Here is a 51,925-nt window from a genome sequence, read left to right as displayed (position 1 = left end):
CTTTAAAATACAAAACGCCCGATGAAGTACATCGAGCGTTTTAGTTAAAAAGTGTCAACCCATATCAGGACGGGTCAGTCGTTTCGCGTTAATTTAGGCCAAGCATATTTGGCTCACCACGATAAATAATGCGATCGTTTCCTCGGTGAATACAAAACGTAACTGTAACAGGTGGATTTTCCTCTTCACTTGTCGTGTTATCCCAATCGTATTTCAGCCAAGAGATGCGATTACCTGAGCCGTCTAAATCCAGATGGAATTGTATTTGCTCGCGTGCTGAGTCAATTTGTCTTGCAACGATATCGGTCATCCTGCCAACATGCATTGTCCCAACTCCAGAAAGCATGGCGTTGTTTGCAGGCGCATTCGACCAAATTGGCGTGCTGAAGTAATATTCACCATTCGCCGTTGTTGAGCTGTCATCGAAGTTAGTCATAAATCGACCGTTTTGCCAAGTTTCTACAGCAAGTGGCACTTTGATCACCATGCCTTGGTTGCCACCTACATCTTGAAAGTTCAAACGACCGAATCGAATGTCTGGTTGTTTTGTGAGTACTTCGCTATCGTCGAAGAAGTTTACCTCATCAACGGCTTTAGTCGTGACTATACCTATTTTGCTGCTGTCACTGTTAGTCCCTTTATTAAATGGGCCATCAGGATATTGCTTATCTGTCGTGTTCTTTTTCCAGCATGGGCTATTGTTACAAGTCGCATTGGTCGAGGGCTTCTCTATAACAAACGTTCCAACACTCGCGCTACCCAGTAGTTTCCAGTCTACCTTCTTAGGCTTAGGCGGCAAAAACCGATCGGAGTATGAGCTTAGCTCGCCTAAATCGAAATGTTGTTGAAGGTTAGACGAAAAGTGGACGTAATTCTTCACGTTTTCCTTATTCGCATTGAGTGCGACAACATCGTAAGTGACTTTCTCAAAAGGTTGATTCATGTAAGCAAAAGTTTGGCCATGTGGGTAGTGCCATTCTTGGTCTTGCACTTGAAAATATTTTGGGTAAAAACGACCAACGTAACGATAGCCTTCGTTCACAGTCATACCTAGATATTTACTTTCTAGGTTTGCTTTTACTCTCAAGCTCCCGACTTCTTCCCAATATAATCCATTAAAGACGAATTGATCATTCTTGGCTGAATTATGCGCCTGAGCCAGTGAGTCACTACTTTTTAGCAATTTTGAGGTTTGGTTCGCTGTCTCTGATGGCGTATGTTGCTCACTCGACAAGACAACCGATGCTGCTGGAGCGTCATCAAGCGTAAAATTACGGGTGATAGAAGCATCACAATAGCGTGCTGATTCAACAGACCCACTTACAGAGCCGTCAGGTTGCCAAATGATTGGTTTCACCGTTAGAGAGAAAAGTTCTCCGGCAGCAAGAAACCCTTCTCCTTGTTCAGAGGTGCCAGAAGGCAAAGCACGTTGGTTGTCACAAATAGCGAGTGTCCATGGTCGCGAGTGCACATTAAATGTCCCTTTCACTTCCACTTTGCCTTCTTCTGGACATTCTTCAAATCCCTCACATTCAAAATGATCGGACAATGTCACTTCAAATATGCCGGACTCGTTCGTGATAAGACCATGTTCAGACAAGCCGTCTTTAAATTCCGCTGAATAGCTAAAGTTTCCTTCACTTCCTCCTAATGGTTGAACCAATGGATGAAAAATCTTAGGCGTACCATTGTAGTTGCTTGCCACTACAGGTTCGCCGGTAGAGGCACAAGCAAGCAATCGCGTATGCACGTTTTCTGGTTTACCTGCAATAACGCGTATTTCATTTAAAGTTGCGCTTTTCGTCTTTGAGTAGGCCTCAAACATAAATGGCGTAAACATAAAGCGAACAGTTTGATGCTTGCTCGTGTCTTTCGCCATAGTGAAAGTTAGTGTGTAGTTGGTATCTAACGAGATCGTATCAATATTATTCGGAACCACTCGAACAACAAGTTCACCATTCTCGTCAGATATAAATTGGTTGGCTCCTAATGTCTGCTGACCTTTAACCACCTCTAAAGTGAACAAGTCAGGGTGTGATAGGACAGCACTGACTTCTGCGCTTACAACTTCTCCATTATTGGTTGTCATTGCTGTAAATTGCGGAAGATCGTCGCCGCACATCAGTGCCATGTCGTCCGATGGTGTGACGCTGAGGTCGAAGTCGTTCTCTGATGGAGGCGTAATTTTACATTCAGGGATATAAGAAGGAATAGGGCAAGTTGTTGGTGTTTGATTTGCGTAACTACAATTGGGTTCATCAATGCCGCAATAGTGGTTGAAATTTGAACTTGATTCTAGGGTGGCTGTCACACTACCACAAATAGAAGTATTGGAGTTATTAATTGAAAAATGCATTGCCGAAATAGCTTGCTTATTCGCATATATTTTGGTCGTGCCAAAACCTGTATCTACAGTATGTCCCTGAGATGTCAAAGAACCAAAAACTGTCGTATTATTAAGATTTATCCCCGATAGAGCATTAATGTTGCCCACAACTATTGGTGTATTAGAAAGCGACGATTCCAGTTGATTAATTTCTACTTTTGTTCCTTTTGATTTGATATCACCGCAGAACATACCAGATTCGATGTACACGTCACTTTGAGCAATGATGTTGCCATTAAGGACGTTGTGCTCTCCGTGAAACTCGACAGAACGGCCATTTCCACCAACACCATTGGTTTCTATATCTCCTTCGATTTCACTATCAGTTATTTTTATAGAACCTAAAGCAGAGACATTACCTAGTACGTAGCTATTACCATTAATTTTTAACCAAGTTCCTTTAGCTTTGATGTTTATAGGGCTTTCCTTTGAGCCTATGACATTCTGCCCACGGAGTGTTATGGAACCATGAGCGGTTAAAGACGATGAGCTTTGACTACTATTTATAATTTGATCGCCTTTCGGGAGAACAATATTTGTAGTGCAATCGTAAGTAGAACCCGTTACATGAATGGTTCCGTTTTTACAAAAGGCAACATTAGTGTTTGACTTGATATCTGCTAAGTCATAAGTGGTGGCGTGTGAGGTTAGCGGTAAAAAAAGAACCGCAGTGAAAATACTGCAAAGACGCATCATCAAATGTCCTAATGAGTGGAACAAGATGGCATCAAGCGAGCGTGAGCAAATGCTCACTGAAATTGGAATAGCTGCGGTACTTTTTGTTTTGAAGCCGCTTAGTTATTGAACTTTGGTTATTTTTTATTTCGTATGTCATTCCAAAGTTTAGCGGCCTTATTACAACGTAAGTGTCAGGTTAGTTCAAGAGGTAAGTGTGATGTGTGTCGCTTTATATGTGTAACTATTTGTTAGTTAAGGATAATGAGTAAGCATGTTGGTTCAGAATCAGGAAGGACGCGATCCTGATTCTGAATGTTTATAACGCTAGGCAGCGTGAACGATGAGTGGAGCCATCTGATATAACTCTTCCAGTATGGCTTTCGTTTGTCTCGAATAGACCAAGCAATCTCGATCGCCAACGAGCTGAATTGCTCTCACTTTACCTGCAACCAGACATTGCCTAATCGTGCGTAGAACCATTTGGATATCAATTTCTGACGCGCCATCAAGGCTGTTTTTGGTTTTTAGAGATCCAAGGTCGATACTAATGATTATTTGGTCGCAGTGGTCTAGGTAATTGCCGATCTGTTGCTTAACGTTATTGCGATGACGAAAAGAAAACTCTTTCTCGGTCACCCAATCACAACCTTGATCTTCCGCGTATTCCCACGTTTCCTGCTTCGTCTCTTGCTCACTGACGCCAGCAAAAAACAATCGTACGTTTTGATAGCGAGAAAGAGCAAAATGGAATGCAGAGCCTAAGCGTGGCTCAAGTGTCGGTTTCAAGTTCATGTTATGCCCGATATTTACGACACCCACTTCGTCTCGATAGGATACGACCACAGGTAACATGGACAAGATTGCCTCGGTACAGTTAGTGACTAAAACCGGAATTGAGTGACGAGAAAGCGAAAGACTTAACGCTTCCTGAAACTCGCCATTCTCCAGTTTGTCGTGGTTGAAGTGCCCATAGTTTTCAGCGGTTTCATGATCATGTTGTTGGTAAAGCCAATCACTAGCATTTTCCAAACTTTGATCAGCTAATTCAAACGCGCCCTTAGACATGGGTGGCAAATACTCACACACTGTCATAAAAGAAAAAGGGTAATGCTGCGGCTGTTTCACGGTGTGATGGAGTTTATAGCGTTTGAAAAAGCTTAACATGATGAATTACCTTTCTGGTGGTAGTGCCCTTGCCGCTTGCAGTACATGTAAAATAATGCGCTGCTTATCCTTTTCGACTCGGTGGGCCGGAGCCATCACTGAGACTGCGCCAATCAGTTTGCTTCCTTTCATTACCGGTGCGCTAATACCTGAAACACCCGGGTCAATCTCAGAAGTACTGACGGCATATCCGTGTTTACGGATGGTTGTGAGCTCTTTTTCCCACTCGTCGCGTCGGTGATCTTGATTAAAATATCTCAAGATTTTCTCGCATCGACTTTGAGGCATAAAAGCGAGCATCACTTTAGATGAGGCACCGCGCAGCAGAGGTTGACTTTGACCCTGGACGAAGCTGCAACGCAGCGCCTGCATACTTTCTTTCTGTCTGACACAAAGCGCACGATAACCCGCTGGTACCATATAAGCGGCCATTTCCCCGGTTTGTTGTACCAACCTAGCCAGTATGGTTTCGACCATGTCGAGCCCATGTTGCGCGGTCTCATAGCTGTGCATGAGTAATAATGCCGCCGGACCAACGACAAATGTCTTGTCGTGAACGCTTTCTTCGATCAAGTTCCACTCTTTAAGCAGTTTTAAGTGTCGGTAAAGGCTGCTTAAAGGAACGTTCAATTGCTCGCTTAGCGTTTTCGCAGAAACTGGGAACGGACTAACTGCAACTTGCATTAACAACTGCAGTGATTTTTCGTTTACCTGGTTAGCATTAGCTTTGTTTGTCGTCATGAGAGTGTTGTAACGTGTTGTAGGAGTTACGACAAATATAATTCTTAATCACTGAGAAAAGAAAAATAATTTTAATGGGTAATTCTTACATGATGAGAAACAGACAGGTAAAGACTTTCGCAAGTACCGATAGACATAACATGGTGTCGAATTAAAGTCTCAGGTTTGAGGCGCTTGATACTAAATTGGAACAGGAGTGAATAAGACATTGTTTAGTTTGCGGTATTACTCAGCGTTTCGCATACTGAGTTAATCCAAACAAATAATGTTAAAAAACGTGAGTTGCTAGCGGGTATCGGAATCGAGGTACCATCTCAGTAAATCGGTTTTATAAAAGGTTACTTTTATATGCTGAATAAGGCGATTTTTAAAAAAGCCATCATTTTTCTTCTGCCTATTCCCTTGGTTATTGGAGAGGTTTTGTATTTAGCTCGTGAAAGCGTGCAAAACAATCTCAATCATTTATTAGAAAAAAATGTGCAAATTGCAGATGAAATTTTATTCCAAATAGAGACAGAAAACCGCACGGCGTTGCTACACCCTGAACGATGTGAAGAGCTCCAGCAAAGCTCAATGTTTGAACGAGATATTGAAGAAATGCTCATTGTGAAAGAGGGAGTCATTACTTGTTCTTCGAAATTGGGAAGTATCTCTAAACCGTTAGCTGAGCACATCACCTTTCCTAAGGGACAAACGCTAGCGTTTGGTAGTGTTGATAGCTTGTACGATCAGTTCTTGCTTGTGGTAACGGAGGGAGAGCGGGGTTATCAAGCCGTAACGATTATCGATCATGACTACTTTAATGCAACAATAGGGTTTAACAACGATTTACGCCTAAAACGCTCTGCGCTGTTTATCCATGATCAAGTTTCACCTGAAGGAGCATTAAGAGCGGGAAGTAATCCTATCGGTATCAAATCGTCGCAAATGTTTGAGTATGAAGCTTTGAGCGAAGCCAGCGATCTTTTCGTCAAACAGAGAACACTTTCCTATTTTTTGTACTCAATTCCAATTATTTTCGTTATCTACCTTTGCTTGTATGCGTTGAATAAGTTTATTGATCCCCATCGCAATTTGATACTGGATCTTAAAAGAGCGATAAAAAGAGGAGAGTTGACCCTGTATTACCAACCGCAAGTTAACGTTGATACCGGCCAGTTATTCGGGTTTGAAGCGCTAGTGCGATGGGAGCATCAAAGTAAGGGGTTCATTTCTCCGGATGAGTTTGTCCCTGCGGCAGAGCAAAGTGGATTGGTTTTTTTACTTACTGATTTCGTTCTGGATAAAGCGGCAGAGGACTTCAGTAAATTAGGCTTTGATCAGCCTGTCCACCTTGGTATTAACGTGCCGCCTGGTTATTTAGTCGGACCAAACGCGATCAGAAAAATTCAATTGCTCGACAGACAGTTGAGCCGAAACAAAGTCTCATTAGGGGTAGAGATAACGGAGCGTCAGCTCATTGATTCAGAGGCGAGAAAATGCATTGCAGCGCTGCGAGTGCATGGTATTGATGTGCTGATCGATGATTTTGGAACTGGCCAAACCTCGTTAGCATTTCTACAGCACATGCGCATAGATTACTTAAAAATCGATAAGTGCTTTGTCGAAACTATTGGTATTCCTAGCCTTAGTGCTTCTGTCTTAAAAGCGATTGTTCACTTCGCGGAAGAATTACAAGTACAATTGATCGCTGAAGGCGTGGAAACCATAGCGCAAGCTGAACACTTAAAGAAGATGGGAGTGAGATATCATCAGGGATACCTGTACTCCAAACCATTACCTTATGAGCAGCTTGCGCAGCGAAGTCATTATGATTGGTAGACGTTAGCTCTATAACACTGAGCATTTTCATCAAACACAAACTCTAACTCATTTTTGATGCTATCTAAGCGGTCTTCTTGGTAGTGAGACACATACAATAGTTGGCTTAAATTCTCTCTAGCGATGAGTTCAAGTGTGTTCTTAACTAACCGTCTACCCAAAAAATCTAACCCTTGATACGGCTCGTCCAAAATCAATAATGTGGGTTGTTTCACGATGGCTCTTGCAATCAGTAATAGTCGCTGCTGACCGTACTCTAATTGCTTGAATGAGGTTTTTTTGTACTGGCTCATATGTAAGATATCGAGCCACTCGTTTGCAATATTCATCTCTTTGCGAGTTGGCTGGTTATACAACCCAATCGAATCGTAAAATCCTGACAAAATGACTTCTAATGCGCTGCAATTGACTCGATATTGGAGGTGTAGCGCTGAAGACACCATGCCGATATGCTGCTTAATTTCCCAGATTGTCTCGCCAGTACCACGCTTTTTACCAAAAATATCAATGTCATTGCTGTAGCATTGCGGATGATCGCCAAAGATCAATCCAAGTAAGGTACTCTTTCCACAACCATTTGGACCTTTGACCTGCCAATGTTGGCCCTTGTCTATGCGCCAGTTCAAGTCAGTAAAAATCTTCTTATCGGTGTATTCGACAGCCCCATTCTTTAGTTCAAATATTGGGTTGTTGAATGGCGTCGAGTGCTGATGCTGACGTATCAAGCTTATCATTTCTTCACTCTGTTGCTCTGACTGAGATTTTATTTGTCCAATGATTGGATGATTATCCCAACTGGACTTATCCATTGTACTATCAAGCTTTCCTGCACTGAAAAGCGCGATGCTATTGATCCACTCAGGCATGTCAGATTCGCGAGAGAAGGTTATGAGTAGTTGCACATTTTGAGAAAGCGAGTGTAAATAGCGAGCGAGAGCAGCTCGGTGCGCAATATCTAAGCCAGTAAATGGATTATCGAGTAATACTAAGTCAGGTTGTGTGGCTAAAGCTCGGGCGAGCATTACTCTTCTGGTTTCTCCGGTAGAGAGAACACGGAAGCCACTATCTCTAAGATGACTTAGGTCGAGATCATTAACTAGCTGTTCAGTTAAGTTAGTGTCTTGGCTCTGTTCTAGGATTAATGAATAAACAGTGCTTCCTTGGTCGATACGATCAAGAAAATCCGTATCATCTTTTTCTAATTCTCTTTCCAGTAATCGCTGTTGCTCTGATAACGACACTTGCGCAACGGACAGCCCATTTAGCTCAATTTCCCCACTATTTGGTGATATTTCATCACAAATAAGGTCTCCAAGCAGAGAGCCAATATCTCCATCCGCGCTGAATATCCCCCAAGACTGCTGAGTGTTAATTTTCCAATCGTCAATAAACAAGTGTGTCGTGTTTCTCTTAGCTGCAAGCTGACGAAAGTGAATAGTCATTGTGTTTGTCTTCCTTGTTTTCGCTTTAGTGGATTACTTATAACAATTTACGAACTCAGTACGGAAGCGCTTTTGTGTATTAATTTTGAACAGTGCTCAGTCTTGTACATATTAACGAAGCCTTGTATTAGAGGATAAAAATGCGACTAGAGTCATTAAGTAACAAGTAAGCTTGTCAATAATTTTGTTTTATTTTTGAATCAACCTATCATTATGCATGTGAATGTTATGCCGATAAGTTCATATTTGCCGTTTGTTAATTAATCAATGTAAGGACACATGTTTATGAGTGAAACGGAATACGATTACCCCTCGAGTTACAGCCTAGTTTCCATTACCGATACCTCCAGTTACATCAAATATGCCAGTGAAAACTTTAATGAAGTAGCGGGGTTTGATGAAGGGGAGCTTATTGGTAAACCCCACAATGTTGTGCGTCATCCTGATATGCCAAAACAGGCTTTTAAAGATTTATGGACTCACCTGAAAACTGGCAAACACTGGATGGGAATGGTCAAAAATCGACGTAAAAACGGCGGCTATTATTGGGTTGACGCGTTTGCTTCTCCTATAAAATCTAATGGTGAAGTTGTGGAATACCAATCAGTGAGATTTAAACCTGAGCGTATACACATCCAGCGAGCGGAAAAAGCGTATTCGAAGCTTCGAAATAATCGTAAGCCGTGGAAAATGTATCTTCCTCGTACACGTTTGTGGATGAGATCGGCCTTCTTCCTTTTAATTTCAAACCTTCTTGGCTTACTCATTCTACAAATGAATCAATCACCAGTGATAGCGTTTGGCGTTGTTGCGTTACTTTCCGTTTTCTCTATTTATGTATTAACCAGACCAGTTGAGAAGCTCGCTAAACAGGCTAGGCAAGACTTCAATAATCCACTCATGGAATATATTTATTGCGGAAGAATCAACGATCTGGCTGAGATTGAGCTGGGTATGAAGATGCGTAAGCAATTTGCAAATGCGCTATTGGGGCGCGTTGGCGTGTCTGTAAAAGACTCTTGCGAAGAAACGCGCGCAAGTGCTAACAGTGCTGCGACAAATAGCCAGCAAGTGACGGAGAACTTAAGCGCACAGAAAGTGGAGATTGACTCGGTCGCAACAGCGGTCAACGAGATGCAAGCCTCTTCATCTGAGATATCAAATAATGCTCAAGCGACCGCCGAGGCTACGTTAGAAGCGCAAAATACGATGATAGACAGCCGTAGCGTTATCGATAATGTTAACCAATCGGTTTTAGAGTTGGTGGGTGAGCTCGGCGAAATATCTAAAGTGGTCATACGTTTGAACCAACAAACCGAGCAAATTGGAACTGTTGTTGAAGTCATCAATGGTATTGCCGAACAAACTAATTTATTAGCGTTGAACGCTGCTATTGAAGCCGCGAGGGCAGGCGAACAAGGCAGAGGGTTTGCCGTTGTAGCAGATGAAGTGAGAACCTTAGCTAAAAGAACTCAGGAATCGACAACAGAGATTAAATCGGCCATTGAAGGGATTCAAAATGGGAGCAAATCAGCGGTTTCTGCGTTAGAGAAAGGTAACGAAATGTCGACCGGAACGGTAACATTGTTAGGTACTGCTTTGGATAGCATTCAACAATTGGAATCCCTTGTTCAGGACGTCGTCGAACGAAACCAACAAATTGCGGTCGCGATAGAAGAGCAGGTTTATGTAACGGATGAAATAAATGAAAACATCCAGTCGCTTAATTTAAAGTACAGTGAATCGTATGAACTGATGACTGAAACGAATCATATGAACACCAAAGTGCAAAATTGCACCAATGACCTGTCTGAAATGATTAAGAAGTTTGCTTAAACTTTAGAAAATCGAAGTTAAAAGCCCGCTAAACATTAGCGGGCTTTTAACTGGAATATAGTGAAGTGCCGGATTCGTTTACGAGCGAGGATTTCTAAATCTCGTTTTTTAAGAGCTAAAATGACGAAAGCTCGCAATAAATGCGAGCTCTCTAAATAAGTGGCGGAGAGATAGGGATTTGAACCCTAGATACGCTATTAACGTATGCCGGTTTTCAAGACCGGTGCTTTCAACCACTCAGCCATCTCTCCGTTGTGGGCGGTATAATAAGGAGCATAGTCCGACTTGTAAAGTGCTGAATTATAATAGAAGTACTGTTTGCTTGTTTTATGATCACTGATGTGATGTTGGACAGTTTGAAAACGGAGTGAAAAAGGGACAAAAAGTACCAATTTATAGAGTTTTTACTTTATATTGGCGCACGTCAATAAAATGGTGTTTTATTGTTATCTTGCTGATATATAAGACATAACATGCTTTTAGGGTACATGTGTTCGCCCGAAAGTATTTGCAAGACTTTGTGAACTAATTCAAAATTAACTGGTATAGCCAGTTGTGCTTAGAATTCTTAAGGGTGTTTATGAAGGTCACAAATCTATTTAAAGACAAAGTTGATGCGATTTCTGCTCATCAATCCGAGTTTATGAATTGGATGTCTCCAACGTTACGCGATTATTGGAGTGACTTTTTGGGGAAAGCTCAAAATAGCTTTCTTTTCTCAAAAGTTCGTGATCACCAGCAGCCAGCCGTCAACGAAGAAGTTGCACCTCAACCTGCACCGATCGTAATGGCACCTGAGGCTCAAAAGCTTTATGACGAGTTAAGTGAAAAAATTGGCGAAGTTATTCACACTGGTGATTGGGTTCATGTGTCTCAAGAACGTATTAACCAATTTGGTGCGGTAACGGAAGACATGCAATGGATTCATACCGATCCAGAGCGTGCTTCAACTGAATCTCCATTTAAGACAACTATCGCTCATGGCTTTTTAACATTAGCATTGCTGCCTAAACTGACGGATTCAGTCGATCCAGACAAGCCAATGTTCCCAACAGCTAAAATGGTAGTTAACTTGGGTTTAAACCAAGTCCGTTTCCCTTACCCTGTCAAAGCAGGCAATAATGTTCGTGCAGTCAGCACGTTAACAAAAGTAACGCCAATCAAAAAAGGTTTGGAGATTGAGCGCGAAATTAAAGTGGAAATTGAAGGTATTCGTCGACCTGGTGCGGTTGTGGTCTCTGTAATTCAACTGCATTTCTAATTCCGAAACCGGATAGAACACGACATAGTAAAAGAGAGCATCAGGGTGCTCTCTTTTTCATTTTTACTGATTAAAGTTTTTTACTGGCGTATAACCGTAATCTGCAATCGCTTTTTGTCCCTGCTCTGAACGAAGGAAAGCGATAAAACCTTTACCTGCATCGCTAATCTTATCTACTTTGTATAGCACTAGGAATGGTCGCGCCAACTTGTACTTATTATTGCTAATGTTTGTCGAGGTTGGGTCAATACCATCTAACTGAATCGCCTTGATCGAGCGATCTACTGACCCTACAGAGATAAAACCAATGGCGCGAGTGTTATGGTTAACAATGGTTTTTACCATGCTGTTGCTGTTTACAACCAAGTTGTTTGGGCTGATATCCGAGACAAGGCGATCATTAACGATTTTGGTCAGTCCCAGCAAGCTTTCGAAGCTGTAACGTGAACCTGAAGACGCTTCTCTAGTAACCACCGCGATAGGCTGATCTGCGCCCCCGACCTCTTTCCAATTCTTAATCTTACCTTTGTAAATATCAAACAGCTGTTGCTGAGAAAGGTTTTCTACAGAGTTGGTACGGTTTACAACAACAGCGAGGCCATCATAAGCGATAGGGTATACATTGAGATCTTCACCTTTTTCGCTTTCAGTCAGATAGCGAGAGCTCATGCCTATTTCGGCTACTCCTTTATTGACCATGGTGATACCAGCACTCGAACCAATGCCCTGAACAGCAACGTAATCGTCTGGGTGTGTTTTGTTGTATTCCTCAGCAAGTACATCCATCACACGAGCAACCGACGTTGAACCCGAGATGTTGATTTCTTTTGCAATGGTAGGGAGGGAGACTGCTATGGCCAATAACGTCGCCACAGTAAAACGTAACATATTAAACTCCATATACGGGATAAAGCAGAGTTTATGATATTGCGTTCAGGTTACACTTTTGTGAACTGTTAGCGCTAAACAGGGGAATTGTTTCTAGTCAAGAGGTGATGGAGCTAGCGTTTCCAAGTGGACTGAGATGATAATCTGGGCAAATGATAATATAGCTATCTTATACTTGAGTTAGGTAGATAACTACCATCGGTGATGATGTAAAGGTTATATACTAGGATCGACAGCTCTAACTATCATCCATCGGGAGAACGTTGATGTCAGTGTCCCAAATGGCGACAAGTCGTTTATACAAATCAGTTCAATCGCTCTGCTCTGCGCGTAATGCTAACTTGCCTGTCGAACAGGGCAAGTGCCTCTATGAGCTAGTAGAAAATGGCGTTGAGCTTCATCGGGCGCATTTTCTCCTCGACTCCCAGCATAGCGAGTATACTTCTCCCGTCGCGAAGATCATGTTTGATGAGGAAAACCAACTTTGGTATTTCTATGTTCCCACATATCACAACGAGCTGTTAAGGTGGGTGCCTTATAAGCCACTTCCATTTAGCCGAATGCTTGAGGACTTACTCAACGAGTTGGAGCGCGATCCTCAAGCGTGTTTTTGGGAATAGGGCGAGCCCAACGGATGCGAATGCCGACATGATTTATACTTTAGGCCTAACAACTTGGTTTCTAAAGTCTTTGGGGGTCATGTTGTAAACGGATTTAAATGCTGTACTGAAATGCGCTGCACTTTTAAAGCCAGACTCAAACGCTATTTCTGTTATTGATTTTTCTGACTTGCGCAGTTGGGTTGCTGCGAAGTTTATCCGTTTCACCTTTAATATCTGAGAAAACGAAAGATCATCTGCGGCGAGGCGACGTTTTAAGGTTGCGATGGACATGCTCATATGAGCCGCTAAGCCTTCTAGCGTGATGTCTTTTTCAATATTACCCTCAATGTACTTAATGGCTTTTTGAGAGTCGCTCAGGCTACTTGCATCATCTATGATAGATAGGATGTTTGGCTCTACCTCAACCATCAACGACAGCAATGCCATTGCGATATGGCTTTGTGTGTAGTCTGGAGCATTGCGACTCGCTAACTTAACCAACATGTCCTTCAATTGTGCTACTTCGCTACTGGATTGCGTTGAAAAAGGATAGAAGCGCCTTTCTTCCGTTTTGGAACGTAGCATCGGGTGCGCTTTCTTAAAGTCACAGAATATATTTGGATTGAAGACTAAAGCCAGTGCTTTAAAGCCTCCGTCACTAGAGACGGCTTCTGCACTGCTCAGATCTGCGGAGTTATAGAGTGTGAAATCTCCGGCTTTAAGTTCAAATTGCTCGCCATTAGGTTGATGAACTAATAGGGCACCTTCTTCAACAATATATAACCCATTATGTGTTGCAGTGTAACGCTCACTTTTGCGCGCAGTGAAGTGATTAAAGCGAATGATCTCAATGTTCGGCATACTCTTTCTTATCGTTTTACATAACAAATAAAAAAGGCGCTCAATAGAGCGCCTTTTAACTTCATTCGGTATTACTCACTTACAGTCTGTTCTGTTTGTGCTGCTGGTTGTTCAGCGAATACCTGGGTTGGCTTTGCAACTAAACTGCGGTTTTCTTGGTTTACGTCCGTAAGGACAATTTCCAATGTATCCCCAAGTTTGTATACGACCTCTTTATCGATAGAGATGGTACCGTTGTCGCCATTGCACTCAATTCTTTCTTTATTATCAAGAATTAGTGCACCAGGAATAAAGGCTGCTGCGCCATTTTCGAGAAGTCGGACACGTGCGCCTGCACGATTAATATCGAAAATCTCACCTGTGAAACAAGTTTTCTTACTCGGCTCATCAGCAAGCGTGCGTGCATATAGCCAATCTGAGACATTTCGCTCAGCGATTTTATGATGTTTACGATGTAGAGCTAGCTCTTCGCCTACTTGGTCATCTGGTTTTTGTACGGGTTCTTTACCAAGGATGACGGCCTTCAACATACGGTGGTTGATCATATCACCGTATTTACGAATTGGTGATGTCCAAGTTGCATAGATGTCTAAACCCATTGCGTAATGAGGCAGAGGCTGATTACCCACCTCACTGTATGCTTGGAACTTACGAATGCGGTTATCTAGATAAGACGTTTCTTGAGCTGCCAACCAGCGGCGCAACGCAGCAAAGCCTTCTAGCGTAGCAATAGACTCCGCTGTGAACTCCAACTGGCCTTCTGGATTGACAAGTTGAACCACTTCTTCAATCTTCTCGTTCTTGATACCTGCATGCGTATTGAAGACACCTGTTTCAAATTTATCGCGTAATGTACGACCTGCACAGATGTTTGCGGTAATCATGGATTCTTCAACAAGACGGTTTGCACTGCGGCGCATGTCTGCGTGGATAGCGATTACATCGTTATCTTCACTGAGCTCAAAACGGTAGTCAGGACGATCAGGGAAGACCACTGCGTTTTTCTCACGCCATTCAGCGCGAGCAAGAGAGAACTCATAAAGATCACGAACGATGGTCGCGATCTCTTCAGATGGCGTCCATGCTTCAGAGCTGCCGTTTTCTAACCAATCAGACACGTGATCGTATGCTAGGCGTGCATGTGATTTGATGTTTGCCGCGAAGAATTTAATATCGTCGCCAATCACACCATCTTTACTTACCATTACGGTACAGCAAATAGCAGGGCGGGTTTCACCTTCAATCAGAGAACATAGGTTGTCCGCTAAATCGCGAGGTAGCATCGGGATGTTGCGGCCTGGAAGATAAATAGTATAGCCACGCTCACGCGCTACTTTATCCATTTCATCTTCAGGTGTGATGTAGGCGGTTGGGTCCGCAATAGCGATGGTGAGTTCGAAATCGCCAGATACGGTTTTCTTCGCGTACAGCGCATCGTCCATATCTTTAGTCGATTCACCGTCGATAGTGACGAATGGAACATGAGTCATGTCTACGCGTTCTAGCTCCGCGTCGTCTTTCAGTTCCCAGTTATCGATGCCTGCTGGCTCAGAGTTTGGTAGATCGTTTTGAGCAAGCGTTACCCACCAAGGCGCAATTTTATCATTCGCGTCAGTGATTTTTTCAGAAATTTCTACGAAGAAAGAGTTATCACCTTTTAGAGGGTGGCGAATAAGATGTGCGACAACCCAATCACCTTCGGCGAACTCGTCAGGTTTTAGACCTTTCTTTAGTTTCGCTTTAAGAGATAGCTTTTTAAGCTGTGGGTGATCAGGTGCTACGTTGAGCTTGCCTTTGAACATTTTTACTCGACCAATAAAGCGAGTCACGGCTTGTTCTAGCAGCTCTTGTGGCTCTGCAACTTCGCGTTCATTTTCGGTGCGGATAATGGCGATGACTTTGTCACCGTGCATGCACTTTTTCATGTACGCAGGCGGGATGAAGAAGCTCGTCTTACTGTCCACTTCCAAAAAGCCAAAGCCTTTATCTGTGGCTTTTATTGAGCCTTCTTTTTTAGGCAGGTTTTCTTGGATTTGCTGCTTAAGCTGAGCGAGTAGTGGGTTATCTTGAAACATCTTTTCTTAAATTACCTATGGAGTTGGGCACACTATAATCATTGCGAGCTATTATTACTACCTGTGGAGCGTAATTTCGCCGTGAATTTTGCCAATTTAACCACGAGAAATTGGCTTAAATATTGATGAAATTCTCATCTGTGAGCTACGCGAATCTACGGGGAATGGTAGGACTGGTGGAAAAATATGCTAAAAATACCATTGTTGAGAATAAATTGTGATGTAATTCAATTTTTTCTGGATTTTTTTATGCTTTTAAGGAATAATCCGCCTCCCTTAGTCGTCCCTAATGGCTTATCGCGGTTGTGTACTGTGCTGTGTTCCCGTCTGAATGGAATCAGTATCTGGATGGATCAGTATCGAATTGGAAGAGCATATGGGACTGTTTTTTTGTTTAATTAAGTAGGATCCCAATGCAAGATTCTGTTATTCAATTCAGTGATTTATCTCTGAATGATTCTATCCTTTCTGCTCTAGACGGAATGGGTTTCGTGTCACCAACTCCAATTCAGGCTGCGGCAATCCCACACCTATTGGAAGGTGCTGACGCGCTGGGTAAAGCTCAAACAGGTACAGGTAAAACAGCAGCGTTCTCTCTGCCTCTTCTCAACAAACTCGATCTAAACCAACGCAAACCGCAAGCGATTGTACTTGCTCCGACTCGTGAGCTGGCAATTCAGGTTGCAGCGGAAATGAAAAACCTTGGTAAAAACATCAAAGGTTTGAAAGTTCTAGAGATTTACGGTGGCGCATCTATTGTCGACCAAATGCGTGCTCTTAAAAGTGGCGCTCATGTAGTTGTCGGTACTCCAGGCCGTGTTCAAGATCTTATCAATCGCGAACGTCTACACCTAGACGAAGTTAGTACTTTCGTTCTTGATGAAGCAGACGAAATGCTAAACATGGGTTTCGTAGATGACGTAACTGCGATCATGGAGCACGCTCCAGAGTCAGCACAACGCGTTCTGTTTTCTGCAACTATGCCTCCAATGCTGAAGAAGATCGTTGAACGTTTCCTTCGTGACCCTGTAACGGTTGACGTTGCTGGTAAAAACCACACTGTAGACAAAGTTCAACAACAGTTCTGGGTAGTGAAAGGTGTAGAGAAAGATGAAGCAATGTCTCGTCTTCTTGAAACTGAAGAAACTGACGCGTCAATCGTATTCGTACGTACTCGTCAAGATACTGAGCGTCTGGCTGACTGGCTATCTGCACGTGGCTTCAAAGCAGCTGCACTGCACGGTGACATTCCTCAGTCTCTACGTGAGCGTACTGTTGATCACATCAAACAAGGTGTTATTGACATCCTAGTTGCAACTGATGTTGTAGCTCGTGGTCTTGACGTTCCACGTATTACGCACGTATTCAACTACGACATCCCATTTGATGTTGAGTCATACATCCACCGTATCGGTCGTACTGGCCGTGCTGGACGTAAGGGTAAAGCGATCCTTCTAGTTCGCACTAACCAAATTCGTATGCTTCGCACTATCGAGCGTGTAACTAAGTCATCTATGGAAGAAATCCAACTTCCTCTACGTGACCAAGTTGCTGAAGCTCGTCTAGCTAAGCTAGGCGCTGAGCTTGAAGCAGAGAAAGAGCACAAAGCACTAGACAAATTTGCTGAGTTGGTAGAGAAACTACAAACTTCTCTAGACATCGACCCAGCAACACTTGCTGCTATGCTTCTTAAGCGTCAGCAAGGCAAACGTCCTCTGTTCTACATTGGCGAAGACCCAATGGTTGAAGCAATTGAGCGTGACAAGCAACGTCGTAAAGAGCGTCGTGAAGGTGGTCGCGATGGCGGTCGTAACTTCAACAACCAAGACTGGGATACTTACCAGCTTCAAGTTGGTCGTGAGCAAGGCGTTCAAGTTAAAGACATCGTTGGCGCTCTAGCAAACGAACTAGGTCTAGGTAAAGGTTCTATCGGTGCGATCAAGCTAGCTCAAGGCCACACATTCGTACAGCTACCTAAAGCAATGACTTCAGACGCGGCGAACAAGCTAAGCAAACTACGTATCCGTCAACAAGATGTTGGTGCTGTAGTATGTGATTTCGATGATTTCCGCGAGTCTCGTGGTGGTCGCCGTGACGGTGGTCGTCGCGAAGGTGGTCGTCGTGATGGCGGTGGTTACCGTGGCAACCGCGAAGGCGGCAATCGTGGTGGTGATCGTCGTGAAGGCGGTCGTCGCGAAGGTGGTTTCCGTGGTAACCGTGACGGCAACCGCGATGGTAATCGTGAAGGTGGCGAACGTCGTTTCGATCGCAACCGTGGTGGTGATCACCGTGGTGCACATCGTGGTGAACGTGGTCACGGTCGTGGCCGTCGTACAGACGCATAATCACGAGTGATTAAAGCGACGGTTTAAGTTGCTACAAAAAGAATTGAAAGCCGAGCAAAGCGCTCGGCTTTTTTATGCGCGTCTAATACGGTTTTGCTTTTCATCGTGTTTGTTTACCCAACTTATTACTTCGTCTAAGGGCAGGGCAGAACAAGTAACCCTGAATGATGTCACAGCCTCGACTTCTCAAAAAATGCAGTGTGTCCATGTCTTGAACGCCTTCTGCTACGACCGAATACCCTAATCCATGTGCTAACGCAATCGTGTTCTCAACGATAGAGCGGGAGCCTTCAGTGCGGCTTGCTGTGAAAAGAAATTAACCAGCTTACCTTGAAACGTATTATCAATCTTTCGACGTTTTTGAGGTTATCTCATAATTTGAATCAGTCATTGGCCTTCAGGTTGTGTCATGTCTTCGATAGACTCAAAGCAGTATTTACGATTAGGGAGCCCAGTAAGAGCGTCATGGACAGCATTGCGCTTCTCTCTTTCAGCAACGGTATGAAGCTCGAATATCGAATCGTTGCTCCACTTAATCACCAGCACGACAAAGATACTGCCGCCAAAAAGTATAAGAGAAACCCCCGTTTCTAAGAGAGAAGCAATAGGTTTTTGCATGATGGCGTGCAAAAAAACGGCATAAGCAAAAATGAAACAGCTGATTAACAATAATAGGAAAGTCCACCCGGTTACGTCAGTTTTCGAGCAGATGTTTTTTGTCATCTGCCATCCCCAGCAGAGCAAAATCGAACCTAAGATCACTAATAGAAATGCAATAGTGGGCACATTATTACCCCGATTTATTGATTGGTTTGTTATTTTTGTTCACCCAATAAACAACGTATCTTATATATCTGACTTTGTACAAATTGATCTATTCATAAATTATCTTTAACAAGTGATATCTTTTAGCCTTCAAATAAAATGAAAACTTGCTACAGATCAACAAAATTTGTTCAATCAAATCGGTTTTACTAAAAGATTGTTGAAAGATTAAAAAATTATTGAATAATAGAGGGGCAAACAAGAAGTACGCAGCGCACAAGCGCTATTACAACCTCTGCTCTACAACAGGATAACTATTTCATGTCTAATTCGTTTGTACTGGTGATCAACTCTGGTAGCTCTTCATTAAAATTTGCTGTTATTGATTCTGAAACCGGTGAAGCTTTGGTATCAGGTATTGGTGAGTGTTTTGGTCTACCTGAAGCTGAAATCAGTTGGAAATATCAGGGAGAAAAAACCGTTGAAGCAATTCCAGCTGGCGGTAACCATCATCAGTACGCTGTTGAGCGAGTGGTAAAACTACTCGAAACTCTAGGTTTGAGCTCAAAATTTGTCGCTGTAGGCCATCGCATTGTCGCAGGCGGTGAAACCTTTAAAGGAACTGTGAAAGTTGATGAAACAGTTATTCAAGAAGTAGAGCGCCTTGCTGAACTTGCACCACTTCATAACAAAGCAAACGCTGAAGGCATGAGAGCGGCAATGGCGGCGTTCCCTTCACTGCCTCAATTTGCTGTATTTGACACTGCTTTCCACCAAACAATGCCAGCCAAAGCCTTTATGTACGCACTTCCTTACGAGCTTTACGAAGAGCATAAAGTGCGTCGTTACGGTGCTCACGGCACAAGCCACTACTACGTAAGCCGTGAAGCAGCGAAAATGCTAGATAAGCCGGTTGAAGAAAGCAGCTTTATCACTGTGCACTTAGGTAACGGTGCATCAGTGAGTGCGGTTAAAAATGGCGAATGTGTTGATACAAGTATGGGTTTGACGCCGTTAGCTGGCCTAATGATGGGTACTCGCTGTGGTGACCTCGACCCAAGTGTTATCGAGTTCCTTTTCCGTAAAGGCTGGGAAAAAGACGAAGTGTTCGAGATGATGAACAAGAAGTCAGGTTTCTTAGGTGTATCTGGTGTGACAAGTGATGCTCGTGGCGTACTAGAAGCAATGGAAGCGGGGAATTCACGTGCGAAGTTGGCATTTGAGATCTTCACTTACCGCGTTGCGAAATACATTACATCCTACCTCGCGGCTCTGGATTCATTAGACGGCATCATCTTCACTGGTGGTATTGGTGAAAACTCACTACCAATTCGTCGCGAAATCTTGAAAAACCTAAAACTGTTAGGTTTTGTTGAAGATGAGAAAGGTAACGAAGATGCAAGATTTGGTAACGCAGGTGTTATTGCAACATCTGAGTTGTTAGGTGCCAAAGCTCTTGTTATTCCTACTAACGAGGAATTTGTGATAGCTAAACAATCGGTTGAGTTATTGTAATATATAACGAAAACAGAAAGTTAAAAGCGAGCCTCGTGCTCGCTTTTTTATTTAAAGCAATTTGGTAATTACTCTTTGAGTTTCAGAGCTTCGCGCTTTTCGATTAAAAAATCCATCAAGACGCGGATTTTTTTCGGCATATGCTCTCGTGAAGGCATATATAAATAAAACCCTGGAAACTCTTTGCACCAAGGTGTCAGAACTCGGGTCAATTTTCCCTCATCTATGTGCTTTTCCACCCATAAATCAATATGCTTCACTAAACCCACACCCTGTATTGCAGCTTGTAACATACTATAGTCATCATTAAAAATAGCATTGCCTTTAGGCTCGAAAACGAGGGTGCGCTTTGCAACATCTGGAGAGGTTAGCGACCAATGATCAATTGTTCCGCTAGAGGTAAAACGATAAGCAAGGCAATTGTGACCTTCTAAATCCTCAGGAGTTTGAGGTAGTCCATTTTGCCTAAAGTATTCAGGAGAGCCCACTATTGCCGTTGTTAACGGCGGAGTAATAGGGATCGCAACCATATGTTCATCTAAGCTTAATCCTAAGCGAATGCCCGCGTCAACGCCCTCTGCGACGATGTTAGAAAACCCATCATCCATGATTAGCTCTAGGCGTATTTTAGGATAACGAGAGAGGAACTCACCTAGATAGGGCTCAATAAGCAGCCGAGCAGCGGTTCTTGATACACTGATACGGATTAATCCCGAAGGCTCAAGATGAGAGTCGTTCAATTCGTTAACGACCTGCTCAATGTTCACCAATGAAGGTTGCAAAATATCAAGCAGACGTTGGCCTTCTTCCGTCAGCGACATACTTCTGGTGGTTCGATTAATTAACCGAACTTGTAGCTGTTGTTCTAACGCTTTTAGGTGTTGTGATAAGGCAGCACGGGTTACCCCCATTTCTAAGGCTGCTTTGGTGAAACTGCGATGGCGAGCAATATGTGCAAACCACGTCAGTGATGAAATTAAAGAAGGTTCGATTCTCATTTGTTAAGTATAACTAAACAGTCATGTAGATAAAACGATATTTATCCGAAACAGTGTGTTGACTAATATTACATCGAAGCTTAGGTCAGCCTGAGATGAACAGTTAACCTCTAATGGAGAATGTCGCTATGTCTAAAGTCACTTTCAAAAATCTCAATGGTCAAGGTATTGAGATTTCAGCGGTTATCAACTTCCCTACAGATTTTGATGCAAGTAAACAATATGCGGCGGTTGTTGTTTCACACCCAGGTGGTGGCGTAAAAGAGCAAACCGCAGGCCTATATGCGAGTAAACTTGCAAAAAGCGGCATAATTGCCATTGCGTTTGACCGTTCGTATCAAGGTGAAAGTACAGGTGAGCCTCGCCAAATGGAAAACCCTTACACGAGTACTGAAGACGTGAGCGCAGTCGTCGACTATCTGACAACGTTAGAGTACGTCGATAACGATAAAATTGGCGCAATGGGGATTTGTGCTGGTGCGGGCTATAGTGCAAATGCAGCGATCAATGATCGTCGAATCAAAGCACTGGGTATGGTTAGTGCCGTAAACATTGGCCAAATGTTCCGTAATGGTTGGGATAATTCGGTTAACGATGCTGACGCTGTTGGTTACTTAGAATTTGGTTCGAATGCTCGCACAACCGACACGAATGGTACAGAATTCGCGACTATTCCTCTAGCTCCGATGCGTGAAGAAGATGCCTCAAATGCAGAGCTACGCGAAGCTTGGGAGTATTACCACACACCACGTTGTGAACATCCAAATGCGCCGGGTTTTGCTCTAACTCGTAACTTAAACCAGATCATTACTTACGATGCGTACCACAAAGCGGAAGCATTCCTAACTCAGCCAATTCTTGCTGTCGTTGGTAGTGACGCAGGCAGCAAATGGATGAGTGATGACCTGATAGAACGTGCAGCGAGTTCAGATAAAACCTTGTATGCCATTGATGGTGCAAACCATATGTCGCTTTATGATGTTGCCGAATACGTCGATGACGCAGTATCCCAACTCGCATCTTTCTTCCAACGCACTCTTTAATATTCCCGATGAAAGGCTCAATTGCTTCGAGCCTTTCTGCTCTCAAGGCTTTTTACTCTTAAGATATTGATTATGAATATGCAAAAAATCACTTTTAGAAATGCTGATATGTCTTGGGATATGTCTGCATTAATTTTATTCCCAGAAGGCTTCAATGAATCGAAACGCTACCCAACAATGATAAGTGTTCATCCTTTTGGTAGTTGTAAAGAACAAACATCCAGCGCTGTCTATGGTAAAGCCCTTGCTGAGTTAGGTTACGTCGTGATCGCATTTGACGCGAGCTTCCAAGGAGAATCGGGAGGATTGCCTCGCTACGTAGAAGACCCAAGTCAACGTGTTGAAGATATCAGTCGCGTTATCGACTATGCAGTAACTTTACCATATGTCGATGAGAATAGAATTGGTGGACTCGGTATCTGCGGCGGTGGTGGTTACATGATCAATTCAGCCCTAACCGAAAAGCGCTTGAAAGCTGTCGTAGGTATTACGCCTGTTAACTTAGGCCGCTTGTTCCGTGAAGGCTTTAGTATGTACGACCCTATCGCCAATCTTGAGGCTATGGCTGCACAGAGAACAGCCGAAGCTCGCGGCTCAGAGCTGAAAATCGATGAACTTCTTCCTCCAAATATTGAATTTGCAAAAGAAAATGGATTAACAGAACGAGACGTGTTCGAAGCTACTGAATACTACAAAACATCACGTGGACAAACCGAAGGTGGTGCAACTCGTATGCTGTTTTCACATGCACAGAAAACACTGAGCTGGGATGCCTTTGCATTTGCCGAAACGTTATTGACTCAGCCTGTTATGGCCGTCGTAGGGCAAAAAGTCGGGGCGTTTGGTGCTTATCGTGATGGGCAGGAAATTTATGGCCGCTCTGTTCAATCAAAAGACCGACAGCTGGTTAATTTGGAAAATTGGTCTCACTATGAACTGTATGACCATCCAGAAGCAGTCGGCATTGCAATGGACAAGGTTTCTGCATTCCTTGAAACACACTTAAAATAATCTAATAAGTTAGAAGCGTTTTGTAGAGTTGCAAAGCGCTTATTTTTAACAGCGTAAGATGTAGTTCGAAGCGAGTAGGTCGGTAAATCTTCGTGCGAATAACCTCATCTACAGGCTATTGACTAAATACCACTGCCAAATACTGTTTAAGACAATGTACACTGAAACCTAATTAAAGGCGTTAGATAGGAATGAAGTTTAATTTATGCGCAAATCAGATAAGAAGGTCGAGAATCTAATTAGAGGAGTGTTGACCGAAGTTTGTGAAGATACGCTAAAAGGCTACGATGGCTTTCTTTGGGTGACTCATACCGTCAAATTCTCTTCTTTTCCACAAAGTTTAGAAATAGTCTGCGTATTCGAAACGAAGCAAGATCGAGCTAACTTTTTTGAAGGAGAGGGCCGCCAGCATGTTTCCACAACTATTCAAAAGGCATTTAATAAGGCAGGAGTGCAACTAAAGAACGCCAGTAAGCAAATCAGTTACGATACAAAACAAAAGTGTTAGTGCGGGCAGCAATGGTCCTTAATAAAATGGTGCTTGGCTACCTTGCTATAAAAATGCAAAGGGCACTGGATGGGCAATGAAGCTTCAGCTCACTTAGATATACATCGGTGTAACTATGAGTTATGGAGTTATGGATTGTGAATACGGTTGGTTTTCTAATGTTGCCTTAAGAGGCCATGATTAGTCGTTTACAATGAGTAAAGTACAAACTTCTGCATGGTGGATATCCGCAGAAAATTATTGAAAAGAAAGGCTCTAGCTGGAGCGGTCTATCATTTTCTTTGGGTTACCTCGACTATGAATAGCTTAATTGCTATGTTTCGCAAAATATATGGATATTCTTCTGCTCGTTATCTTCAGATGCCGTGCAGAAGAATGTGTTTGCCGGCTGAGGGAAAAATGAAAACCAAAATAATAATGTCTTTTCTACTCGCTACATTATGTGTCAGTGTCAGCGCCAGTACGAATGAGCCGAAATACCATTCTGCGCTAACAGTCAAAACGGGATTCAGTGAAGACAGAGACAAGCCTGTGGAAGTCTATTATTGGTATCCCACAACGAACGAAAAAAACAACTTCTCGTTTGGTAGGGGGAACATTTTTAAATCAGTCGAAACGCAGTTAGATGCCCCTTTAGCAAGTGGAAAATTTCCCGTTGTGCTTTTGTCGCAGGGCGGAACACGGTCAGCGTTTTCTCACAGTGGTTGGATAGCCTCGAGCCTGGCGCAACAAGGTTATGTCGTTGTGGTACCAAAGCCTCCTGCACCGAACGAAATCAATGCAGAAATGGCTGTTGATGAAATCACATTCAGAACCAGTGATTTGGTGCTTGGGCTGAACGAATTAAGTTCGGTCGGGATACTGTCCGGAGGCGTAGATACTGATGCAGTGCAGGGGGTCGGCTTTTTTCTGGGCGGCACATCTATGCTGATGCTCTCCGGAGCGCAAATAAGCCCGGAGAAATATCGAACATCGTGTCACAACGCCACCAATGTAGACTGTCATTGGTTACGTGAAAATAACGTTGATATTACCAGCATCCCGGATCAAAAATTCCCCCGATTTCAGTCTGAAAACAAACTGAAATCGGTCGTCGTTATCAACCCTGAGCTAACGAAAACTTTTGTCCCTGAAACTCTGGCCTTGATGAACAATGCTATCACCGTGGTGGCGCTCTCTGATCGGCTACATCCCGCACTGACACCAGCCGAATCACTTGTTGCTCTTCCCAATGTGACGTTTCAAGAGATCCCCAGTGCGAGTCAGTTTAGTGCGTTCGCAGAATGTACTGAGCGTGGCATTAAAATTCTCGCATCAGAAGGGGAGGAAGCACTTTGCCAGGAGCGTGACGAGGTTTCCAGAAAGGACAATCACCAGAAAATTTTGGATGTAATTCTGACTAGCCTAACAAAGCCACAAGAATAGCAACAATGTGACACTTTCTTACACATTGTCTGTTCGAGTAAGCAAAGCGAGGAGTAAGTTTTTGCAGGCTTATCCTTTCACCATAGTGCAAGGCCTACTAGTGACCGTGTTATTTGCTCTAACTAAGTACTTGTACCAACATTTTGAAACTTAGAAGAACACACAAAATACCAACGATTTTCTTAAGAACTTTATTTGGGAAATACGCTGCACAACGCACGCCGAGGCTAGTAGTTAAGTAGCTACTAATGGAGAAGCTGAGCATTGCAGGAAGGTATATGTATCCTAATACTAAGTTGTTCCAATCTGTGTTTCCCCATCCGTTTAACATGTAACCGAGGCTTCCTGACAGCGCGATAGGGAAACCTATCGCAGCAGAGGTACCAATAGCACGTTTTACCTCAAAATTTTGCTGGACAAGATAGGGGATGATCAACCCCGCACCGCTTATAGAGACAAGTGCTGATACAGAGCCAATCACCGAGCCTACAGTGATATTACCGATAGCTCCATGTGGGTTCGGGTTGTACTCATTTTCAGTGTTGAGGAACATCTTATAAGCAACATACAACATGAATACGCTAAAAAAGCCTGCCAGATAGACGCCTTGTAGATACGATGCTACGAATGTGGCGCAAAATGTTCCGACTAGAACTCCGCTCAACATTTTTACTACCATTGTCGAGTCTACATTCTCTTTTTTGTAGTGAGCGCGCATGCTGCCCAATGTTGTAACAATCATCGAAGCCATTGATGTCCCCAACGCAAGATGCACTACTTCCGTATCAGCTATTCCCTGTAGTGAAAATAGAAACGCAAAAATAGGGACGGCCATTCCACCACCACCCACACCAACAAGTCCTGCGAGAAAGCCAATGCCCAAGCCTGCTGTAATGTAATAGATAATAAAGATAGGTTCGTTCATGATGGTTCTGCCTTCGATAAAATGGTCGTTGCTAAAATGTTACTCGAACGTGAACTTGCTATGGTAACGTTAAGAGGACAGAAAGTAATGAATAATGGCCAAAATGGAATTGAGTAAATAAAGTGACAAACTCTGATTACAGCGAATGGAAAAATGGCGCCGCACTGATCGCTAAGGAGTGGCAGCATGAAAGGAGCGACTTCAACCATTTGGATCAACGGCCACATAATTGGCACAGTCATCATCGAGGCCAGTTACTGTGTATAGATGAAGGGCTAATACAGGTAAAAACCGATGAAGGAACGTGGATACTACCACCTCACCGAGCTGGTTGGATCCCCCCGGGTGCGATGCACAGTGTTTATTTTTGTGGTTCTCTGAAAGGTCGTTCATTACTGTTTACTCCAGAGAGTTGTGAGCGGTTTCCAATGAGACCTTGTGTTATCCAAATGAGCGATGTGTTGAAAGCCCTATCGGTTAGAGCATCGATATGGAGCAAAACAGACGATCTATCCATACAGTCTTTACGTATTCTTGCCGTAATATCCGATGAAATCGTCAATAGCCCTCATGAGTCACTCCACATCCCACTGCCCAGAGATCCGAGACTGCAAAAAGTTACTCAAGCAATTTTAATAGACCCAAACAGCAAGCATTCTGTAGAGCATTGGGCCAATATTGGGGCAGTCTCATCTCGGACGTTAAGACGATTGATTCGAAGTGAGTTAAACATGAGTTTTAGTGAATGGCGGCAACAAGTACTGCTAATACATTCATTAGAAATGATAGCTAGAGGGGAATCGGTGGGAGATATTGCACATGCTTTGGGTTATTCGACGCCCAGCAACTTTATCGCGATGTTTCGTCGGGTCTATGGCGATTCACCTACGCGTTACTTTTCTAATCGCGGAATATAATTTCCGTGCTCGCATGCTCATGATGTTCCCCTAATTATTTTTAATCAAAAAAGGTAAATATTGAAAAGATTAATTGTTATGTTATAACATTGCTTTGTTTGGGGCTCTACAATTTGTTGTTTAAAGAATTGATCTCACAACCAGTAGTCTCCTATTGAGAGAGAGTAAACGTTGATTTCTTCACAAGCGTTGTCTGACTTGACTCTACATGGGGTGGGACTGTGTCAATATGTCCGTGAACTAGAGCGAAATCGTAACGATTACTAGGTCTCATAGCCCTAGAATATCAACGTTATTAAAACCTTTACCTGACCTTTTTAACGCTTGGGAGGAAGATATATGAGCATTGATGTAGTTGAGAACCCGCTTCGTGTCCAAACAACATCATCGTTGGCGATATCGACATCAGCGAACATACTTAGCGACATCTACAAACCAGAGCACAATATTGCCATATGGCAGCGAACGCTCTCGAAAGAGTTGACGAAGGACATTAATCTGATGCTGGCACAGGAGCCTAGATTGGCACTGGTACAAAGTGTCACGCCAGATGATGCTGCACAATGGGTACGAAGCAAGTTAGAGGGCTATGCGTGTGCTGATGCGCTGAGTGAAGATGTTGCTTTAATCGTCGATATGTTCTGCTGTTTGTTTGAGGTTAAAGAAGCAGGTTTGAGGCTAACTCGCCTAGACAGCCCGATGTGCCCGAAATTTCACTTTGATCGTGTGCCTTGCAGACTTGTCATAACTTATACCGGCCGAGCGACCGAATGGTTAACCAACGATACCATTGATCGCACTAAACTCGGTGCCGGTAGTCTTGGTCAACCTGATCACCTATCGGGATTATACGACTCTGAAAGTGCAATACGACGAATGCAGCCTGGCGATGTTGCCCTGCTCAAAGGAAGTGGTTGGGAAGGCAATGAAGCCACTGGAGTTATACATCGCTCTCCACATGTTGCAGACAATGAACGTCGCTTACTACTCACATTGGATTTCATCTAGAGATATGAGAAAGCTCAAAACGGTAGATGACGTCATGAAGCAGGTAGAGAAAATCTGCCTGCTGCGAGGTAAACAACTCACTACTAAACGGAAATTGATACTGACTTCGCTGCTATATGCGGAGAAGCCGCTTTCTGCCTACGAACTAGTTGACTACTGCAATCACAACTTTTCTCAAAACATTCAAGCGATGTCGGTTTATCGAATACTCGATTTCCTTGAAGCAGAGCACTTTGTCCATAAGCTCAATACATCTAGTAAATACGTCGTTTGTTCTCAAATCGCGTGCGATCAGGAGCATGGCGTTCCACAGTTTTTGATTTGCTCTCAGTGTGGAAAGGTTAGTGAAATAGCGGTTGAAGCCAATGTTATTTCTAGCGTATGTGCGAAAGCCATACAAGAAGGCTTCACCGTTCTTAGCCCACAATTTGAGATTTCCTGTGTTTGCGATGAATGCGCAAACCGCCCCCTATGAGGCAGACACACGATCTCCCCTTATAGCTTCACAAGGTGACCGAGTATTGGCCACATTTATAAATTATCTAAAAGAATGAATTATGTCAGCAACATTGATTAAAAACGCTCGGGTGGTCAACGAAGGAGCCATTACCGAAACAGATTTACGTATTGTTGATCAAAGAATTGACAAGATTGCTACTAATATATCCGTACAACACGGAGATATTGTAATTGATGCTAAAGGGGCTTATTTACTGCCAGGCATGATTGACGATCAAGTGCATTTCCGAGAACCTGGGCTGACACATAAAGGCACAATTGCAAGCGAGTCGCGGGCAGCGGTAGCCGGCGGTATTACAAGCTACATGGAAATGCCCAATGTTAGTCCGGCTACAACGACTATTGACTCGTTAGAGCGCAAGTTCGCTCTCGCTAAAGAAAGCTCGTTTGCGAATTATTCTTTCTACCTCGGTGCAACCGAAGACAATCTTGAACAGATTAAACAACTTAACCCCAAACAACATTGTGGTGTGAAAGTATTTATGGGGGCATCAACAGGAAATTTGTTAGTCGAAGATCCGCAAGCGTTGGAGTCAATTTTTCGTGACTCTCCAGTACTCATTGTTACTCATTGTGAAAGTGGGACTGTTATTAAACAAAACCAGCAAAAGCAAAGGCTTAAGAAGCCAGGTTTCACTATCGAAGACCATCCCATTTTGCGTGACGAAGAGGCCTGTTACGCTTCATCTTCTTATGCGGTAGAACTTGCCAAAAAGTATCACAGCCAACTGCATGTGCTGCACATCACAACGGCGAAGGAGCTAGCACTTTTTGACGAGGGAGACATTCGAGATAAATCAATCACCGCGGAGGCTTGTGTTCACCATCTTTGGTTCAGCAACAAAGATTATGGCGCTCTTGGTAATTTGATCAAATGTAATCCTTCAATCAAGTTTCCTAGTGACCGCGATGCGTTGTTAAAAGCGTTAAATACGGGGCAAATAGATATCATTGCAACAGATCACGCTCCTCACACTTGGCAAGAAAAACAAGTGCCTTACGAGCAGGCTCCAGCCGGACTGCCGTTAGTTCAGCATGCGTTACTTACTCTCTTCGAGCATGTCCGTTTAGGTCATATGAGTTTGACTCAAGTAGTCGAAAAAACTGCGCACAACCCGGCCATTCGCTATGGCATTCAAGGCCGAGGTTTTATTCGTGAAGGTTACTACGCCGATTTGGTGTTGGTTGATGCTCATACCCCAACACGAGTTAGCAACGAAAACAGTTTATATCACTGTGGTTGGTCGCCTTTTGCTGGACATGAATTTTCAGCTCAAATTCAAAAGACTTGGGTCAATGGCGCGCTAGTTTATGCCAATAACAAAGTCATCGATAAACCAGCTGGAGCGATGCGTTTATCCTTCAATCGTTAAGTCGCTGACCGCAAAGAAAGAGCCATAAACAAACTGGAAGCATTATGTTAAGAAGAAACCCAACGGGCCATATGCCACAGGTGTCCTCAACAGCCTTTATCGATCCAACCGCTATTATCTGTGGCAAAGTCATTATTGAGGATAACGTTTTTATTGGACCCTATGCTGTTATTCGAGCTGACGAAGTTAATAACCATGGAGACATGGAAGCTATCGTCATCAAACGTGACACCAATATCCAAGATGGTGTCGTAATTCACTCTAAGGCAGGGGCTGCGGTGACCATTGGTGAGCGCTCATCCATTGCTCATCGTTCGATTATTCATGGTCCTTGCCAGGTTTGTGATGATGTTTTCATTGGCTTCAACTCCGTCGTGTTCAATAGCGTCATCGGTGAGAGGTGTGTTATTCGTCATAACTGTGTCGTCGATGGCCTCGATTTACCCGCTTATTTCCATGTACCACCGATGACCAATATTGGTGTCGGTTTTGATTTAGAGAGTATCTCTAAAGTGCCGCCAGAATATTCAGCTTTTTCCGAATCCGTCGTTTCTGCCAACCATGAACTAGTCCAAGGCTACCGGAGAATTGCCAATGAACTTTAATAAGCCACTGATTTCGCGAGTGCCGACTAACATCATCACTGGCTTTCTCGGGGTGGGGAAAACATCGGCAATAATGCACTTATTGACCCATAAACCGAGTCATGAACGTTGGGCTGTATTGGTCAATGAATTTGGCGAAGTTGGTATTGATGGCAGCTTGTTACAAGGCCAAAAAAAACAACAAGACCAAGTGTTTATTCGAGAGGTCCCCGGGGGATGTATGTGCTGTGCAGCAGGTCTTCCGATGCAAATCGCCTTAAATCAATTATTGTCTGAAGCAAGGCCAGATCGATTGTTGATTGAGCCTACAGGCCTTGGTCATCCTAAAGAAGTACTGCAAGTGCTATCGACCGAGTATTATCGTCAAATTCTCGCTTTGCAAAAAAACATTACTTTAGTCGATGCACGTAAACTATCGGATCCTAAGTACACTGAGCATGAAACGTTTAACCAGCAAATCACTATCGCAGATACAGTGGTAGGTAATAAGCGCGATCTCTATCAAGATGAAGATGAGCAAAAGCTGACGGCTTATATAGCAAAGCTCGGTCTGCGGGAAACAAAAGTGATTTTCGCTGAACATGGCGCTATCCCTTTTCATGAATGTGAGGGAGCGACTCGTATTGACGTGCAAAAAACGCCCTCTGTTCTTTATCGTGAAAGAGAGAAAAAGTCACTTGTTCCTGAGTTGCCTATGCCTGAGAGCGGCATTCTAAAAGCAACCAATCAGGGGGAAGGTTTCTACAGTATCGGTTGGCGTATATCCGCTGAAAACGTGTTCGAACATCAAAAGCTGAGATTATTGCTGCTCGACCTCAAGGTCGAACGAATGAAAGCGGTTTTTATCACGGGAAGCGGTATTTTTGGTTACAATCTAACATCAGATGGACTCACAGAATTTGAACTAGACGAGTGTTCAGAAAGCCGCCTAGAACTGATCTCTTCCGGTCTAGATGACCAATTTGAAGATAGATTATTTCGATGTTTGGAGAAGGCATCATGATAGAAAAGAGAAAACTCTCCTTTTAACCATAATGTCTTACCTCCTTAAAATTCTAGTGGGGTTTCTTTTAAAGCTGCGCTTAGGGCACTTATGCTGCCGTATTAGGGTGGGGTTAGTACCCGTATTTTCTGCCTATGCGGTTCAGGCACAGTTTTATTCATGGGGTGAGGTATCCACGTTACACGTGGCCTAATTACTTGCTTTAAGTTACACGGAAGAAACACGTCTTTTTTTAGCGAGGGCCATTGCTATATTTGCGGTACTGTAGGCGCTCTCATTGATAAAGTGCGGGTAAATTTCCCCTTTGCCATTCCAATGGATATCATAACCAGCGAAAGTCGCTAATAAAGGTGCTCCTGGTTTGACCGCCTCAAAATCTCTGCCACAAATAGTAGGGTGTACTAGTGCTTGCCGCATACCCTCTTGATCAAGTGGAACCCTGATTTCTTCGGTGTAAAAAAACGCCTCATAATCGCTCAGTAAGCCTATTTGGTTGAGGTTGTGCTTTTCAACATAGTCCAATACTGCGGTAAGCATCTGTTTCATCAACTCCAACGTACTGTACTCTAGCGCACCATGTGCTTGCGCCCCGACCTCAATCATTATTCCATATTGCCCAGCAGTACAAAGGTAAGGTTGCTCTTGCCATTCTTTTCGCTCTTCGAAAAGGACATGTGCTGATGGCATTCGTTGTTTGACGTACGCGCCCAGTTTCCGATAAAACACATCGTTAGAAAGCAAAATCAACGTCGCTCCCATATTGCTTGTTGTATTGTGCAGGTTAACAATCAACAGTTTTTCTTGGTTTGCATATTTCTCGATAAATTGATGTGCAATCTTGCTTTCATGCAAACCAGGACAATGATTGCTATTCATTGCTGAGAACTCGCGATTTAAGTCTGTATCGATGTATCGGACGTTGTGTTTTACTGCTTCGGAGTTTGCGATGATCGAGCAGGCTGAAAAGGTTGATCTATTGACAGAGTAACGTTTTTCTTTGATTAGTTTATGTAAATAAATACCAGAAAGTTCGTTTCCGTGTGTTCCTGCAACGATAAGTGCTGAATTGAATGTGTTCATTATTGAGCCTTCTCAAAGAGAATGGGTTGAATGACTGGTCTTCTCTTAGCCAATCCAGTGAACTGAATAAACGTTTACTAAACTGAGTAAAAATAATCCTAGATATGTTATAACATAACAATCGTTGTTATTGATACTTAGTTTCTCATGAGTCAGTTTAAATTTATTGCTTTAATCGTTGCTGTGTTTTGTTTTTCGGTCGCTTTGCTTCTACCTACAGAGGATGAGCCAAATCAAGATAGTCACAGCACTCAACTGAATCAAAGCAGTGATTCGTCATCACCTCCATCATCAAAGATAGTGGTTCCCTCAGATATCAGTTTGACTCCGTTGCCTAAACCTAAACCTAAACAAATACACTACATAGTTAAAGTGGGAGATACGCTCAGTGGTATCTTCGCTCAATTGGGTCTCCCTTACGGTATTTTGCAGCAAATTCTCTCAGTTGATCTTGATCACCTCCAGCTAGATATGATTCAGCCCGGTGAAGAGCTTGAATTAGTGATGGATGACATGGGGCAATTGAGTCGACTAATTTATCATATGAGCCTTGTAGAGAGGGCTATCTACACTAGAGAAAACGATGGCTCCTTCTCTTACGAATTTCAGGAAATTTCAGGGGAATGGCGTGAAACCTTATTTTCGGGAGAAATCAAAGGGAGTTTTTCAGTCTCGGCACATCGAGTAGGATTGGCATCAGGCCACGTCGCAAATATTACGCAGGTGATGAAAGATAAGATTGATTTTGCGCGATCTCTTAGAGCCGGTGACCGTTTCGATATATTAGTGAAACAGCAATATTTAGGTGAACACAAAACTGGCAATAGTGAGATTAAGGCTATTTCTTTTAACTTAGCGAGGGGCGAAGTCGCTGCATTTCTAGCCGAGGATGGACGGTTCTATGATAGAGCTGGTAACAGTTTGGAGCGAGCGTTTAACCGTTATCCTGTCGATAGGGCATACCGCCGAATCACCTCTGGGTTTAACCCTAAGCGTAAACACCCAGTGACGGGAAGAGTCACCCCGCATAACGGAACGGATTTCGCGACACCAATCGGTGCGCCAGTTTATTCTACTGGGGATGGAAAAGTAATTGCGGTCCGCAAGCACCCTTATGCCGGTAATTATTTAGTGATTGAACATAACAGTGTGTACAAAACTCGTTACCTACACTTGAATAAAATCTTGGTTAAAAAAGGTCAAGTTATAAAGCGTGGGCAAAAAATAGCCCTCTCTGGGAATACTGGTCGTTCAACCGGACCACATTTACATTTTGAAGTTTTAGTTCGTAATCGTCCGGTTGATGCAATGAAAGCCGACTTACCTATCGCGAAGTCGCTTCCTAACATCCAGAAACCTTCATTTTTGGCGCGAGTATCAGAGTTTGATTATCTAGTAGAAACGAAAAACTGAGTCCCGACAATTTGTTGGGGCTCAGTTATGCTATTTTGTGTTGTGAGGTTGGAGCAATAGGTGAGTCTCAATATGTGTTCCTAGAAGAATAATGACTGCGATTTTTTCTTTTACGTGCGCCCACATCCGCAACATCGGACGCTTTGCAACAACCTCCGCCTTTGATCGGCCTACGTGAAAACATCACACCAATCGCGAGCATCGCAATACAACTTAGGAAAATAAGAACGGTAAGAACTAAAGTCATAACACCACCTCCTATAAATCGCTGTATTGTCATCTTTCTCCAATTTTATAAACAAAGCAATGGTCGTTTTGTAACCACTTATTGTTTTTATCAATAGTCAGACCTTTGCTGGTGATGAAACGTGCTGAGAAACGAAGGCGAGTTCTGAAAAATCAGTCTCTGTGGTCTTTACCGATTCTTAAGCTTTGGGTCTAAGACAGCAATTGGATTCCTTCTATAACTCATCAAATTGTTATGTTATAACATGTGTTTATTCAGAGTTTGTAGGTCAAAGGTATGCCATCAATTCCAGTCACTATTTTGCATGGGTTTCTCGGGTCAGGGAAAACCACTTTTTTACGCAACATTCTTCAACAAGCCGATTCTTCTGGTATTGATCTTTCCGTTATTGTGAATGACATGAGTGAGTTAGACGTTGATGGCGTGCTTATCTTAAATACCGATGCGGTGAGTGAAGAGCAGGGCAACTTTGTCACGATCAGTGGAGACAGCATCAGCAGCCCGAGTGGTGTAAAGCAGCTCGATAAAGCCCTTAAAAAGCTCTGCGCAGAAAAATGGCCAGAATGGATTGTGATTGAAACGTCGGGCAGTAGTCATCCTTTGCCTTTGGTTGAGTATTTTAAAAACAACGCACAATTCGCACTCAAAGACGTAATTACGTTGGTGGATGCGACTTGGTTGCGAGATGACTATCGACAAGGTTCTGCCTTAATCCCTAAGTGGCAGGAGAACGTGCAGCAGGGTGTTCGCGGCGTTGAAAACTTGTTGGTAGAGCAAATCATGTTCTCAAACCGTATCATGCTCACCAAGACGGACAAAGTGGACGACAATACCGTTCGCAACATCGCGCAGGCGATTCACCCGCTTAATGTTTACACCGAGATAATCAAAACGTCATGGGGAAACTTAGATATCCGCATGTTGAAAGGTGAGCAAGACTACAATTTCTTCCTCGTTGAGCAGTTAACCGCAGAACTTCGTGAGACGGCGAATGAGCCGTTGAATCTCTCTGATAAAGACGAACAAAGCCTTGTCGCCAAAGTGATCAAAGATGATCGACCTTTTCATCCTGCGCGTTTGTGGAATACCTGCCATCAGTATTTAACTAAAGGTGTGTTCCGCAGTAAGGGGTTCTTTTGGTTCCCAACTCGAGACGATGTTTCACTACTTTGGAGCCAAGTAAACGGCAATGTGGGGCTTGAAATTACAGGCTTTTGGCGCGCTTCGGTAATCAATGACGAATCGCAAAACTTCACAGAGGAACATCGTCAAATCCTACAAGATAAGATAGACAGCGTTGAAAGCCGCTTTGGTGATCGTCGTTGTCGCTTAACGGTGATTGGGCAAGAAAACGAAGTCGATGTGTTTATTGATGCGCTGGAAAACTGCTTTTTAACGGATGTGGAATTGGAGCAATGGCAACAAGGGGCAACATTTGAAGATCCTTGGCCAAAGAAAATAGCTAAGTTGAGCCAGAAGAAGACGGTTTGAATGCGATGGTGAGGATTCCCTCGCTGCATGTTTGCTCGGGTTGTTTCGAGAACGGACTTACTGAATTGGCTCGGTATACCAAAATTGGCTCTGTGTAACGAGAAAGCCTCTCGAATGGTGAGAGGCTTTTTTGTATCTCAGTCGTTTACTGTTCCCATTCAGGGAAAGGGTCTTCCAGAGATAACCAATAGTCGAGTCCTTGCTCCATCTCACCTTCTGTTAACAAGCATTCGTTGAGACGAGCAATCAATTTCTCTTGCTCTAATCCCTGACCAATAAACACCAATTCTTGTCGCATATCGCCGTATGGTTCTTACCAAATGTCGTTTATAGCATCGAGGTAATCTTGATCCGTCGGCCATTCCTCCTTCGGAATCGCTTTCCAAAACATACCCGCAACACCATAACGTGCGATGCCTCCCGCTTGGCTCCATTGACCGACAAACTCTGGTCTTGTTGCTAGCCAAAAGTAACCTTTGGAACGAATCAGTTTGCCGTAATCTTTCGCATTGTGGAGGAAGTCGTAAAACTTCTCTGGATGGAAAGGGCGTCTCGCATGATAGGCAAAGCTGGAAATGCCGTATTCTTCGGTTTCAGGTATGTGCTCGCCTCGCATTTCCTTCAACCAACCTGGGGCTTGTTGTGCCTTTTCAAAACTGAAGCTTTGTGTGTCGAGTACCGCATCAAGTTCTACTTCACCATTCGAGATAGGAAGAATAGTGGCCGATGTATTGAGAGTTTTAAGAATAGCAAGAAGCCTTTCGATTTCTGATTTCTCAGCGAGGTCGGTTTTACTTATCAAGATAACGTCAGCGAACTCTACTTGATCAACGAGCAAGTCGGCGACGCTGCGTTCATCGTCTTCACCTAAGGATTCGGCTGTCTCTGTTAAGAACTTAGCTTCATCGTAATCACGCAGAAAGTTAATCGCATCAACTACTGTAACCATGGTGTCTAAACGTGCAACGTCTGAAAGTGAGAGCCCGTTTTCATCGGCAAAAGTAAAAGTCTCTGCAACGGGGAGTGGCTCGGCGATGCCAGTGGACTCGATAACTAAGTAATCGAATCTGCCTTCTTGCGCGAGTTTAGTGACTTCTTCAAGCAGGTCTTCACGCAGGGTACAACAGATGCAACCGTTACTCATTTCAACCAACTTTTCTTCACTGTGGTTGAGAGAAACTTCATTCTGAACGGTCGCTGCATCGATGTTGACTTCGCTCATGTCGTTGACGATGACCGCAACTTTTCTGCCTTGTCTATTGTTAAGAATATGACTTAAAACGGTTGTTTTTCCTGCGCCTAGAAAGCCGGACAAAACCGTAACAGGGAGTTTCTGGGTGTTCATGCTCATGCTCTTTATAGTGTAATGTTATAATATAACAATTAATATAGTCGGTGATCTTAACTCTGGCATCAAGCAGTTTGTGACTGTGTCGAGTACTGCACCTTATTGGCGCATTCATTCGTCGTTAAGTTATACAGATTCAGATGTACGGAATTTAGAGAGCGAACTCTTATCTCGGTGTGGAGGTTCTATGAACGAAGAGAAAAAGCATGTCATGACAGAAGAAGAAATTCTTGCAGCGCCCGAGGCGGATTATATGAATGAAGCTCAGCTCGCATTTTTTGAAAACCGATTATTTGAGCTTTATGAATCGACGTTAGCGCATATTGAACGCGCGAAAGAAGAGATGATTGCGCCAATGGAATTCAGTGACGAAAGCGATAGGGCGTCCAGTGAGGAGCAATCTGCAATCGCATTAAGAATCATAGATAGAGAGCAAAAGTTGTTACCTAAGATTCAACAATCGTTGGCTCGCTTGCGCACAGGGGAGTATGGCTATTGTTTAGAGTCCGGAGAACCTATCGGCATTCCAAGGTTATTGGCACGACCTACTGCTGAATATAGTGCAGAAGTAAAAGCTCAAATGGAGTCAAAAGAGCACTGGTATAAACACTAAAGCCTCACTATCTTATGACGTCGATATTCTTCTCGTTCACTTGTTTTTTTTGATGTTCTCTGAGAAGTCTAAAGCGATGGCGACTACCGTTAGGTATGGTAGTCATTACCTTTGAGATATTAATAGTTATCGATAGGATAGAAGTAAGTTCTGTATTGTAAATAACGCATCATTTTTGTTTTTCTGAATGAGCTCTCGCTATGTTAGCGTCAAACATTTTCTCTGCTACTTCAAGCTGATCTTCTATCCTTAAAGCTAAATTGGTACTGGAGAAGTAGCATGATTGACTTTGTGGCAACTTTTATCTTTTTCTTTGCTGTCATCGATCCCATAGGTACTGTGCCCGTTTTTATCGCAGCCACAAAAAGCTATGAAGAAGTGGCAAAGCGTAAGGTCGCTCTGTTTGCGACTCTATTCTCCGCTGCTATCCTACTGTTTTTTGTTGTTGCTGGTGAAATCATACTTACAGCAATGCGTATTCCCTTGTCTGCGTTTCAAATCTCGGGCGGTATCGTATTGTTCTTGTTTGCTTTGACTATGATATTTGGTGAGAGTAAACCAGCAGAAGAAATCAGAACGCTCAATAGTCATCATGATACAGCAGTTTTTCCTCTAGCCATTCCATCAATTGCTAGCCCTGGCGCAATATTAGCCGCCGTTTTACTCACAGAGAACGTGCGGTTTAATATTTGGGAGCAAGTCCAGACCGTGGCTATGATGCTGCTGGTACTATTGGTTGTTTATATCTTGCTATTAATGGCCAGCGGCATACACAGGATTATTGGGAATACAGGAGCTAGTGCTGTAAGTCGGATCATGGGGTTGATATTAGCCGCTGTGGCCACGACCAACACTCTGAATGGGATTGAAAGTTACTTTGACCTTTAAGGCTGTTTCGCAAACTGAGCTGAAGGAGTTGAAAGTAAAATGCATAGATGTTGAGGGTATATATCAGATGGGGGAACTGGAGCAACACTTGCCCCCATTGAGCTGTGCCAATACTCAAAGATTAGCTGCTAGAAAACAATATCGATAATTTCTCCGCTTAGGCACTACTCTATAATCTTGTAGTCTCGCAGTATATAGAGCCTAGCATGGAGGAATTTATTAGCTTCAACGTGCCAAGACAAGACTTTTTCATGCCGTGAGAGTATCTGAAAAGTCGGGAGGCTGAGAAGTTTATTCAGTATGGCTCTTATTGGGCAGTTTATGGATCAGCCAGTAACCAAGACTCATACTAAGAACTACAGCCGCAATTCCAATCAGGTACATTGGAGACAAGGTTTCAAAGTCTATAATAATGACCTTTCGGGAGATTGCCATCAGCGCGGTGGCCATGACGATTTTTACATGAATAACATTTTCTCTCAGGTAAATAGTTATATTGATGAAAATTTCAATAGCAATTAAAACGGCCATAAAAGCACCAAAAGTGGCTAGCATATCTGAAATCGTCAGAATGAGTTTAGGTGGCGTGATAAGTTTTTGATATATCGTCCATGCAACATCTATCACACCCATGACGATTACAAACAACATAACTATCGACAATACTCTTACAGACCAATGAATCACTACCTGTAATTTCTTTGTTAACTTATCATTTTTATCGACTTCCATGACCCTGTTTCCTTCGCTTGTTTATGTTCACTTAACCTTCATATGTTGAAGCTAGACAATTGAATACATGTCGTTTAAAGCATAGTTGCTGTGGTGAGAGATAGAAGCGTCCGAGGGAAGGAAGTTATGAAACTTAGGAGTGGGCACAATGTTGGACACATAATGTAATCTCTGGTGTCATGCGTTATTACCTCATTGCCTCATTTCTGATCGTGACGAATCGACTGATGAGGTGGTGATTCATCACCTTCACGGCAAACTGAATGAGCGAATACCACAACGTATTGATACTGGGCAAATCGATGCGTTTGTTGCTCCGTGCGTTGTTAATAGAAATCCAAGCGAATAAGGAGTGGGTAATCGCTCAAAAGTCGGGTGGAAAAGCGGTAAAACGGCGAAAATTATTGGAACTAAGTCAAAGCCCTTTTTTGATGAAAAGGCTTATTGATCTGAACACACCAATTTTCCATATAAGTAAATCCACAAATACAAATCTAAAGCTGGCGATAAAGAGCTTTAATATTGATAAATATATAAACAGCTTGGGCGCTGAAGAAATTTCAGTATACTGCGCTTAGGTTACACTGGAGAAAAAATCGCCGTATTCCCAGCGAGAATCCTTTTATAAGAAATAGAAATCGCGTTTGAATATGCAACCAAACGATTTTGCCGCTTGCAGTTTATTCGGTATACAAATAATAAACCTTTGACTAGTCCGAAGGTCGGTCAAATGAGAGAAAGTCATGTTTTTTAATAAGTCGCTTCAACAAGAAAATCAACGATTAAAGCAGGAGTTGCAAATCCTGCAGCAAATCCAAACCAGTTTAGATGAAGAGATGATCCGCTTAACATTGGATAGTAAAGGCCTCATTACTTCTGCAAATACCAAACTACAGCAAGAACTTTTCTTACATGATGATGAGATCTTAACGAAATCAATTACTGAATTGGTACCGTCAAATTCGCGCAATACAGACCACTTTCATCGAATGAAGAAAGCCGTCCAAGATAAAGTGTTCTGGAATGGGGCATTGCAAGTACAGAAAGGTAATGGTGAGGAAGCCTGGTTAAGAACGATTATCCAGCCTGTTTTAAATGAGCGCAGAGAAGTAGAAAGCTTTTTTGTTTTTGCTTCTGAACTTACGCGAACGATCAAATCATCCCGTGAGCAAGAGGACATGCTAAATGCATTAAGTCGTTCTATGGCGGTGATTGAGTTCACATTAGATGGCCATGTTTTAAAAGCCAACGATAATTTCCTAAACACAATGGGTTATACGCTTGATCAGATTCAAGGGAAGCATCATCGCATGTTTTGTGATCAGGAAGAGTCGAGCTCTCAAGCTTACCGTGAGTTTTGGCAACGTTTAGCAAAAGGGCAATTTTCATCAGAGCGATTCAAACGAGTTAACCGTTATGGTGAAGAGGTGTGGCTAGAGGCTTCATATAACCCTATCCATAACGACAGAGGAGAGCTCTACAAGGTCGTTAAGTTCGCGACAGATATTACCCAGCAGGTGATGCAGGAACAGAAAATGGCCCAGGCTGCGCAATTGGCGAACGAAATCTCCCAAGAAACTGGTACACAAACCCTGCAAGGGCAAGAGGTTATAGGCTCAACGTTAGAAAAGATGCAGATACTTTCCGAGCAAATGCAGCAAGCGAACACCGCGATTGACGAGCTTAAAGCGCACTCATCGCGTATTAGCGAGTTGGTAAATAGCATCAGTGGTATCGCTGACCAAACTAACTTATTGGCGTTAAATGCGGCGATAGAAGCGGCTCGTGCGGGTGAGCATGGTAGAGGTTTTGCCGTTGTTGCTGATGAAGTCAGACAGCTTGCTACAAGAACCAATGCAACCACCGATGAAATTGTCACAATGGTCAGTGAAAACCTACAGCGAACAGATAACGCAGTTAAGCTGATCGCTAAATGCCAAAAAGAAGCACTAGATACGCTAGAGCTCTCTGAAAAAGCAGGCAATGTGATGAATGAAATACAAGATGGCGCTAGCCGTGTTGTAGAGGCCGTGGAGCAATTTAACCGCTCGTTGTAGTTAATCAATAGGTTTTCATTGTAGGGGCGATGGGTAAAAAGCAATTCACCTTATTCAACCTGTATTGAGGAGCGTTGAAGTCGCAATACTACTCCTGCCGCAGTCAAGTTAAGCGTTTTGAAGGAGGGGTAGTTCGACACCCCGTACAGGTTTTAGCCAGTTTGCTTGCTGTATAGAATGCTAAAGTAATTTAGTATGCGAAAAGGCTTGCCTTAAGACTTTGCCTGCATTTAATGTATCTAGAAGCAGAACTTCAATCTGCGTGACAACAATACAGGAGAGGATCGGGCTTTCACTTTTTCGCTCGACACAAACCCCTTTCAAATTTACACAGTAGCGCAGTAAAACTCTCTTGCTGCGCTATTGTGTGTTCCATATTTTGTGAGTACTTATGTTTAACTCAGAACGCAAAGCGACGGTTATTCTGGTTGCGACGACGATGATCGCGGCACTTGGCTGGATATTCTCTAAGGAAACAATACAGGGTTTACCACCTTTTGGCTTTATTGGGGCGCGATTTACAATCGCTTCGCTCTGCTTGCTGCCTCTATGTTACCGACCTTTGCTGAAAGCAAACTTAAAAGATGTGTTATCTGCTAGTGGTGTCGGACTCCTGTTAGGCAGTGCCGTTATGACATGGATTTACGCCATTTCTATCAGTGATACTCTCGGGGAAGGCGCATTTATCATGAGCCTTTCCATGCTGTTTGTGCCGATTGTTGCATGGGTTATGTTTCGTCAACGACCACAACGAATTTTCTGGCTTTCTTTGCCTATCGCTGTATTAGGTCTCGCTTGTCTTTCTTTAGTTGGTGGCTGGAAACAATCGGCCAGTCAATTGTGGTTTCTTGGTGCAGCACTGGTTTTGGCGCTTCATTTTAATGTGAACAGCAAATACTCTCAAAAACTACCTGTGTTGCTGCTTACTTGCGTGCAACTTTTTTCAGCAGGTTGTTTAGGTTTGTTGGTTTCATTTTTTATGGAATCTTTCCCGGCAGAGGTGGACTCCTCTATTTGGTGGTGGTTTGCGTTGAGTACCTTATTAGCGACGAGCTTGCGTTACGTAATGCAAACCATGGGGCAAAAATTTGTTCAGGCAGGTAACGCTGCTCTAATTATGATATTAGAACCAGTTTGGACGGTTATTCTGAGCGTGCTGTGGTATGGCGAAGTGCTAACGGCAAATAAACTAGTAGGTTGTGTGCTTATCTTATTTTCTCTAATTATTTATCGTACTGGCGGGCGGTTTCGCTTCCCAACTCGAAAGTAGAGCAAATTAACTTGGGTTGGGAGAATTTGAGGTGCCGGATGGCCTTCTACGAAAGTGATAATACGCGGTTACGCAATGCTAATGACACTTTTGATGTAGGCTGCCGACCCAGCTCTTCGCTGATCATCCAGCCAGCTTTAGCCAGTAGCTCTAAGTCGATCCCCGTTTCTATTCCTAACCCTTGGCATAAATATAGTACATCCTCCGTTGCGACATTTCCTGATGCGCCATGAGCGTATGGACATCCACCCAGCCCAGCGACACTGCTGTCGATGGTATTGATGCCCATACTCAAGGCTTGATGAATGTTGGTGAGAGCTTGTCCCCATGTATCGTGGAAATGGACAGCAAGCTGGGGAAGAGGTGCAACCAACATGACGGCTTCCAGCATAGCAGCAATTCGATTTGGCGTGCCTGTGCCGATTGTATCGCCTAGAGATACTTCATAGCACCCTAAATCGATGAGCGATTTGGTCACGCTCGCCACCTGTTTAGGGGCTGTTGGACCGTCGTAAGGGCAATCTGCAACGCAGGATAGATAACCTCGAACAGGGATGCTGTGTTTGGTGGCTAATCGCATTACAGGCTCGAAGCGAGTTAAACTTTCTGCAATCGAGCAATTGATATTGTGTTGGCAGAATCCTTCTGATGATGAAGTGAAAATTGCGACCTGATTGGCACCAGCCTCCAAGGCTTGTTCGAAGCCTTTTAGGTTTGGTGTCAGGGCAGAATAAGTAACATGATTTCGCCTTGTTATTGCTTTCATGACCTCTGTTGAGTCCGCCATTTGTGGCACCCATTTGGGCGAAACAAAAGAGCCCGCCTCAATATGCGTTAGCCCAGTATCAGAGAGTAAGTTGATCAACCGGATTTTAGTCTGGGTCGCAACAGGAGATTCATTTTGCAATCCATCTCGTGGACCTACTTCGACAATATTTACTTTGGAAGGCAGCATTACTTGTCCTGTGATTTGGTTACCCAACTTGGGCTTCGTTTTTCAAGAAACGCTTGCAGCCCATCTTGACCTTGGGGTGATACTCTAATGTCCGCAATGAGCTTGCTAGTATAGTGAATCAGTTGTTGATCGATGGGGTTTTGATGACATTGATGGCAGAGAGTTTTCGCTTTACGCATCGCATCTGGGCTATTAAGTAGCAACGTCTTGATTACACTATCGACCGCATTTTCAAGCTGTTTGGCTTCTTTCACTTCGTGCACAATACCAAACCGTTCGGCATCTTCGGCTGAAATGACTTCACCACTTAAGATATAGCGTCTAGCTTGTCTATTCCCCATCGCGCGCATGACGTAAGGCGCAATGGTCGCTGGAACTAAACCAAGCTTAACTTCACTTAAGCAAAATTTGGCACTTTGGCTTGCGATGGCGATATCACTACAACAAATCAACCCTAAAGCACCACCATAAGCGGAACCTTGAACAACTGCGATGGTGGGTTGAGGGAACGAATCTAATGTTTCCATGAGTCTTGCCAAGTTTTGGGCATCAACGAAGTTATCTTGCCTCGTGCTGTCGGCCATCGACTGCATCCAATTCAAATCGGCCCCGGATGAAAAATGCTTACCGTTACTTCTTAATACCAAGCACCGCACATCCGTTCGTAAAGCGAGATAATCTAGGCGGTGGATCAGCAAGTCGATCGTACAAGCGTCAAAAGCATTGTGTTTGGCTGTTCTGTTTAGGGTAATGGTCGCTACGCCATTATCATCGACATGCCAAAGAACATCATCTTGCCTTTGGGCGTTGGGAATAATGCTTGGTTGCATTTCCTGCATACTAACTTCCTTAATTCATCTTTGGATGTTTACATTCTGAAGACGCCAAACTCGCTATCAGGAATGGGGGCGTTTAATGCTGCTATTAACGCTTGACTCAACACCTGACGCGTTTTTTTAGGGTCAATAATTCCGTCATCCCATAGCCGAGCACTCGCAAAATAGGGATGTCCTTGTGTTTCATACAAGTCTATGATCGATTCTCTAAAAATGTGCTCTTCTTGCTCTGACCACGCTTCCCCCTGACGTTCCTTCGCGTCTTTTCGAACTTGTGTTAAAACGCCTGCTGCTTGTTCTCCGCCCATCACAGAAATACGCGCGTTCGGCCACATCCACATCATGGTTGGATCATACGCTCGGCCGCACATGCCGTAATTACCAGCGCCGTACGATCCACCGATGATCACGGTAAACTTCGGCACGTCAGCACAAGCGACGGCCATCACTAGCTTGGCGCCATGTTTTGCGATGCCTTCTTCTTCAACCTTTTTTCCGACCATAAAGCCGGTAATATTTTGGAGAAAAAGAAGCGGTGTTTTCCGTTTGGCGCACAGCTCAATAAAGTGCGCGCCTTTTTGTGCCGATTCAGAAAACAAGATACCGTTGTTTGCCACAATGCCAATCAAGTGTCCTTGAATACGAGCGAAACCACACACTAGCGTTCTGCCGTACAAGGCTTTGAATTCGTCGAAATCAGAATCATCGACGATGCGGGCAATAATTTCTCGAACGTCGAATGACAGTCGTAAGTTGGCATTCACGATTCCGTAGATTTCTTCTGCGTCGTAGCGGGGAGGAAGCACGGTGTTTTCTGGCTTAACAGGTCTTGTTCTATTGGCATTGGCAATGGCTTCTCTCGCAAGCATTAGGGCATGTTCATCATTTTCAGCGTAATAATCTGCGACACCAGATTTTCGACAATGCACGTCTGCACCGCCGAGCTCTTCACCCGTCACGACTTCGCCAGTGGCCGCTTTCACCAAAGGTGGCCCCGCCAAAAAAATGGTGCCTTGCTCTTTAACCATAATGGACACATCCGCCATGGCAGGAACGTACGCGCCCCCAGCAGTGCAAAGCCCCATCACAACAGCAACTTGGGGGATGCCTTTCGCTGACATTCTCGCTTGGTTAAAGAAAATGCGACCAAAGTGTTCTTTGTCGGGGAAGACGTCGGACTGATGAGGGAGATTTGCGCCACCGGAGTCCACCAAATACACGCAGGGGAGTTGGCAACGTTGGGCAATCTCTTGTGCTCTAAGGTGTTTTTTTACCGTGAGTGGGTAGTAGGTTCCGCCTTTTACCGAAGCATCGTTGGCGATGACCATGCATTGAATCCCCTCTATGATACCAATGCCGGCGATAACACCAGCGCAGGGGATCGCTTCGTCATACACTTGCCAGGCGGCAAACTGGCTGATTTCAAGAAAGTCAGTGTTGTCATCAAGCAAGCGCGCGATGCGTTCTCGTGCGGGGAGTTTTCCTTTTTGCCTCTGGTGCTCAATGGCTTTTTCACCGCCGCCCTGTTTGATGGTCTCGATGTGTTGATTAAGTTGAGTGACCAACGTTTCCATCGCAGCTTTATTGGAAAGAAATAACTCGTCAGTTGGCTTAGTTTTACTTTTGATAATGGCCATAATGACTTCCTTGTCGTATGTTCCGTTAGCGAGATTCTTCGAACAGCTCTCGGCCTATTAACATGCGGCGAATCTCAGAGGTACCCGCGCCGATTTCATAAAGCTTTGCATCACGTAGCAAACGACCAGCAGAGTATTCATTGATGTAGCCATTCCCACCGAGCAACTGGATTGCATCGAGTGCCATTTGTGTGGCGAGTTCTGCACTGTACAAAATCGCGCCAGCGGCGTCTTTGCGTGTTGCGTTACCTCGATCACAAGCCGCTGCGACGGTATATACATACGCTTTTGCTGCACTCATTCGAGAGTACATATCGGCGATCTTGCCCTGAACTAACTGAAACTCGCCAATGAGTTTTCCAAACTGCTCTCGTTCATGTACGTACGGGACCACAATGTCCATGCAAGCTTGCATTATCCCGAGTGGTCCGGCAGCAAGGACGACGCGCTCGTAATCCAGCCCACTCATTAACACCTCGACGCCTTGATTCAACTCGCCAAGAATATTCTCTTTTGGCACTACGCAATGGTTAAATACAAGTTCGCAAGTATTCGAGCCTCTCATGCCTAGCTTGTCCAGCTTTTGAGCATGAGTGAAACCTGCGAAGTTACGTTCAATAATGAATGCGGTAATGCCACGTGAACCTGCGCTGACATCCGTTTTAGCGTAAAGCACCACTACGTCAGCATCGGGCCCGTTTGTTATCCACATTTTGTTGCCATTCAGTACAAAATGGTCGCCCTTGTTCTCCGCTTTCAGTTGCATGCTTATCACGTCTGAACCGGCATTGGGCTCACTCATCGCTAGGGCGCCAACGTGCGTACCATCAATGAGTTTTGGAAGGTATTTTTCGCGTTGAGAAGGCGTGCCGTTACGAAAGATTTGGTTGACGCACAGGTTAGAATGAGCGCCGTAGCTTAAAGCGACAGACGCAGAGGCACGGCTGATTTCTTCCATGGCAACAACATGAGCGAGGTATCCCATGCCTGCACCACCAAGCTCTTCATCGACGGTCACACCAAGCAACCCCATTTCTCCCAACAAAGGCCATAAATGATTCGGGAACTGGTTATCGCGGTCTATCTCAGCGGCGATGGGCGCAATATGTTCCGTAGCAAAGGCATTAACGTGTTCTCGGAGCATATCGATGGTATCACCAAGTCCGAAATTGAGTGGGGTATAGGTGCTTTTCATAACGTCTCCCGGTATCAGAGGTAAGGTGGAAAAGCCGATAGCGGTGTTGCTAATTGAGTATAGCGTTTATGTCTGCTTGCTTTTGAGTGTTTGAATACAACGCTCCTTAGCGGCATTCAACTCAGCCATAACGACGCTGATGTCGTTGAGTTGTTGTTGTAGGACGGCTTGTTTCTCTTCAATGATATTGAGCATTTTCAATAACTGTCCCTCGGTTTGTTGCATGTCGTAGAGCTCGAAAAGTTCACGAATTTCTGCCAACGAAAAACCGAGCCGTTTCCCTCTTAAAATCAGTTTGAGGCGAATTCTATCCCTGCGTTGATAAACGCGCATATTGCCTTTTCGCTCTGGTTCAATCAGACCCACGTCTTCATAAAACCGGATACTGCGAGTAGTAATATCAAACTCCTTGGCGAGGTCACTGATCTTGTATTTTTCCATAACATACTTACCTCGAATAAAAATCCAGTTTCTGGAAATCGAACCTTAAATGGGAAGGCCGAACATCAACTTTGAAATATAAACGTCTGCTTGGTGTGTTTTTTTATCTCATTGTAAAGGCTAGTGCTATGCTTACGTAAACGTCAAGAAATCGCGGAATGAAAGTTTGTTAGTGAAAAAGGCGATAAAGGCTGGTGTGGCGCTTGGTGAGTAATTCTATGTAGGGTGTCATCATTCTGCCAAGTGTTCACATATACCTTAAGGGAATGCGAATCATGGGAAAAGACATCTGGATTGTCAGCGCGAAAAGAACGCCAATTGGGCGCTTTCAAGGCAAGTTGCAAACTTACTCTGCTCCTCAATTAGGCGCACTGGCGATCAAGGCGGCAATGCACGAAGTGAATGTGACTTCGGTGGATGAAGTGTTCATGGGATGTGTGCTTCCAGCAGGGTGTGGACAAGCTCCTGCGAGGCAAGCATCTATGGGGGCCGATCTTCCTTTGGGTGTAGGGTGCACCACCATTAACAAAGTGTGTGGCTCTGGCATGAAGAGCGTCATGTTAGCGCACGATCTCATTAAAGCTGGAACGATTCGCTCAGCCATTGCTGGTGGTATGGAAAGTATGACCAATGCGCCGTATTTGCTGAGGGAGGCGAGAAAGGGAATGCGCATGGGGCACCAGTCTACGTATGACCACATGTTTCTCGATGGGCTACAAGATGCTTACGAAGGGCACTTAATGGGTGTTTATGCTCAGCAAGTCGCTGACAGGCTTAAGTTCACCAGAGAGCAAATGGATGAATGGGCCGTGATGTCGGCAAAACGTGCGTTGGAAGCTCAAGAGCGAGGCTTGTTTGCCGATGAACTTTCGCCGGTTTCACTCAATACCAAGTCAGAACAAGCGGTGCTGGACTACGATGAGCACCCACGCTCGATTGACCTTGGTAAAATTCCTCAACTCAAACCTGCATTCGATGAAAAAGGTACGGTGACCGCTGCTAATTCGAGTGCCATTTCAGATGGCGCGGCGGCTCTTGTGCTTATGGATGAAGACACTGCGCGTCATCAGGGGCTTAAACCACTTGCGATCATCAAGGCGCACTCTACACATGCCAGAAAACCTGCAGAATTTACTTTGGCACCCGTTTACGCAATTGAGCAACTGCTGTTCCAGCTAGATTGGTCAATTTATGAAGTGGACCTGTGGGAAATCAATGAAGCCTTTGCCGTTGTGACACAAATAGCGGTGGCGGAACTTGGACTAGATACGAGCAAAGTAAATATTAAAGGTGGAGCCTGTGCACTTGGGCATCCGATAGGGGCTAGTGGCGCACGAATTCTGGTGACATTGATTCACAGTTTGCGTCAGCTACAAGCGCTAGGCACCAATGGTGATCTCGAAGCCAAAAAAGTGATGCGGGGTGTTGCGTCACTTTGTATCGGTGGTGGAGAAGCCACGGCGATAGGCATTGAAATACCGCTTTAATTGAAATCAGAAAGGAGTAAATGATGACTCGTTTGGTTCCCTTGTTTATTGGTGGCGAGTTTCGTGAATCTCAAACATCGGATTGGGTTGAGGTAACCAATCCTGCCACTAATGATGTCATTGCGTACGTTCCATGTTCCACAGAGCACGAGATGGAAGCTGCCATTGATAATGCGAAAGAGACATTCCAATCCTGGAAGGAAGTGGCGGTATCCGAGCGTGCCAGAGTCATGCTTCGTTATCAGCACTTGCTCAAAGAGCATCATGATGAGCTTGCCACACTGCTTTCTCATGAAACGGGTAAGATTTTAGCGGATGCTAAAGGCGATGTGTGGCGTGGTATCGAGGTGGTTGAGCAGGCGGCAAACATTGCTAGCAACATGATGGGCGAAACCGTCGAAAACGTTGCCACGGATATTGATAGTTACTCAATGATTCAGCCCCTAGGTGTGTGTTGCGGCATTACGCCATTTAACTTTCCTGCCATGATTCCGTTGTGGATGTTCCCAATCGCTATCGCTGCGGGCAATACATTTGTGCTTAAACCCTCCGAACAAGTGCCATTGACCTCTATTCGTTTAGCTGAATTATTTGAGCAAGCTGGCGCGCCGAAAGGAGTGTTGCAGATCGTTCATGGCCGCAAAGAGCAAGTCGACTTTCTTCTGGCTCATCCTGATATTCGAGCGGTGTCATTTGTTGGCTCGGTTCCCGTTGCCCGTTATATCTACACCACAGGGACTAAACATTTTAAACGGGTTCAAGCTTTTGCTGGTGCAAAGAATCACATGGTGATCATGCCTGATGCAAACAAAGATCAAGTGGTGAATAACCTAATCGGAGCCTCCGTAGGGGCTGCGGGGCAGCGTTGTATGGCAATTTCTGTTGCGGTATTTGTCGGCGATTCAAAACAATGGATTACAGACCTCAAACAGGCAATGGCGAAAGTACACCCAGGGCCTTGGGACGATGAGCAAGCTGCTTATGGCCCACTGATCAGTGAGCAAGCTAAACAACGCGTATTGGACCTAATTGAAGATGGCAAACAACAAGGCGCAGTGTGTGAACTCGATGGCAGTCAGTGTGAAGTGGAAGGCTTTCCCGATGGAAACTGGATTGGCCCAACCTTGTTTAGCGGTGTAACAGCGAACATGTCGATTTACACGCAAGAGATATTTGGCCCTGTCTTAGTTTGTATGGAAGTCGAAACGTTGCAAGAAGCTATTGAGTTAGTGAATCGCAACCCTTACGGCAACGGAACTTCTATATTTACCGCTAATGGCGCTGCTGCGAGAAAATATCAGCATGACATTCAAGTCGGTCAGGTTGGGATCAATGTGCCTATTCCAGTCCCTTTACCATTTTTCTCCTTTACTGGTTGGAGAGGCAGTTTCTATGGTGATTTACATGCGTATGGTAAACAAGCGGTACGTTTTTATACCGAGACCAAAACGGTGACGGCACGTTGGTTTGATGACGATATTCCAACGGGGCCTAATTTGACCATCCAACTGCGCTGAGTGAATAGAAGGAGCTTTTATGGACTTTGAACTTAATGAAGATCAACGTGCATTTGCCGATACCGCTCAGCAATTTGCCGATGAGTGTTTAGCACCGATGGCGGCGGAGTGGGATGAAAAGCAGATCTTCCCCAAAGACGTATTGAGAGAGGCGGGGGAACTGGGGTTTCTCAGTCTCTACACTCCAGAAGCGCAAGGTGGCCTAGGGCTGAGTCGCTTGGATGCTTCAATTATCTTTGAACAACTCTCAATGGGCTGTACGTCGACGACCGCTTTCATGACTATCCACAATATGGTGAGTTGGATGATAGCCAGTTTTGCTACCGATGAAGCCAAAACGCAGTTCTGTCCGAAATTAGTTACGGGGGAGTGGTTAGGCTCCTATTGCTTAACCGAACCCAACGCAGGATCAGACGCCGCTGCACTGACCACTTCCGCTACAAAAAAGGGAGATAAGTATGTCATCAACGGCGGCAAAACCTTTATCTCTGGCGCGGGAGAGACAGATGTTTTGGTCGTGATGGCGAGAACCGGAGAAGCGGGTGCCAAAGGCGTGTCTGCATTTGTTGTTCCTGCTCACGCAGATGGTATCAGCTATGGGCGCAAAGAACCCAAAATGGGCTGGAACAGCCAACCAACACGAGCGGTTACTTTTGAAAATGTCGTTATTCCAGCTAGCCATTTACTGGGCGAAGAAGGGCAAGGTTTTGTCTTTGCGATGAAAGGGCTTGATGGAGGGCGTATAAATATTGCGACCTGTTCCGTCGGTACGGCTCAACAGGCCCTTGAACAGGCGACACAGTATATTCAGGAGCGTAAGCAGTTCGGCAAACCGCTTGCGCAGTTTCAAGCCTTACAATTCAAATTAGCAGACATGGCGACAGAGCTCGTGGCTGCACGGCAGTTAGTGCGCTATGCCGCCAGCAAGCTCGACCGAAATGACCCCGATGCGACGGCTTATTGCGCTATGGCAAAACGGTTCGCGACTGATGTGGGCTTTCAG

The 51,925-nt window shown here is 44.1% G+C and carries 43 protein-coding genes, 1 tRNA gene and 3 pseudogenes (1 of these 47 running past the window's edge); 27 read left to right on the top strand and 20 right to left on the bottom strand.

All coding sequences use genetic code 11. The features are described from left to right. Nucleotides 1–88: 88 nt before the first annotated feature. From R7F64_RS16800 to R7F64_RS16790, 3 genes are all read right to left on the bottom strand, one after another. A complete protein-coding gene (locus R7F64_RS16800) occupies nt 89–3,079 on the bottom strand; it encodes a DUF6701 domain-containing protein (protein WP_412034469.1) in 2,991 nt (996 codons plus the stop codon). A 309-nt stretch (nt 3,080–3,388) separates the two neighbouring features. After that, complete coding sequence (locus tag R7F64_RS16795; RefSeq protein WP_005375657.1) at nt 3,389–4,228, bottom strand: arginase; 840 nt, start codon at nt 4,226–4,228, stop codon at nt 3,389–3,391. 6 nt (nt 4,229–4,234) lie between these two features. Further along, nucleotides 4,235–4,969, bottom strand: a complete 735-nt coding sequence (locus tag R7F64_RS16790; RefSeq protein WP_005386192.1) for an IclR family transcriptional regulator — start codon at nt 4,967–4,969, stop codon at nt 4,235–4,237. A 348-nt stretch (nt 4,970–5,317) separates the two neighbouring features. Between R7F64_RS16790 and R7F64_RS16785 the strand changes: the two genes are divergently transcribed. Next, complete coding sequence (locus R7F64_RS16785; protein ID WP_318071916.1) at nt 5,318–6,790, top strand: EAL domain-containing protein; 1,473 nt, start codon at nt 5,318–5,320, stop codon at nt 6,788–6,790. Here the strand turns inward: R7F64_RS16785 and modF are convergent. Next, on the bottom strand, nt 6,778–8,232 hold the full coding sequence (gene modF, locus R7F64_RS16780) for a molybdate ABC transporter ATP-binding protein ModF (RefSeq protein WP_047101539.1): 1,455 nt from the start codon (nt 8,230–8,232) through the stop codon (nt 6,778–6,780). The genes R7F64_RS16785 and modF overlap by 13 nt on opposite strands. 285 nt (nt 8,233–8,517) lie before the next feature. Between modF and R7F64_RS16775 the strand changes: the two genes are divergently transcribed. Further along, complete coding sequence (locus R7F64_RS16775) at nt 8,518–10,068, top strand: PAS domain-containing methyl-accepting chemotaxis protein (RefSeq protein ID WP_033907145.1); 1,551 nt, start codon at nt 8,518–8,520, stop codon at nt 10,066–10,068. 160 nt (nt 10,069–10,228) lie between these two features. Here the strand turns inward: R7F64_RS16775 and R7F64_RS16770 are convergent. After that, nucleotides 10,229–10,319 (bottom strand) — tRNA-Ser (locus tag R7F64_RS16770). Between the two features lie 329 nt (nt 10,320–10,648). Between R7F64_RS16770 and R7F64_RS16765 the strand changes: the two genes are divergently transcribed. Further along, entirely contained in the window at nt 10,649–11,329 is a 681-nt protein-coding gene (locus tag R7F64_RS16765) for a MaoC family dehydratase (protein WP_005375670.1), read from the top strand. 63 nt (nt 11,330–11,392) lie between these two features. Here R7F64_RS16765 and R7F64_RS16760 read toward each other — a convergent pair whose 3' ends face one another. After that, entirely contained in the window at nt 11,393–12,217 is an 825-nt protein-coding gene (locus R7F64_RS16760) for a phosphate ABC transporter substrate-binding protein (RefSeq protein WP_258458036.1), read from the bottom strand. Nucleotides 12,218–12,483: 266 nt separating this feature from the next. On the opposite strand from R7F64_RS16760, the gene R7F64_RS16755 reads away from it, so the two are divergent. Beyond that, entirely contained in the window at nt 12,484–12,837 is a 354-nt protein-coding gene (locus R7F64_RS16755; protein ID WP_017821084.1) for a DUF3024 domain-containing protein, read from the top strand. Between the two features lie 33 nt (nt 12,838–12,870). Here the strand turns inward: R7F64_RS16755 and R7F64_RS16750 are convergent, their stop codons facing one another. Beyond that, entirely contained in the window at nt 12,871–13,680 is an 810-nt protein-coding gene (locus R7F64_RS16750; protein ID WP_017635750.1) for a helix-turn-helix transcriptional regulator, read from the bottom strand. Nucleotides 13,681–13,751: 71 nt separating this feature from the next. Continuing rightward, on the bottom strand, nt 13,752–15,755 hold the full coding sequence (gene rnb / locus R7F64_RS16745) for an exoribonuclease II (protein WP_318071915.1): 2,004 nt from the start codon (nt 15,753–15,755) through the stop codon (nt 13,752–13,754). A 413-nt stretch (nt 15,756–16,168) separates the two neighbouring features. Here rnb and R7F64_RS16740 point away from each other — a divergent pair, with 413 nt between their 5' ends. Further along, nucleotides 16,169–18,100 (top strand): DEAD/DEAH box helicase, encoded by a 1,932-nt coding sequence (locus R7F64_RS16740; RefSeq protein WP_104976537.1) that lies wholly within the window; start codon nt 16,169–16,171, stop codon nt 18,098–18,100. 100 nt (nt 18,101–18,200) lie between these two features. Here R7F64_RS16740 and R7F64_RS24550 read toward each other — a convergent pair whose 3' ends face one another. Both R7F64_RS24550 and R7F64_RS24545 read right to left on the bottom strand, forming a co-directional pair. Further along, nucleotides 18,201–18,362, bottom strand: coding sequence for an EAL domain-containing protein (locus R7F64_RS24550; RefSeq protein WP_262640094.1), 162 nt, complete (start codon nt 18,360–18,362; stop codon nt 18,201–18,203). A gap of 140 nt (nt 18,363–18,502) precedes the next feature. Then, nucleotides 18,503–18,823, bottom strand: a pseudogene (locus R7F64_RS24545) (GGDEF domain-containing protein); the annotation flags it as partial. Between the two features lie 363 nt (nt 18,824–19,186). Here R7F64_RS24545 and R7F64_RS16730 point away from each other — a divergent pair. Continuing rightward, nucleotides 19,187–20,380 (top strand): acetate/propionate family kinase, encoded by a 1,194-nt coding sequence (locus R7F64_RS16730; protein WP_005386205.1) that lies wholly within the window; start codon nt 19,187–19,189, stop codon nt 20,378–20,380. 68 nt (nt 20,381–20,448) lie between these two features. Here the strand turns inward: R7F64_RS16730 and R7F64_RS16725 are convergent, their stop codons facing one another. After that, nucleotides 20,449–21,378 carry a LysR family transcriptional regulator gene (locus R7F64_RS16725; RefSeq protein WP_130545540.1) on the bottom strand — a complete coding sequence of 310 codons (930 nt, stop codon included), beginning with the start codon at nt 21,376–21,378 and terminating at the stop codon, nt 20,449–20,451. A 128-nt stretch (nt 21,379–21,506) separates the two neighbouring features. Between R7F64_RS16725 and R7F64_RS16720 the strand changes: the two genes are divergently transcribed. The 4 genes from R7F64_RS16720 to R7F64_RS16705 all read left to right on the top strand — a co-directional run bounded on the left by R7F64_RS16720 (nt 21,507) and on the right by R7F64_RS16705 (nt 25,365). Then, nucleotides 21,507–22,421 carry an alpha/beta hydrolase gene (locus tag R7F64_RS16720; protein ID WP_017821078.1) on the top strand — a complete coding sequence of 305 codons (915 nt, stop codon included), beginning with the start codon at nt 21,507–21,509 and terminating at the stop codon, nt 22,419–22,421. Between the two features lie 72 nt (nt 22,422–22,493). Next, complete coding sequence (locus R7F64_RS16715) at nt 22,494–23,432, top strand: alpha/beta hydrolase (RefSeq protein WP_017635745.1); 939 nt, start codon at nt 22,494–22,496, stop codon at nt 23,430–23,432. A 205-nt stretch (nt 23,433–23,637) separates the two neighbouring features. Continuing rightward, on the top strand, nt 23,638–23,940 hold the full coding sequence (locus R7F64_RS16710; RefSeq protein ID WP_054579645.1) for a hypothetical protein: 303 nt from the start codon (nt 23,638–23,640) through the stop codon (nt 23,938–23,940). 216 nt (nt 23,941–24,156) lie between these two features. Next, complete coding sequence (locus R7F64_RS16705; protein ID WP_240694219.1) at nt 24,157–25,365, top strand: alpha/beta hydrolase family protein; 1,209 nt, start codon at nt 24,157–24,159, stop codon at nt 25,363–25,365. 118 nt (nt 25,366–25,483) lie between these two features. Here R7F64_RS16705 and R7F64_RS16700 read toward each other — a convergent pair whose 3' ends face one another. Further along, complete coding sequence (locus tag R7F64_RS16700) at nt 25,484–26,290, bottom strand: sulfite exporter TauE/SafE family protein (protein WP_064354623.1); 807 nt, start codon at nt 26,288–26,290, stop codon at nt 25,484–25,486. Nucleotides 26,291–26,412: 122 nt separating this feature from the next. Between R7F64_RS16700 and R7F64_RS16695 the strand changes: the two genes are divergently transcribed. The 6 genes from R7F64_RS16695 (at nt 26,413) to R7F64_RS16670 (ending at nt 31,715) form a co-directional block, all read left to right on the top strand. Further along, nucleotides 26,413–27,207, top strand: a complete 795-nt coding sequence (locus tag R7F64_RS16695) for an AraC family transcriptional regulator (protein ID WP_054729357.1) — start codon at nt 26,413–26,415, stop codon at nt 27,205–27,207. Between the two features lie 339 nt (nt 27,208–27,546). Beyond that, nucleotides 27,547–28,215 carry a DUF1826 domain-containing protein gene (locus R7F64_RS16690; RefSeq protein ID WP_053303733.1) on the top strand — a complete coding sequence of 223 codons (669 nt, stop codon included), beginning with the start codon at nt 27,547–27,549 and terminating at the stop codon, nt 28,213–28,215. 4 nt (nt 28,216–28,219) lie between these two features. After that, nucleotides 28,220–28,690: a Fur family transcriptional regulator gene (locus R7F64_RS16685; protein WP_017821073.1), complete on the top strand. Its 471-nt coding sequence runs from the start codon at nt 28,220–28,222 to the stop codon at nt 28,688–28,690. An 82-nt stretch (nt 28,691–28,772) separates the two neighbouring features. After that, nucleotides 28,773–30,107 (top strand): dihydroorotase, encoded by a 1,335-nt coding sequence (locus R7F64_RS16680; protein WP_047104476.1) that lies wholly within the window; start codon nt 28,773–28,775, stop codon nt 30,105–30,107. A gap of 44 nt (nt 30,108–30,151) precedes the next feature. Continuing rightward, nucleotides 30,152–30,712, top strand: a complete 561-nt coding sequence (locus R7F64_RS16675; RefSeq protein ID WP_017821071.1) for a carbonate dehydratase — start codon at nt 30,152–30,154, stop codon at nt 30,710–30,712. Continuing rightward, a complete protein-coding gene (locus R7F64_RS16670) occupies nt 30,702–31,715 on the top strand; it encodes a CobW family GTP-binding protein (protein WP_170890052.1) in 1,014 nt (337 codons plus the stop codon). The genes R7F64_RS16675 and R7F64_RS16670 overlap by 11 nt, the downstream gene beginning before the upstream one ends. Before the next feature lie 207 nt (nt 31,716–31,922). On the opposite strand, the gene R7F64_RS16665 is transcribed toward R7F64_RS16670, so the two are convergent. Continuing rightward, entirely contained in the window at nt 31,923–32,795 is an 873-nt protein-coding gene (locus R7F64_RS16665; RefSeq protein WP_318071914.1) for an aspartoacylase, read from the bottom strand. A 147-nt stretch (nt 32,796–32,942) separates the two neighbouring features. Between R7F64_RS16665 and R7F64_RS16660 the strand changes: the two genes are divergently transcribed. Then, nucleotides 32,943–34,208 carry a peptidoglycan DD-metalloendopeptidase family protein gene (locus R7F64_RS16660; protein ID WP_213869702.1) on the top strand — a complete coding sequence of 422 codons (1,266 nt, stop codon included), beginning with the start codon at nt 32,943–32,945 and terminating at the stop codon, nt 34,206–34,208. 523 nt (nt 34,209–34,731) lie between these two features. Next, a complete protein-coding gene (locus R7F64_RS16650; RefSeq protein ID WP_206949049.1) occupies nt 34,732–35,946 on the top strand; it encodes a CobW family GTP-binding protein in 1,215 nt (404 codons plus the stop codon). A 145-nt stretch (nt 35,947–36,091) separates the two neighbouring features. Here the strand turns inward: R7F64_RS16650 and zigA are convergent. Further along, a pseudogene (gene zigA, locus R7F64_RS16645) lies at nt 36,092–37,291 on the bottom strand (zinc metallochaperone GTPase ZigA). A gap of 190 nt (nt 37,292–37,481) precedes the next feature. Here zigA and R7F64_RS16640 point away from each other — a divergent pair. Both R7F64_RS16640 and R7F64_RS16635 read left to right on the top strand, forming a co-directional pair. Continuing rightward, nucleotides 37,482–37,907 carry a TraR/DksA C4-type zinc finger protein gene (locus R7F64_RS16640; RefSeq protein WP_017635733.1) on the top strand — a complete coding sequence of 142 codons (426 nt, stop codon included), beginning with the start codon at nt 37,482–37,484 and terminating at the stop codon, nt 37,905–37,907. A gap of 279 nt (nt 37,908–38,186) precedes the next feature. Further along, complete coding sequence (locus tag R7F64_RS16635; protein WP_017635732.1) at nt 38,187–38,795, top strand: MarC family protein; 609 nt, start codon at nt 38,187–38,189, stop codon at nt 38,793–38,795. A gap of 291 nt (nt 38,796–39,086) precedes the next feature. On the opposite strand, the gene R7F64_RS16630 is transcribed toward R7F64_RS16635, so the two are convergent. Beyond that, complete coding sequence (locus R7F64_RS16630; RefSeq protein ID WP_104976546.1) at nt 39,087–39,527, bottom strand: phosphate-starvation-inducible PsiE family protein; 441 nt, start codon at nt 39,525–39,527, stop codon at nt 39,087–39,089. A gap of 263 nt (nt 39,528–39,790) precedes the next feature. On the opposite strand from R7F64_RS16630, the gene R7F64_RS16625 reads away from it, so the two are divergent. The 4 genes and pseudogenes from R7F64_RS16625 (at nt 39,791) to R7F64_RS16615 (ending at nt 42,854) form a co-directional block, all read left to right on the top strand. Further along, the gene (locus tag R7F64_RS16625; RefSeq protein WP_104976547.1) at nt 39,791–40,105 is read left to right on the top strand and encodes a hypothetical protein; all 315 of its coding nucleotides are present in this window, start codon (nt 39,791–39,793) and stop codon (nt 40,103–40,105) included. Between the two features lie 165 nt (nt 40,106–40,270). Next, nucleotides 40,271–41,050: pseudogene (locus tag R7F64_RS24540) on the top strand (PAS domain-containing protein); the annotation flags it as partial. Further along, nucleotides 41,048–41,584 carry a methyl-accepting chemotaxis protein gene (locus R7F64_RS24535; protein WP_372036153.1) on the top strand — a complete coding sequence of 179 codons (537 nt, stop codon included), beginning with the start codon at nt 41,048–41,050 and terminating at the stop codon, nt 41,582–41,584. The pseudogene R7F64_RS24540 and the gene R7F64_RS24535, both read left to right, overlap by 3 nt. Before the next feature lie 391 nt (nt 41,585–41,975). After that, on the top strand, nt 41,976–42,854 hold the full coding sequence (locus R7F64_RS16615; RefSeq protein WP_047100918.1) for a DMT family transporter: 879 nt from the start codon (nt 41,976–41,978) through the stop codon (nt 42,852–42,854). 46 nt (nt 42,855–42,900) lie between these two features. Here the strand turns inward: R7F64_RS16615 and R7F64_RS16610 are convergent, their stop codons facing one another. From R7F64_RS16610 to R7F64_RS16590, 5 genes are all read right to left on the bottom strand, one after another. After that, nucleotides 42,901–43,809, bottom strand: a complete 909-nt coding sequence (locus R7F64_RS16610; RefSeq protein WP_085568956.1) for a hydroxymethylglutaryl-CoA lyase — start codon at nt 43,807–43,809, stop codon at nt 42,901–42,903. Beyond that, a complete protein-coding gene (locus R7F64_RS16605) occupies nt 43,809–44,648 on the bottom strand; it encodes an enoyl-CoA hydratase-related protein (protein WP_206969244.1) in 840 nt (279 codons plus the stop codon). Before R7F64_RS16605 ends, R7F64_RS16610 begins: the two co-directional genes overlap by 1 nt. A gap of 29 nt (nt 44,649–44,677) precedes the next feature. Further along, a complete protein-coding gene (locus tag R7F64_RS16600; RefSeq protein WP_136976445.1) occupies nt 44,678–46,282 on the bottom strand; it encodes a carboxyl transferase domain-containing protein in 1,605 nt (534 codons plus the stop codon). A gap of 25 nt (nt 46,283–46,307) precedes the next feature. Then, complete coding sequence (locus R7F64_RS16595; RefSeq protein WP_318071913.1) at nt 46,308–47,477, bottom strand: isovaleryl-CoA dehydrogenase; 1,170 nt, start codon at nt 47,475–47,477, stop codon at nt 46,308–46,310. Nucleotides 47,478–47,543: 66 nt separating this feature from the next. Beyond that, the gene (locus R7F64_RS16590) at nt 47,544–47,918 is read right to left on the bottom strand and encodes a MerR family transcriptional regulator (protein WP_017821195.1); all 375 of its coding nucleotides are present in this window, start codon (nt 47,916–47,918) and stop codon (nt 47,544–47,546) included. 275 nt (nt 47,919–48,193) lie between these two features. Between R7F64_RS16590 and R7F64_RS16585 the strand changes: the two genes are divergently transcribed. The 3 genes in view from R7F64_RS16585 to R7F64_RS16575 are tightly spaced (at most 23 nt apart) and all read left to right on the top strand, a layout consistent with a single transcriptional unit that may run on beyond the window. Then, complete coding sequence (locus tag R7F64_RS16585) at nt 48,194–49,405, top strand: acetyl-CoA C-acyltransferase (protein WP_017821196.1); 1,212 nt, start codon at nt 48,194–48,196, stop codon at nt 49,403–49,405. A gap of 23 nt (nt 49,406–49,428) precedes the next feature. Next, complete coding sequence (locus tag R7F64_RS16580; protein WP_064354633.1) at nt 49,429–50,922, top strand: CoA-acylating methylmalonate-semialdehyde dehydrogenase; 1,494 nt, start codon at nt 49,429–49,431, stop codon at nt 50,920–50,922. Nucleotides 50,923–50,941: 19 nt separating this feature from the next. Continuing rightward, nucleotides 50,942–51,925, top strand: the 5' portion of a protein-coding gene (locus R7F64_RS16575) for an acyl-CoA dehydrogenase family protein (RefSeq protein WP_213895892.1). The gene runs 171 nt beyond the window's last position; only the first 984 of its 1,155 coding nucleotides appear in the window; its start codon is at nt 50,942–50,944; its stop codon lies beyond the right edge, outside the window.

The sequence above is a fragment of the Vibrio sp. Vb1980 genome (genome assembly GCF_033338615.1).
Lineage (GTDB): Bacteria > Pseudomonadota > Gammaproteobacteria > Enterobacterales > Vibrionaceae > Vibrio > Vibrio alginolyticus.
The sequence above is the reverse complement of the archived record's forward strand: the minus strand, read 5'-3'. Positions and strand labels throughout refer to the sequence as shown.

Excerpts from the sequence above, each read along its gene's own strand:
- R7F64_RS16795 (WP_005375657.1), bottom strand. The coding sequence starts at position 4,228 with ATGTTAAGCTTTTTCAAACGCTATAAACTCCATCACACCGTGAAACAG.
- R7F64_RS16725 (WP_130545540.1), bottom strand. The coding sequence starts at position 21,378 with ATGAGAATCGAACCTTCTTTAATTTCATCACTGACGTGGTTTGCACAT.
- R7F64_RS16650 (WP_206949049.1), top strand. The coding sequence starts at position 34,732 with ATGCCATCAATTCCAGTCACTATTTTGCATGGGTTTCTCGGGTCAGGG.
- R7F64_RS16670 (WP_170890052.1), top strand. The coding sequence starts at position 30,702 with ATGAACTTTAATAAGCCACTGATTTCGCGAGTGCCGACTAACATCATC.
- R7F64_RS16760 (WP_258458036.1), bottom strand. The coding sequence starts at position 12,217 with ATGTTACGTTTTACTGTGGCGACGTTATTGGCCATAGCAGTCTCCCTC.
- R7F64_RS16765 (WP_005375670.1), top strand. The coding sequence starts at position 10,649 with ATGAAGGTCACAAATCTATTTAAAGACAAAGTTGATGCGATTTCTGCT.
- rnb (WP_318071915.1), bottom strand. The coding sequence starts at position 15,755 with ATGTTTCAAGATAACCCACTACTCGCTCAGCTTAAGCAGCAAATCCAA.
- R7F64_RS16660 (WP_213869702.1), top strand. The coding sequence starts at position 32,943 with ATGAGTCAGTTTAAATTTATTGCTTTAATCGTTGCTGTGTTTTGTTTT.
- R7F64_RS16700 (WP_064354623.1), bottom strand. The coding sequence starts at position 26,290 with ATGAACGAACCTATCTTTATTATCTATTACATTACAGCAGGCTTGGGC.
- R7F64_RS16590 (WP_017821195.1), bottom strand. The coding sequence starts at position 47,918 with ATGGAAAAATACAAGATCAGTGACCTCGCCAAGGAGTTTGATATTACT.
- R7F64_RS16785 (WP_318071916.1), top strand. The coding sequence starts at position 5,318 with ATGCTGAATAAGGCGATTTTTAAAAAAGCCATCATTTTTCTTCTGCCT.
- R7F64_RS16790 (WP_005386192.1), bottom strand. The coding sequence starts at position 4,969 with ATGACGACAAACAAAGCTAATGCTAACCAGGTAAACGAAAAATCACTG.
- R7F64_RS16720 (WP_017821078.1), top strand. The coding sequence starts at position 21,507 with ATGTCTAAAGTCACTTTCAAAAATCTCAATGGTCAAGGTATTGAGATT.
- R7F64_RS16665 (WP_318071914.1), bottom strand. The coding sequence starts at position 32,795 with ATGAACACATTCAATTCAGCACTTATCGTTGCAGGAACACACGGAAAC.
- R7F64_RS16625 (WP_104976547.1), top strand. The coding sequence starts at position 39,791 with ATGAGCGAATACCACAACGTATTGATACTGGGCAAATCGATGCGTTTG.
- R7F64_RS16775 (WP_033907145.1), top strand. The coding sequence starts at position 8,518 with ATGAGTGAAACGGAATACGATTACCCCTCGAGTTACAGCCTAGTTTCC.
- R7F64_RS16630 (WP_104976546.1), bottom strand. The coding sequence starts at position 39,527 with ATGGAAGTCGATAAAAATGATAAGTTAACAAAGAAATTACAGGTAGTG.
- R7F64_RS16675 (WP_017821071.1), top strand. The coding sequence starts at position 30,152 with ATGTTAAGAAGAAACCCAACGGGCCATATGCCACAGGTGTCCTCAACA.
- R7F64_RS16605 (WP_206969244.1), bottom strand. The coding sequence starts at position 44,648 with ATGCAGGAAATGCAACCAAGCATTATTCCCAACGCCCAAAGGCAAGAT.
- R7F64_RS16740 (WP_104976537.1), top strand. The coding sequence starts at position 16,169 with ATGCAAGATTCTGTTATTCAATTCAGTGATTTATCTCTGAATGATTCT.
- R7F64_RS16715 (WP_017635745.1), top strand. The coding sequence starts at position 22,494 with ATGAATATGCAAAAAATCACTTTTAGAAATGCTGATATGTCTTGGGAT.
- R7F64_RS16610 (WP_085568956.1), bottom strand. The coding sequence starts at position 43,809 with ATGCTGCCTTCCAAAGTAAATATTGTCGAAGTAGGTCCACGAGATGGA.
- R7F64_RS16750 (WP_017635750.1), bottom strand. The coding sequence starts at position 13,680 with ATGCCGAACATTGAGATCATTCGCTTTAATCACTTCACTGCGCGCAAA.
- R7F64_RS16690 (WP_053303733.1), top strand. The coding sequence starts at position 27,547 with ATGAGCATTGATGTAGTTGAGAACCCGCTTCGTGTCCAAACAACATCA.
- R7F64_RS16685 (WP_017821073.1), top strand. The coding sequence starts at position 28,220 with ATGAGAAAGCTCAAAACGGTAGATGACGTCATGAAGCAGGTAGAGAAA.
- R7F64_RS16580 (WP_064354633.1), top strand. The coding sequence starts at position 49,429 with ATGACTCGTTTGGTTCCCTTGTTTATTGGTGGCGAGTTTCGTGAATCT.
- R7F64_RS16640 (WP_017635733.1), top strand. The coding sequence starts at position 37,482 with ATGAACGAAGAGAAAAAGCATGTCATGACAGAAGAAGAAATTCTTGCA.
- modF (WP_047101539.1), bottom strand. The coding sequence starts at position 8,232 with ATGACTATTCACTTTCGTCAGCTTGCAGCTAAGAGAAACACGACACAC.
- R7F64_RS24535 (WP_372036153.1), top strand. The coding sequence starts at position 41,048 with ATGCAGGAACAGAAAATGGCCCAGGCTGCGCAATTGGCGAACGAAATC.
- R7F64_RS16595 (WP_318071913.1), bottom strand. The coding sequence starts at position 47,477 with ATGAAAAGCACCTATACCCCACTCAATTTCGGACTTGGTGATACCATC.
- R7F64_RS16755 (WP_017821084.1), top strand. The coding sequence starts at position 12,484 with ATGTCAGTGTCCCAAATGGCGACAAGTCGTTTATACAAATCAGTTCAA.
- R7F64_RS16615 (WP_047100918.1), top strand. The coding sequence starts at position 41,976 with ATGTTTAACTCAGAACGCAAAGCGACGGTTATTCTGGTTGCGACGACG.
- R7F64_RS16680 (WP_047104476.1), top strand. The coding sequence starts at position 28,773 with ATGTCAGCAACATTGATTAAAAACGCTCGGGTGGTCAACGAAGGAGCC.
- R7F64_RS16730 (WP_005386205.1), top strand. The coding sequence starts at position 19,187 with ATGTCTAATTCGTTTGTACTGGTGATCAACTCTGGTAGCTCTTCATTA.
- R7F64_RS16705 (WP_240694219.1), top strand. The coding sequence starts at position 24,157 with ATGGTGGATATCCGCAGAAAATTATTGAAAAGAAAGGCTCTAGCTGGA.
- R7F64_RS16600 (WP_136976445.1), bottom strand. The coding sequence starts at position 46,282 with ATGGCCATTATCAAAAGTAAAACTAAGCCAACTGACGAGTTATTTCTT.
- R7F64_RS16635 (WP_017635732.1), top strand. The coding sequence starts at position 38,187 with ATGATTGACTTTGTGGCAACTTTTATCTTTTTCTTTGCTGTCATCGAT.
- R7F64_RS16710 (WP_054579645.1), top strand. The coding sequence starts at position 23,638 with ATGCGCAAATCAGATAAGAAGGTCGAGAATCTAATTAGAGGAGTGTTG.
- R7F64_RS16800 (WP_412034469.1), bottom strand. The coding sequence starts at position 3,079 with ATGCGTCTTTGCAGTATTTTCACTGCGGTTCTTTTTTTACCGCTAACC.
- R7F64_RS16585 (WP_017821196.1), top strand. The coding sequence starts at position 48,194 with ATGGGAAAAGACATCTGGATTGTCAGCGCGAAAAGAACGCCAATTGGG.